This window comes from Microcoleus sp. D2_18a_D3 (genome assembly GCF_036702455.1).
In the GTDB taxonomy this organism is placed as follows: domain Bacteria; phylum Cyanobacteriota; class Cyanobacteriia; order Cyanobacteriales; family Microcoleaceae; genus Microcoleus.
This window is the reverse complement of sequence record NZ_JAUBTK010000033.1, coordinates 1-54,587: the sequence shown is the minus strand read 5'-3', so window position 1 is coordinate 54,587 and position 54,587 is coordinate 1. Positions and strand designations below refer to the sequence as shown.

Annotated in this window: 43 protein-coding genes and 2 tRNA genes; 21 read left to right on the top strand and 24 right to left on the bottom strand. The window is 46.5% G+C overall.

The features are described from left to right. From QUB06_RS16820 to QUB06_RS16805, 4 genes are all read right to left on the bottom strand, one after another. A partial coding sequence (locus tag QUB06_RS16820; RefSeq protein ID WP_333436230.1) for a DUF4347 domain-containing protein occupies positions 1–2,751 on the bottom strand: 2,751 nt, incomplete at its 3' end. A gap of 459 nt (positions 2,752–3,210) precedes the next feature. Further along, complete coding sequence (locus QUB06_RS16815; RefSeq protein WP_333436229.1) at positions 3,211–4,089, bottom strand: inositol monophosphatase family protein; 879 nt, start codon at positions 4,087–4,089, stop codon at positions 3,211–3,213. Positions 4,090–4,327: 238 nt separating this feature from the next. Continuing rightward, on the bottom strand, positions 4,328–5,455 hold the full coding sequence (locus QUB06_RS16810; protein ID WP_333436228.1) for a cupin-like domain-containing protein: 1,128 nt from the start codon (positions 5,453–5,455) through the stop codon (positions 4,328–4,330). A gap of 232 nt (positions 5,456–5,687) precedes the next feature. After that, the gene (locus tag QUB06_RS16805; protein WP_333436227.1) at positions 5,688–6,545 is read right to left on the bottom strand and encodes a sugar kinase; all 858 of its coding nucleotides are present in this window, start codon (positions 6,543–6,545) and stop codon (positions 5,688–5,690) included. Positions 6,546–6,657: 112 nt separating this feature from the next. Between QUB06_RS16805 and rsmI the strand changes: the two genes are divergently transcribed. The 4 genes from rsmI to QUB06_RS16785 all read left to right on the top strand — a co-directional run bounded on the left by rsmI (position 6,658) and on the right by QUB06_RS16785 (position 10,023). Beyond that, on the top strand, positions 6,658–7,539 hold the full coding sequence (gene rsmI / locus QUB06_RS16800) for a 16S rRNA (cytidine(1402)-2'-O)-methyltransferase (RefSeq protein ID WP_333436226.1): 882 nt from the start codon (positions 6,658–6,660) through the stop codon (positions 7,537–7,539). Between the two features lie 82 nt (positions 7,540–7,621). Continuing rightward, on the top strand, positions 7,622–8,839 hold the full coding sequence (locus QUB06_RS16795; RefSeq protein WP_333436225.1) for a glycosyltransferase: 1,218 nt from the start codon (positions 7,622–7,624) through the stop codon (positions 8,837–8,839). A gap of 135 nt (positions 8,840–8,974) precedes the next feature. Then, entirely contained in the window at positions 8,975–9,478 is a 504-nt protein-coding gene (locus tag QUB06_RS16790; RefSeq protein ID WP_333436224.1) for a DUF4365 domain-containing protein, read from the top strand. Beyond that, positions 9,475–10,023 (top strand): hypothetical protein, encoded by a 549-nt coding sequence (locus tag QUB06_RS16785; RefSeq protein ID WP_333198465.1) that lies wholly within the window; start codon positions 9,475–9,477, stop codon positions 10,021–10,023. Before QUB06_RS16790 ends, QUB06_RS16785 begins: the two co-directional genes overlap by 4 nt. Here the strand turns inward: QUB06_RS16785 and QUB06_RS16780 are convergent. Further along, a complete protein-coding gene (locus tag QUB06_RS16780; RefSeq protein WP_333436223.1) occupies positions 10,020–11,048 on the bottom strand; it encodes a DNA cytosine methyltransferase in 1,029 nt (342 codons plus the stop codon). The two genes, QUB06_RS16785 and QUB06_RS16780, sit on opposite strands and share 4 nt — an antisense overlap. A gap of 151 nt (positions 11,049–11,199) precedes the next feature. Here QUB06_RS16780 and QUB06_RS16775 point away from each other — a divergent pair, with 151 nt between their 5' ends. The 3 genes from QUB06_RS16775 (at position 11,200) to QUB06_RS16765 (ending at position 13,948) form a co-directional block, all read left to right on the top strand. Next, the gene (locus QUB06_RS16775) at positions 11,200–12,486 is read left to right on the top strand and encodes a folylpolyglutamate synthase/dihydrofolate synthase family protein (protein ID WP_333436222.1); all 1,287 of its coding nucleotides are present in this window, start codon (positions 11,200–11,202) and stop codon (positions 12,484–12,486) included. A 329-nt stretch (positions 12,487–12,815) separates the two neighbouring features. Continuing rightward, positions 12,816–13,520 carry a hypothetical protein gene (locus tag QUB06_RS16770; protein WP_333436221.1) on the top strand — a complete coding sequence of 235 codons (705 nt, stop codon included), beginning with the start codon at positions 12,816–12,818 and terminating at the stop codon, positions 13,518–13,520. Beyond that, the gene (locus QUB06_RS16765) at positions 13,517–13,948 is read left to right on the top strand and encodes a type II toxin-antitoxin system VapC family toxin (protein ID WP_333436220.1); all 432 of its coding nucleotides are present in this window, start codon (positions 13,517–13,519) and stop codon (positions 13,946–13,948) included. Before QUB06_RS16770 ends, QUB06_RS16765 begins: the two co-directional genes overlap by 4 nt. Positions 13,949–14,156: 208 nt before the next feature. Here QUB06_RS16765 and QUB06_RS16760 read toward each other — a convergent pair whose 3' ends face one another. Beyond that, positions 14,157–15,440, bottom strand: a complete 1,284-nt coding sequence (locus QUB06_RS16760) for a sugar ABC transporter substrate-binding protein (protein WP_333436219.1) — start codon at positions 15,438–15,440, stop codon at positions 14,157–14,159. After that, on the bottom strand, positions 15,430–15,672 hold the full coding sequence (locus tag QUB06_RS16755; RefSeq protein ID WP_333436218.1) for a hypothetical protein: 243 nt from the start codon (positions 15,670–15,672) through the stop codon (positions 15,430–15,432). The genes QUB06_RS16760 and QUB06_RS16755 overlap by 11 nt, the downstream gene beginning before the upstream one ends. 173 nt (positions 15,673–15,845) lie before the next feature. Between QUB06_RS16755 and pilM the strand changes: the two genes are divergently transcribed. From pilM to QUB06_RS16715, 8 genes are all read left to right on the top strand, one after another. Then, on the top strand, positions 15,846–16,940 hold the full coding sequence (gene pilM, locus QUB06_RS16750; protein ID WP_333315742.1) for a type IV pilus assembly protein PilM: 1,095 nt from the start codon (positions 15,846–15,848) through the stop codon (positions 16,938–16,940). Positions 16,941–17,339: 399 nt separating this feature from the next. Then, positions 17,340–18,242: a PilN domain-containing protein gene (locus QUB06_RS16745; RefSeq protein WP_333436217.1), complete on the top strand. Its 903-nt coding sequence runs from the start codon at positions 17,340–17,342 to the stop codon at positions 18,240–18,242. Next, entirely contained in the window at positions 18,239–19,042 is an 804-nt protein-coding gene (locus tag QUB06_RS16740; protein ID WP_333436216.1) for a pilus assembly protein PilO, read from the top strand. Before QUB06_RS16745 ends, QUB06_RS16740 begins: the two co-directional genes overlap by 4 nt. Before the next feature lie 377 nt (positions 19,043–19,419). Beyond that, positions 19,420–21,807 carry an AMIN domain-containing protein gene (locus tag QUB06_RS16735; RefSeq protein ID WP_333436215.1) on the top strand — a complete coding sequence of 796 codons (2,388 nt, stop codon included), beginning with the start codon at positions 19,420–19,422 and terminating at the stop codon, positions 21,805–21,807. Between the two features lie 714 nt (positions 21,808–22,521). Further along, positions 22,522–22,830, top strand: a complete 309-nt coding sequence (locus tag QUB06_RS16730) for an HU family DNA-binding protein (protein WP_278187376.1) — start codon at positions 22,522–22,524, stop codon at positions 22,828–22,830. 15 nt (positions 22,831–22,845) lie between these two features. Further along, positions 22,846–24,111, top strand: coding sequence for a threonine-phosphate decarboxylase (locus QUB06_RS16725; protein ID WP_333436214.1), 1,266 nt, complete (start codon positions 22,846–22,848; stop codon positions 24,109–24,111). Positions 24,112–24,378: 267 nt separating this feature from the next. After that, entirely contained in the window at positions 24,379–25,854 is a 1,476-nt protein-coding gene (locus tag QUB06_RS16720) for an NAD(P)/FAD-dependent oxidoreductase (protein ID WP_333436213.1), read from the top strand. Between the two features lie 618 nt (positions 25,855–26,472). Beyond that, positions 26,473–31,941 carry an AAA family ATPase gene (locus QUB06_RS16715; protein ID WP_333436212.1) on the top strand — a complete coding sequence of 1,823 codons (5,469 nt, stop codon included), beginning with the start codon at positions 26,473–26,475 and terminating at the stop codon, positions 31,939–31,941. Positions 31,942–32,350: 409 nt separating this feature from the next. On the opposite strand, the gene QUB06_RS16710 is transcribed toward QUB06_RS16715, so the two are convergent. The 4 genes from QUB06_RS16710 to QUB06_RS16695 form a co-directional block, all read right to left on the bottom strand. Beyond that, positions 32,351–32,437, bottom strand: a tRNA-Ser gene (locus QUB06_RS16710). Between the two features lie 60 nt (positions 32,438–32,497). After that, positions 32,498–35,068, bottom strand: coding sequence for a ComEC/Rec2 family competence protein (locus QUB06_RS16705; RefSeq protein WP_333436211.1), 2,571 nt, complete (start codon positions 35,066–35,068; stop codon positions 32,498–32,500). Positions 35,069–35,306: 238 nt separating this feature from the next. Next, positions 35,307–35,786, bottom strand: a complete 480-nt coding sequence (locus tag QUB06_RS16700; protein ID WP_333055125.1) for a DUF4079 domain-containing protein — start codon at positions 35,784–35,786, stop codon at positions 35,307–35,309. Between the two features lie 847 nt (positions 35,787–36,633). After that, positions 36,634–36,972, bottom strand: coding sequence for a DUF1815 family protein (locus tag QUB06_RS16695; protein WP_015176985.1), 339 nt, complete (start codon positions 36,970–36,972; stop codon positions 36,634–36,636). Between the two features lie 156 nt (positions 36,973–37,128). On the opposite strand from QUB06_RS16695, the gene QUB06_RS16690 reads away from it, so the two are divergent. After that, complete coding sequence (locus QUB06_RS16690; protein WP_333436210.1) at positions 37,129–37,257, top strand: hypothetical protein; 129 nt, start codon at positions 37,129–37,131, stop codon at positions 37,255–37,257. A gap of 32 nt (positions 37,258–37,289) precedes the next feature. On the opposite strand, the gene radC is transcribed toward QUB06_RS16690, so the two are convergent. The 3 genes from radC to QUB06_RS16675 all read right to left on the bottom strand — a co-directional run bounded on the left by radC (position 37,290) and on the right by QUB06_RS16675 (position 39,820). Continuing rightward, positions 37,290–38,021, bottom strand: coding sequence for a RadC family protein (gene radC, locus QUB06_RS16685; protein WP_333198437.1), 732 nt, complete (start codon positions 38,019–38,021; stop codon positions 37,290–37,292). 122 nt (positions 38,022–38,143) lie between these two features. Continuing rightward, positions 38,144–38,767 (bottom strand): excalibur calcium-binding domain-containing protein, encoded by a 624-nt coding sequence (locus tag QUB06_RS16680; protein WP_333436209.1) that lies wholly within the window; start codon positions 38,765–38,767, stop codon positions 38,144–38,146. Between the two features lie 810 nt (positions 38,768–39,577). Continuing rightward, a complete protein-coding gene (locus QUB06_RS16675; protein WP_333436208.1) occupies positions 39,578–39,820 on the bottom strand; it encodes a hypothetical protein in 243 nt (80 codons plus the stop codon). Positions 39,821–40,058: 238 nt separating this feature from the next. Between QUB06_RS16675 and QUB06_RS16670 the strand changes: the two genes are divergently transcribed. Continuing rightward, entirely contained in the window at positions 40,059–41,075 is a 1,017-nt protein-coding gene (locus tag QUB06_RS16670) for a succinate dehydrogenase/fumarate reductase iron-sulfur subunit (RefSeq protein ID WP_333436207.1), read from the top strand. A 94-nt stretch (positions 41,076–41,169) separates the two neighbouring features. Next, a complete protein-coding gene (locus tag QUB06_RS16665) occupies positions 41,170–41,358 on the top strand; it encodes a chlorophyll a/b-binding protein (protein WP_333051883.1) in 189 nt (62 codons plus the stop codon). Positions 41,359–41,434: 76 nt separating this feature from the next. Here the strand turns inward: QUB06_RS16665 and QUB06_RS16660 are convergent, their stop codons facing one another. From QUB06_RS16660 to psbX, 6 genes are all read right to left on the bottom strand, one after another. Next, on the bottom strand, positions 41,435–41,593 hold the full coding sequence (locus tag QUB06_RS16660) for a hypothetical protein (protein WP_333436206.1): 159 nt from the start codon (positions 41,591–41,593) through the stop codon (positions 41,435–41,437). A 134-nt stretch (positions 41,594–41,727) separates the two neighbouring features. Next, positions 41,728–42,348, bottom strand: a complete 621-nt coding sequence (locus tag QUB06_RS16655) for a pre-peptidase C-terminal domain-containing protein (protein ID WP_333436205.1) — start codon at positions 42,346–42,348, stop codon at positions 41,728–41,730. Between the two features lie 146 nt (positions 42,349–42,494). Continuing rightward, positions 42,495–43,946 carry a DVUA0089 family protein gene (locus QUB06_RS16650; RefSeq protein ID WP_333436204.1) on the bottom strand — a complete coding sequence of 484 codons (1,452 nt, stop codon included), beginning with the start codon at positions 43,944–43,946 and terminating at the stop codon, positions 42,495–42,497. A 109-nt stretch (positions 43,947–44,055) separates the two neighbouring features. After that, the gene (locus QUB06_RS16645) at positions 44,056–45,177 is read right to left on the bottom strand and encodes a redoxin domain-containing protein (RefSeq protein WP_333436203.1); all 1,122 of its coding nucleotides are present in this window, start codon (positions 45,175–45,177) and stop codon (positions 44,056–44,058) included. 531 nt (positions 45,178–45,708) lie between these two features. Next, entirely contained in the window at positions 45,709–46,518 is an 810-nt protein-coding gene (locus tag QUB06_RS16640) for a Ycf66 family protein (RefSeq protein ID WP_333436202.1), read from the bottom strand. 280 nt (positions 46,519–46,798) lie between these two features. Continuing rightward, positions 46,799–46,918 carry a photosystem II reaction center X protein gene (gene psbX, locus QUB06_RS16635; RefSeq protein ID WP_333041933.1) on the bottom strand — a complete coding sequence of 40 codons (120 nt, stop codon included), beginning with the start codon at positions 46,916–46,918 and terminating at the stop codon, positions 46,799–46,801. 124 nt (positions 46,919–47,042) lie between these two features. Here psbX and QUB06_RS16630 point away from each other — a divergent pair, with 124 nt between their 5' ends. Next, entirely contained in the window at positions 47,043–47,327 is a 285-nt protein-coding gene (locus QUB06_RS16630; protein ID WP_190736140.1) for a YggT family protein, read from the top strand. A 123-nt stretch (positions 47,328–47,450) separates the two neighbouring features. Here the strand turns inward: QUB06_RS16630 and accC are convergent, their stop codons facing one another. Further along, the gene (gene accC, locus QUB06_RS16625; RefSeq protein WP_333436201.1) at positions 47,451–48,803 is read right to left on the bottom strand and encodes an acetyl-CoA carboxylase biotin carboxylase subunit; all 1,353 of its coding nucleotides are present in this window, start codon (positions 48,801–48,803) and stop codon (positions 47,451–47,453) included. 228 nt (positions 48,804–49,031) lie between these two features. Here accC and QUB06_RS16620 point away from each other — a divergent pair. Next, positions 49,032–49,115: transfer RNA gene (locus QUB06_RS16620), tRNA-Leu, on the top strand. A gap of 126 nt (positions 49,116–49,241) precedes the next feature. Here the strand turns inward: QUB06_RS16620 and QUB06_RS16615 are convergent. Continuing rightward, a complete protein-coding gene (locus tag QUB06_RS16615) occupies positions 49,242–49,481 on the bottom strand; it encodes a hypothetical protein (protein WP_333329984.1) in 240 nt (79 codons plus the stop codon). A gap of 126 nt (positions 49,482–49,607) precedes the next feature. Between QUB06_RS16615 and QUB06_RS16610 the strand changes: the two genes are divergently transcribed. After that, positions 49,608–49,820 carry a helix-turn-helix domain-containing protein gene (locus tag QUB06_RS16610; RefSeq protein WP_332973393.1) on the top strand — a complete coding sequence of 71 codons (213 nt, stop codon included), beginning with the start codon at positions 49,608–49,610 and terminating at the stop codon, positions 49,818–49,820. A gap of 68 nt (positions 49,821–49,888) precedes the next feature. Here the strand turns inward: QUB06_RS16610 and QUB06_RS16605 are convergent, their stop codons facing one another. Together QUB06_RS16605 and QUB06_RS16600 are read right to left on the bottom strand one after the other, a co-directional pair. Then, positions 49,889–51,343 carry a hypothetical protein gene (locus tag QUB06_RS16605; protein ID WP_333436200.1) on the bottom strand — a complete coding sequence of 485 codons (1,455 nt, stop codon included), beginning with the start codon at positions 51,341–51,343 and terminating at the stop codon, positions 49,889–49,891. A 53-nt stretch (positions 51,344–51,396) separates the two neighbouring features. Next, positions 51,397–54,587 (bottom strand): CHAT domain-containing protein (locus QUB06_RS16600; protein WP_333436199.1); only part of this gene is annotated, 3,191 nt, incomplete at its 5' end.

Below are 54,587 nucleotides of genomic sequence, written 5' to 3'. Positions count from 1 at the left end.
TAAACGGAGGTTTTCAACATTTGCAGGTAAGATGTGGGTCACGGTTGAGCGCACCTCGTCAGTTCCTTCACCTGCCTGTTCAGTGACGACATCTCCTAGATTATCCACAACGTAGAGATCGTTACCCAATCCGCCTCTAAGTGAGTCGGCTCCGGTACCGCCATTGAGGGCATTATTAGCCGTGTTGCCGGTGATAATGTTGGCTAAAGTATTTCCAGTGCCGTTAATCTGTGCCGTGCCTGTTAAACGGAGGTTTTCAACATTTGCAGGTAAGATGTGGGTCACGGTTGAGCGCACCTCGTCAGTTCCTTCACCTGCCTGTTCAGTGACGACATCTCCTAGATTATCCACAACGTAGAGATCGTTACCCAATCCGCCTCTAAGTGAGTCGGCTCCGGTACCGCCATTGAGGGCATTATTAGCCGTGTTGCCGGTGATAATGTTGGCTAAAGTATTTCCAGTACCGTTAATCTGTGCCGTGCCTGTTAAACGGAGGTTTTCAACTTCAGCAGGTAAGGTGTAGGTGATGCTAGAGCCAACTAAATCAATTCCTTGATCAGGAAGTTCAGTGACGACATCTTCGGCATCCACACTGTAGTTATCGTTACCTAATCCGCCTACAAGTAAGTCGGCTCCAGATCCTCCGTTTAGATTATCGTTACCCAATCCGCCTATAAGTTGGTCAGTTCCGGACTCTCCGCTTAGATTATCACCATCATCTCCACCATTTATGGTGTCGTCTCCATCACGGCCGAGAATGTTGTCGCCCCCGGCTAATCCGTTCAAAGTATTATTACCAGAGTTGCCCTCAATGATGTTGTCTAAACTATTTCCAGTAGCGCTAACCCCAGCAGTACCTGTTAAAAGGAAGTATTCAACTTCTGGAGGTAAGGTATAGGTGATACTAGATTCCACCCTGTCGATTCCTTGATTTGGAAGTTCGACAACGACATCTCCGACATTATCCACAATGTGACGATCTCTATTAGGTCCGCCTATAAGTCGGTCGGCTCCAGTACCCCCATCTAATACATTGCTACCTTCACCACCACTTAGAGTATCGTCTCCAGCACCCCCGTTAATATTGTCACTACCTGCCAATCCATTGATACAATCTGGATTGGGAGTTCCGCTTAAGTTATCAGCGCCAAGAGTGCCATTTATACATGATGTATTCAGCAGAATCGAGGTGTTTTGACCACCAAAGTTCGCCGTAGCTAAATCGGATAAGCCATCTTCGTTAAAATCACCTACAACAATACCTTGGGGACTGTCTCCCACAACAAAATTAGTGGCAGTCCCAAAGCTGCCATCGCCACTTCCAAACAAGACGGAGACATCGCCCGATCCATTGTTGGCTGTAGCTAAATCGACTTTTCCATCGGCATTGAAGTCACCACTAGCAATAGCAAGGGGTTGTGATCCAACGCCAAAGTTGCTAGCTGCACTAAAGTTTCCCGTGCCATCTCCTAACAGTATTGATACGTTGTTTGAGCCGCCTTCGTTACTCGTTGCTAAGTCAGGATTGTTGTCCCCATTAAAGTCTCCTAAAGCAATGTAATTAGGGCTATTTCCAACAGTAAAGTTAGTGGCGGGGGCGAAAGTACCATCAGCATTCTGCAACACGATGGATACGCTGCTAGAACCAAAGTTCGCTGTCGCAAAGTCAGACTTGCCATCCTTGTTAAAGTCGCCGACAAGCACAAAATAAGGATTTGACCCCACGCTCAAATTAGTAGCTGCGCCAAAAGTACCATTACCATTTCCCGGCAAGATGGAGACGTTGTTAGAGGTTCTATTGGCTGTAGCTAAGTCAGAATCGCCGTCCCCGTTGAAGTCTCCCACAGCGACGGTATACGGACTTGACCCCACCCCAAAGTAGGTGGCAGTACCAAAAGTGCCATCGCCATTCCCTAACAGGAGAGAAACGTTGTTAGTCAAATTATTGGCCGTAACTAAGTCAGAATTGCCGTCGTTGTTAAAGTCGGCTACCGCGACAGACCAGGTATTGAGATCGCTTGGCGGGCTGGTGTTAAGATTAGTGGCAGCGCCAAATAGGCCCGTGCCATCTCCCAGTGCGATCGAGACGTTGCGATTAACTCCAGTGCTGGCAAAGGCTAGGTCAAGGTTGCCGTCTTTGTTAAAATCGCCACTGGCAACTTTACGGAGACTGTATGTTATGGGAAAGTTAGTCGCGGCACCAAAAGCCAGAACATACTCGTAACCCGCTAGCACTTCGGGTTCAAATACTAACGGCGTTTCTATTTCCCCGGTTTTGACTTCCAGTTCCCAGTCGCCGCCTTTGGCTACACTTCCCGTGAGGTTTTGGGAAGCCGCAACCGACGCGCCGGTTAACTCACTCAAGCGTTTGACAAATGCTTTACCTGTCTCGCCTACTGCTACTGAGCACCCGTACAGCAGGATATTAGGTCGATTTTTGCCGATCAACTCGGTTTGTGGCGAAAACCATTGCTGTAGAGAATCCCGATCGCACTCTATATCATCTAAACTAAAGCGAACGTCGCCGAGTTGTAAGCTGCCCGGAGCACCGTGAGAAACTATGTGAATGCTCTCAATATTGGTACGAAGAGCTAAAATTTGAGTAATTTGGTCGATCGCATCCCGGTTCCCATCCAAAACGACTACTTCCGTACCCGGTTTTACCCCAGCGACTAAACTTTGATAATTTTCTACTTGAGTGTCGATAAAGGCGATCGCACTTGGTGAAACTTGATTATTTAAATTTGGCATACTGCACCTACTAATAGCTAAAAAAAGACAAGGATTCCCCTGTTTCGCGACTTGCATCCGAAACACTTTCTGAAGGTTGTAGTAACCATAACTGTTTTTTTAGAAAATCTATATAAAGTTTTCTTTATAAACACCTTTTTATTTAAAGTTTTGATAAAGATGGGGAATTTTATTAAGTAATATTACGGGTTAGCCAGCGCGAGGTGGATGATTAAACACAAAAACAATTCAATAGCAAGTATCATTATACTTAAATATTAAGAGCGGGATTTTTGATAGATATCTGCGCTCAGGTTGGGCCGTTCGTTTCAAGCCCTAGCGGACTTTCGCGCAAGGGTGGGGGCGGGTTTACGAGATAATTGGTCTTAGGCAATTATTTCTCGTAAAACCCGCCCCTAAAACTTATTCGTTACCATCTTTACGGGCGATTCCCTACGGGATAGCTTCCCACGCGCGGACTTACCGCAAACCCCCATCTATCCCCGCTAAAATCTGCTCAGCTTGCCCGCACAAAGCAGCGTGACAGCAACCGTTACTCGCCAACAATCCCCCCCACTGACTCACATCTCCCCGGTTATATTGCAAAGCAGAACCGTCAAAACGAGTAAATCGACCGCCCGCTTCAGTCAAAATTAATTCCGGCGCCGCCAAATCCCAATCTTTCGGTGCAGACTTTCCCGAAAGCGCAATATAAACATCAGCCTTTTGTTCGACAATAGTCGCAATTTTACAGCCGATACTGCCGACAGCTATTTGATTTTGACAAGGCAGTTTTTGTAACAATTGATTAAAGCGATCGCCCCGGTGACTGCGGCTAGTTACTATAGATAAATCTGCCACTATATTTCGCGCCGAAACCTGCAATTTGACCGCCGAACCGTCCCGACTTTCCATAAAAGCACCCGCATTTTGCACCGCGTAATAAATCTTTTGCTGTTCGGGCCAAGCCACAACTGCCAATACCGGTCTTCCCTGGTATGCTAAAGCAATGTGAACAGCAAATTCACCTGTCCTGTCAATAAAATCTCGCGTTCCATCCAACGGGTCAATAATCCAAACCCAACTTTGAGGTAAGGGAATTTGACCGTTTTTTTCTAAATAAGATTTGTAAGTTTCTTCGCTGAGATAGCCAAATTCTGCATTCCCTAAAGCCGACTGCAATTCGTCGAGAATGTAAGAGTTGACAGCGACATCGGCTGCGGTGACGGGGCCATCTTTTTTCTCTTGGATGTCGAGGTTAGGAGTGTTGGAATCCTGCCGATAATAGGATTGTAGGATATCTGATGCACTCCAGGCGATCGATCGGGCAATTTCGCTGATTTCTTCGAGAGTTTTCATGAATTTCTTTTTTGTGAACCGCAGATGAACGCCGATTAACGCAGATTTCTGTAGGGGCGGTGCCCCCGTGCCCGCCCCTTACTCGTTCCCAGGCTCTGCCGGGGAATGCCTACCCGGAGGCTCTGCCTCCTTCTTCCTGTTGGCAAAATCAGGAGCCGAGCCTTCCTTTTCCTATTAGTAGAATCGGAGGCAGAGCCTCGCTTATATGCGTTACCAGGCAGAGCCTAGTAACGAGAGATTACCAATTAATATGAGGATATTTCCATTCATAATAATTAGGAAACACAAAATTAGTAAACGAAACCGAAATACTAACCTCCAATGATTTTACATGATGCCACCAACCGACAGGAATAAAGATAGCCTCTCCCGGTTCCAAAATTACTTCAATAATTTTCGCATCTCTGTAAAGCGGGTATTTGTCATAATCGGGATTTTCGCCGTCCACCTTGCTGAAAACTCCTACGTGATTATAAAGCAGAGGTGTTTGTTGCGGAGAAATCAATTTAATTAGTTTGCGACCCGACACTTGCGCTAAAATTAAATTAACTGGGTCGTGGTGCAGCGGTGTAATCGTGCCTTTCGGGCCGAACCAAAAGAAAACTCTGCCTTTTGTGTCCGTTGGATTGAGGTATTCGGGGAAGATTTCAATGTCGTTAAATAGCGGTTTAAATTCCTCTCTTTCCAGAGTTTGGTTGTTAGCAACCATGTAGTAGTCGTTGCTAGGCCCGCCCTTGACCACCATCTCTACATATTTGCGGAACAAAACAATTTTTTTGTGATTTTCTATTTTGATTTCGTAATTCGGGTCGGAATTGCGGTTAGCTTGAATTTGTACCTCTGCATCGCCGTATTTTTCCTGCAAATACTCCGGCGTCCACAACTGCAACGCTTTCCAGTTGTGCATAATGTTGGTAATAATTACTGGAGTATTTTTGGCGTAGTAATTTTCGAGAAAATACTCTCTAGAAAGGCTGCTTTTGCGTTCGATTGTGCCAAACTTGGAAGACAATGCAGCTAACTGATTGTTAATCCTGAGATGCGATTCTAATTTCTGCAATAACTGCACGTAATGGCTGCCTGCTTGGAAGTACGGATGAGAGGATATCGCTGTAACTTCTGCGGTTGCTGTTTCCGCATCTATGCCGGTACTTATTAGCGCTTGAATGATTTCTGCGTCAGGTTGATTTAATAATTTGTTAGCCGCCACCCACTGTTTCATATTGTCGGGGACTTCTGGTTTGCTTGGCGCTGCGAGTAGATTAGGCAAGTTTTGCGTCAGCCATTCTAGATTAACCTGTTGTTGCTCGCTTAGGGTAATCCGCAAAGGGGGAAGGGTGATAGTTAGAGGTTGGGTGTCAGGCATGATTCGGGTATGTTGTTTTGGGAATGTTTGGCTTGGTTTGAACTTGTCTTACTAATATAGCAATCTTGTTAACGAACCGCGAAGGCGCTAAAGGCGCGAAGGAACAGAAGAGGGCAGTTCACAAATTTTGTCGAGGTTGCTGTCAGGATTTTAACTCAACAAGTGTTGCCAGTTCAACTTTTCTAGCTTTGAGCGGTTTTAACCGGATAATTTGGTTAATTTTAATTTAAAATTAACCCTTATTCATCCAGGCGCGGGTTCCGAAGCTTTTGCAGGAATGGGAAGCGATTTTAGCTGCTGCGGTGAGAGTATCGGTAAAGTTATGTTGCAAAATGTAGTGGCAGAAAGCCCCGTGAAAAATATCGCCAGCGCCTAAAGTATCTGTGGCTTGAATTTGAGGTATTTCTATACTGCCATAACTGCCATTGCTGAGGTATAAAATTGATTTTTCGCCGCGAGTGATGGCAATATTGGGAATTCCTGCTGCTGACAGGTAAGCAAAGACTTGTTCTGAATTATCGCAGTTTGGGGGAGAAAAATTATCGGAACATACAGCCCATTCAATAAAAGGCAATATTTCCTCTAATCCGGGTTTCCAACTGCCGCCGTCGAGGACAATGGGAATGTTTTTTGACTTGGCAAGTTGAGCAATTTCTTTGCTGGCTGCGATTTGATGTCCGTCAAGCAGTACAATACTAACCGATGTTAAAATATCCTGGTTAATTGTTTGACTGTCAACTTGCGATTTCGTAGCATTGATGGAAATTACCGATCGATCGCCCGTTGCTTCAGTTACAATTATCGAGGAAACTGGCGGCGAGTGCGATCGCCCTGGTGCCAAATCAATTATCCTGACATTATACTCCGTTAAGTCTGCACGAATTAATTGGGCGATCGCGTGAGTGCCCAAAACACCAGCCCATGCCGCCGCATTCCCCAAATAGCTAAAAGTAACCGCAGCATTCGCCGCCGGCCCGCCCGCAGCAATGGTACAATCAGAAGCAACAACTTTCTGATTTTCACCCGGAGGCTTCCCGGCCAAATAAACTAAATCTAAAGTCGCCAATCCCAAAAACAATCCCGTTTTCATATCTTCTTAAATATGTGGCATGGGCCTGTGGCATGGGCGTCCCGCCCGTGTCCCATCTGCGTGGCATGGGCGTCCCGCCCGTGTCCCATCCTTAAATAATCCCAATCTTAAAATGCAAGCAAATCCCAATACAGGAACACTTTACATCGTAGGAACCCCGATCGGCAACCTCGAAGACATGACCTTTCGCGCCATCAAAATCTTGCAAACAGTAGACTTCATCGCCGCCGAAGATACCCGCCATACAGGCAAACTTTTGCACCATTTTCAAATCAAAACCCCCCAAATCAGCTATCACGAACACAACCAACAGCAGCGACTGCCCGAACTCCTCGACAAACTGCATTTAGGCAAAGATATCGCCCTCGTCACCGATGCCGGAATGCCGGGAATTTCTGACCCAGGTTCCGAGTTAGTAAAAGCTTGCGCCGATGCTAATATTAACATTATTCCGATTCCCGGCCCGACCGCCTGCATAGTTGGCATAACTGCATCAGGATTACCCACAGAGAGATTTGTATTTGAAGGATTCTTACCCGTGAAAGGTCAAGAACGCCAACAAAGTTTAGAAGCTTTGCAAATAGAATCCCGCACTATAATATTATACGAATCTCCCCACCGATTGCGACAAACTTTACAAGATTTAGCAAATAGTTTGGGAAGCGACCGACAGATTGTGCTGGCGAGAGAATTAACCAAAATGCACGAAGAGTTTTGGCGTGGTAGTATAGAAAGTGCGATCGAGCTTTACACCAATCGCGAACCCCAGGGAGAATTTACCCTCGTAATAGCCGGCATTCAAACAGCCGCCCCAATATTTTCCGAAGACGCAATTAAAGCAGAATTGCAAACATTAATTGCCGAAGGCATAAGTCGTTCCCAAGCCAGCCGCCAGCTAGCGCAACAAACATCCCTCCCCCGCCGCCAAATCTACCAACTCGCCCTCACAATAGGCGACAATGAATCACTAGAACAACCCCTAGATAACTTGTGAATAACTCTCTTCTCTTCTTCTCTGCGCCCTCTGCGCCCTCTGCGGTTAAATAAAAAAGCTAGATACTCACACTCAGAATTATATGGTACGCGGAAACTACGATCGACAAAAACCATATTTACGCAACCCCCAAATCAACAAACCAATCGCCGAAATCTATGCAGACTTAGACGCCTTTAGCTGGGAGATATTTGAAGACCAACCCCACCGCTTCGATACAGTCAGTTTCTACGTCTTGCTTCCCCCACTATTTTACGAAGGGCGTTTCATCAAAGGAATTTACTTCAGCGAAGGAGTCGAACTAATAAACAAACTATTTCCCCAACTTTCCTCAGTATTTTTCTCCTTCACCTATTCCCCCGGAATCTCCTACTCCTGGGCCCCCATAGCTGACGCCTACTCCAGTTTATACAAAAACCCGCAGCGAGAAAAGTGGTTTCGCGAAACTTATCCCGATCGCGCCCACAAACCAATCATACCACTGCAAGACACCGACTTCATCAACGAATACTTAATTTCCCCGCGCAACGTCCCCGCCAAAGACATCGACTTGCTAGCCGTCGCGCGAATTTCCGAAGAAAAAAATTTGCCAATTATTGCCAAAGCCTTAAAAGTTTACCGCCAAAAATATCCGCAAAAACCGATAAAATTAACAGTAGTCACCGGCCACGAATTTGATGCTAGCAACCTGAAAACTCTCGACGAGTACGCATTAAAAGAATGGCGACAAGTCGAGGAAATTTTAGGCAATCCCTCCGACTACATTAACTTAGTGCCAAGAGTAGACTACTACAGCGAAATCCCCACATATTATTCGCGAGCCCAAGCATTCGTCCTCGGTTCCCTCCTCGAAGGAAAAAACCGAGGCATTACCGAAGCCATGAGTTGCAACGTACCTGTAATTTGTTTTGAAGAATTCAACCAATACGCCAGAGGCAACTCGCCTGTTTTCCCCGAAGGTGCGGGTCTTTACGCCAAATTTGACCCAGAATCTCTCGCAGATACTATATATACAGTATTGGAAAATCAAACAGAATTCAAACCGCGATATCAGTATTTAAAGCATTGCGGGCGCAAGAACTTTTTCAATACTTGTATAGACAGTTTTCCTTATTATCAGCACAACATCCCCGACTACAAGCCGGGAGACGCGATTAACAATTTGTGGTTGGATTTAGCAGTTCAACAAAATTATCAAGTTAGTTTGAATAGCTTTTTGTATGGAGGTTCTCCCTTGTCTCATATTCGCGGGACAAATGCGATTCAGCATAACCTCGGTCAGTTAACAAAATTCAAATGACAGATGATATACTGCTGTTATTATTCACCATCGTCGTAAATTTTTTACCCCACCCCAACCCTCCCCTTATCAAGGGGAGGGAGTAAGAAATTTACAAATGATTTAGGATTGCTATAAGACCGAGTTAGCAGTTTAATGGACATCAACACCAAAAAAGAAGAATTTAGCTATGCCTACATTTACGCCATTGCCTCAGCAGCAGGGTGCATCTGCCAGCGAACAACTACTCCTCTAGACAAGCTGGGTGTAGACCTAATTATCACGGGAATAGCAGCATCAGGTTTACCAAACTTTCCCATTCTTTACATTCAAGTCAAATGTACCTCAAGAGATATCCTCAACGACAATAGCCTTCGCTATCCCCTGAACATTAAAAACTACGAAGAATTGAGCACAAGCAACGCCTATCCTCCTAGAATTATAATTGTGGTCATTGTTCCCGATAGAGTCAATGACTGGCTGCAACAAACAGAAGCGGAACTCTGCTTAAAACGCTGCGCTTATTGGATATCATTAGAAGGTGCAGCATCTACTGACAATAAAGAAAGGGTCACTATTTCCATACCCAGAACAAATATATTTTCGGCTGAGACTCTGACAACTATCATGCAGCGTATCGCAACCGGGAGACAACTATGAATGTGACAATAAAGGATATTGAATTGCTCAAAAATCTCCAACCTCAGCAAATCAGCTACTACTTAGAAGCAAAAGGTTGGAAACAAGCACAACAAATTGACAGCCGCGCTATTATTTGGACAAGCAGCGATATCAAGCCAGAAGCCCCTCAAATCGTTCTACCTTTAAATTCCACTCTTCCTGACTTTCCCGTGTCAATGAACTTGATGTTAGAGACATTGGAAATCATCGAAAATCGCTCTCAACTGGAAATTTTAGCAGATTTAATTACCGGGATTCCTAATACAACTATTCAGGGAATCGTGATTCAAATTCACACTCCTAACGCCGACAAATTAAGTGGCGAGATTACCTTACTAGGTGTCATTGCCGACCAACTGCGGAAAATTAAAACGGAACTTGCAGACAAAGACTACATCCTCGCAATCAAATCTTATCAAGAACGCTTGCCCGTTTTCTGTACGGGAGACTTAATCAAAGAAAATCAAGTATTTATTGTCAAAAATACCCGGAATTTTACCCTAGATGACCAAGGGCAAAACTAACCAAAAATATTAGTGTAAAGTCGAGGCGCTAATCTGCTAGAGATTCCAATATCCTCAAAAATCTTAGTTGCCAAAACTCTTGCCAAATTCACAGGAACAGCATTGCCGACCATTTTGTATCCATCAGCAATATACTTGTACTTAAAAATAAAGTCATCCGGGAAAGTCTGAACTCTGGCGCACTCTCGCACAGAAAGCCGACGGTAAGGCAGAGGCGAATTGGGGTCAAAAATGCGTTTGTCTTTGCCAACCAAAATCATTTTAGTAGCTTGAGGATGGAGAGGTGCGTGTCTGCCGCTTGCCTGAATTGTAAAAGAAGGTTCAGACCAACTTCTAACTCGATTGCGCGACATATAAATGCTGGAAAACCCCAAATCCGCACATTCGTGATTTGGGACAGAATCGTGATAATTATCTAATTTACCCTTAACTGACATAGGCGCGATCGCCTTTAAGTCAAAAATCGCATCTCTCAAAGTCAAAACCCCATCCCCAGGTTGAGGAAACTCAAAACCAAAACCCAGATTCTGCCGATAACCAACAACAATCACCCTTTGCCTATCTTGCGGAACACCAAAATTTTTAGCATTTAACAACTTGTACGAAACCCGATACCCGATTTCCTCAAACTGCGATAATATATAAGTGAAAGCTTCTTTGTTTCTGGGAGCCAAAATACCGCTAACATTCTCAGCTAAAAAAAACAAAGGCTGCTTGTCCCGCACAATTCTGATATACTCCCAGAAAAGTTGACCCCGACTGTCATCAATCCCCCGTTTCGCGCCGGCTTCACTCCAACTTTGACAAGGAGGGCCGCCGATTATCCCAATACAGTTGGGAATTTCATCAGATTTGATTTTTCTGATATCTCTGCGATCTAAAATGGTTTCAGGATGGTTAAACTCGTAGGTATCCCAAATAGACTTATCATATTCATTCGCCCAAACCGGATTAAACCCAGCCAAGCGAAAACCCAAATCCAACCCCCCACAACCCGAAAACAGAGAAATAATATCCAAAGCCACCTTTTTTCACCCGCAATAAATACAATAAATCAATTATAAACCTCTCTTTTCTTAGATATCTCTCTCTTTCTTCTCTCACTCTGCGCCCTCTGCGCCCTCTGCGGTAAAAAAAAATATATAATTCACACACAAACAGAATTTATCATCCTCAATGAATGCAGAATCCATCCTCCAATCCTACCAACACTTCGGTGTCCACCTCGGCTTAGAAAGAATTCACCAACTTCTCCAAAAACTAGACAACCCCCACCAACAAGTACCCATTATCCACGTTGCAGGCACAAATGGTAAAGGTTCCGTTTGCGCTTATCTCTCTTCCGTACTAACAGAAGCAGGCTATCGAGTTGGACGCTACACATCCCCGCACCTAATCGATTGGACAGAAAGAATTTGCATCAACCAAAAACCGATTTCCGCAACAGCCTTGCAACAGTGTCTAGAACGAGTTGTCGCCGCTACTCAAAACAACACCGAAACTCCCACTCAATTTGAAATAATCACCGCAGCAGCTTGGCTGTATTTCGCCGAACAAAAAACAGACATCGCCGTCATAGAAACTGGATTGGGCGGTAGATTAGACGCGACTAACGTTTGCGAAACACCTCTCGCTAGCGTCATCACTTCTATCAGTCTCGAACACTGGCAAATACTCGGCCCCACCGTGGCAGATATTGCTGGGGAAAAAGCGGGAATTCTTAAAGCAAAATGTCCGGCAGTGATCGGAGAAGTGCCAGAATCCGCTAGAATAGTAGTAGAAAAACGCATTCAAGAATTAGACTGTCCAGCCACTTGGGTAAAACCAGCAATAGATTTAGGACAAGGATTTGCAGAATATCATCCACATCCAGAAATCAGCGTTAATCCGCGTTCATCTGCGGTTAAAATAAAATATCAATTGCCGCTGCTGGGAAAAATTCAACTAATGAATTCAGCAATTGCGATCGCAACTTTGCAAACTCTTCAAAACCAAGGATGGCAAATTTCCCCAACCGCCATCGAAAACGGTATCGCCAAAACCCAATGGCCCGGAAGACTCCAGCAGACAACTTGGAAAAACCGCAATATATTAATTGACGGCGCGCACAACCCCGCCGCCGCGATCGCCCTGCGTGAATATGTAGATAATCTTAGCAGTTCCCCGTCACCGATTAACTGGGTAATCGGCATTCTTGCAACTAAAGACTGCGATGATATTTTGAAAGCATTACTCAAAAAGGGCGATCGACTTTACCTAGTACCCGTACCCGATCAAAACTCATCATCCCCCGCAGAATTAGCCACCCTAGCTCAAATTATCTGTCCCGAATTAACTCTCTGTCAAGCCTTTCCCGACTTAACAACAGCTTTAGATGCTGCTGTTGCAGGTGACAACCTAACAATCCTTTGCGGTTCTCTTTATCTCGTCGGCCACTTTCTGCAACAACAATCCCAAGCTTAAACGCATCCTGCGTTAAGATGAATTGTTCGGCTAAACTGGCAATAGGTGCTTCATAGACACTGGGCTTCTTGTCGTAATCTCATGTCCGTTAGCAACGAATAGGAGAATAGAATCCGCGTTGGGAAGAGGCGGTAATTTCATCATTCGATAATAACTTAAAAGCTTATATATGCTTATATATATGGCGGCACAGATTCCCATTATTTAATAATACGTCAAGTGGTCGAAAAAAGCAAGGGGCGAACTCAAAAAAGATTAATGCCTAATGCCCAATGCCCAATTTTTGTTACAATACAAGTTAGTTTAGAAAAATTTAGAGATAAAAGTTTATGAGCAGCCTTATATCGGTGCAAACGCTAATTGAATATATAGAAGCTTTGCCAGCCCAAGAGCAAACTTTACTATTTGACGAGCTTTTCAGGCGAAACATAATCAAGCAGCGTCAGGAAAACATCGATTCTTCTACAGTCAAGGTAGCTGGTGAGTCGGCGATCGGGCAAGCACGAGAAAAGTTTCCAAACACGGCCAAACTTTATGACGTGGTTATCAAAGCAGACCCGCTTATCATTGGAGAAAGAGAAAATCCGCGCCAGGAAAACACCAAGCAGACAGTCAAGACAAAAACACTCTTAACAGGTAACGCTACCTGCGACATTCGCGCAGCCGATCGCACTAACTTTGGGGGCGACTTCGACAGCTCAACTGCTCACATAATCATTAAAAACGAATCAGACAGAACAGTCAGTGCAGCGTTGCTGGGATGGCCAGAATCTAAAGCTTTTGGCGAGACGCGATCGCAAGCACTGCAAAACCTTCACGATTTAGTAAATGCCCAGCTAGCCGAAGCTGAAATTGTCTCTGTCAAACTCACGAATAGTCGATCGAACAATCCTTGGGTGAGGTTAGCTGGTAAGTATGAAAACGATCCGCAATACGATGAGGTATTGGCACACATAGAAGAATATCGCCGCGAACTCGATGCAGAAACCGAAGCTTATTACAGTCAAATTGACGCTGCGGTTGAGACAAAATGAGCCTATACATACTTGATACGGATTGTTTCTCCCTTTGGCAAAGGAATGATCCAATGATGGTGCAGCGAATCGAGGTTAACGCAGAAAACCTTGCTGTAACTATCGTAACCGTAGAGGAAGTAATTCGCGGCAGGTTCAATGTTATCAGACAGGCTTCTGAACCTTCGCAAGCGGACAAATTAGTATTGGCTTACACCAGGTTATGGGATACATTAGATGATTTCAAAAATCTCAACATTCTGAAATTTGACCAGAATGCTTTCACTATTTACACTGAGTTCCGTCGTCAAAAAATACGTATCGGCACGCAAGATTTGCGGATTGGTGCTATTGTAATTGCTAATAATGCTATCCTCGTTACGCGCAACTACCGAGATTTTTCGCAAGTGCCTAATTTAGTGCAGGAAGACTGGACTATTCAACCTTAAAAGCAAGCGCGATTGCTAATCGTAGGGTGCGTCGCCATCGAATTTTTCGCGATGATTGGAAGCTCTGCGAGGCGACGCACCTTACATTTAAAAGCTAATATATGCCTATATATGGCGACACAGATTCCCATTATTTAATAATACGTCAAGTGGCAAAAAAAAGCAAGAGGCGAGATACAAAAAATCCCGCCCCAGCTTCAATTAAAAACTACCTTTGATCCCAAGCCTTAGCCGCATCAGCAACAGCTTGGTCTACCGACTTTTCATCCAACATTGCCGCCTGCAAATTGTCATAAATCGCCTTTTGCAGATTCTTAACATCCTTTAAAGGCGGAATCAATAGCTCGGCGGAACTCAACCCAGAAGCACTAACAATCCGAGCTCGATCGGCAGCAGGAGCATCAGCAGAAACTGTCTTAAAATAATCGTCCTGCAAAGCCTCAACCGTAGAAGGCAAAACATTAGCAGCCTTAGCAAAAGCCAACTGATTTTGAGAATTAGTTACGTACAGAGCAAACTTGACAGCATCATCAGGGCGCTTGCTGTCGCGGGGCACAACCAAATTCATCACCGCCACAGTCTTCTTGCCGGTTTCCCCCGTAATTTGAGGCGCAGCAGCCGAAACAGCACCAATACTCGGAGCATTCTCAGAAATCGCCTTCAAAAACTGAGGCCCGGAAGCTAACAAAGTAGTTTCCCCAGCTTGATAAAGCTCGATCGCCCTGCGATGTCCCTGCACCAAAACATCCTGCGGCAAAAGTCCGTTCTTGTACAAATCTACCCAATACTGAAAAACAGCTTTCCCCTTAGCAGTATTAAAAGCCGCCTTGCCTTTAGCATCAACCAAAGGCACACCCATCTGCACGAAAGATTGCAAAACCTCCGCCGAATCTTCCGGCACAAAAGTCACAAAAAAAGCAAACTTACCAGTCTTCTCCTTCACCTGCTTCGCCACCTGTGCCAACTCGGCATAAGTAGCCGGAGGCTTAGCAATTCCAGCCTTCTTCAACAAATCAGTATTGTAAATTGTCACCCCAGTCGTGAGATACCAAGGAATGCCAAAACTCTTGCCGTCGAGTACGCCAGCTTTCCAGATATTTGGCAGATAGGTCGATCGAACTTGCTGCGGAATCCGAGAATCCAAATCCAGCCAAGCATTGCGTCCCGCCAACAGCGAAGCAAAATCTGGATTTAGGTTCACCACATCCGGCGCAGTTTTAGCCGAAACAGCCCCCAAAATTTTGCTTTCCATCGCCGACCAAGGAACGTCCACCCAACGCACCTTCACCCCCGGATTTTCCGCTTCAAAACCGGCGATCGTCTTGTTGAAATACTCAGTAAACTGAGGTTGAAGCTGCATAGTCCAGAACTCGATTTCCTGCGTATTATTTGCCTGGGAATTAACAGCCGGCTTGCTGCAACTCACCACCGCAGACAGCAGCAGCCCCACCAGCCCAAAAACAGCAAAAAGTTGCCAAGATTTACGTTTCATAGAATAAAATTTGAGAGTTATGGGAACCGTTAGACAAAAAAGCGTGAAGCGAAGCTATCCCGTAGGGAATCGCCCGAATCAAGCGCGATCGAGTCAGTAACAGAGTTTTGTACCTGTGGCCAGGAGCGAGATAGTCTGTTTTTGTGCAGAATCGGCGGGTTTTCGGTCGATCGAGCTGGAATTTATTGACATTCGCAGCAGAATAGCTATTGTCAAGTAAATTGGATAGCATAAAATCGGAACTAGCGATCGCGCAACACAGACTGAGCTGCGTAGCTACGGCGGGATACCGAGATTACAGCACTCTTGCGGCAGTTGGAAACCAACCCTCCAACACGCCTGCGCGCTGAATCAGGCTGGCCAACTACAAAAGAAAAAAATAGCAATTACCGGCGACCCAATCACATGGTTAACTTTTTCAAAGGTCTACTTTCCCAACGCCAGCCAGGAATCGGGATCGAAATAGCCCCAGACCGCATCAACATCATTCAGCTCGAAAAGAAAGGTCAGGCATTAAAATTAGGCATCCTAGCCTCAATAGAAGTTCCCGAAGACATAGTACAAGAAGGACAAATAGTCGATCCGCCAGGAATGGCAGAACTAATAAAAGCCGTCCTCGCCGAAAACAAAATCAAAGCCAAGCGAGTAGCCACAGCCATTCCCGGCCGCGAAGCCGTCATCCGCCTCATCCCAGTTCCCGCAGAGCTCAACGAAGAAGAACTGCGGGATTACATGAACGCAGAAGCAGGACTGTACTTGCCATTTCCCAGAGAAGACGCCGACGTAGACTATCAAAAAATAGGCCTTTTTGTAGATGACGACGGAGTAGAAAAAGTGCAAGTCGTGTTAGTAGCAACCCGGAGAGAAGTTACCGACACATACATCGAAACCTTCAAAGAAGCCGGACTGATTATAGACGTACTAGAAGTAACCAGCTTTGCCCTAATCCGCACCCTCAAAGACCAACTGCAACAATTTTCGTCCCAAGAAGCAGCAGTTCTCACCGCCATAGAATTTGACAGCACCGAGTTAGCTATAGTAGTGGACGGCATACCTCAGTTCAACCGTACCATCCCGATCGGCACCTACCAAATCCAGACCGCCCTCAACCAAGCCATGAACCTGCCGCCAACCAGAGACACCAGCGAACTGCAAGGCATGACCCTGCCAGTCACAGATACAATGGGCGCATCGGGAGACGCGAATCCGGGAACAAATGCGATGATAAAAGTATTGGGAGAACTAGCAGACGAACTGCGCCGCTCAGTAGACTTTTACCTCAACCAGAGCGAAGAACTCGAAGTAGCGCAACTGCTGCTAGCAGGCCCGGGAGCTGCGATCGGCAAACTAGACGAATTTTTTATGCAAAGATTAAGCTTGCCCGCATCTCAAGTCGATCCCATCGAAACCCTAGGACTCGAAATCAGCCAAGAAATTACCCCAGAACAGCGAGCAGGTTTAGGAGTCGCCCTAGGTTTAGGACTAAGGGAGGTTATGTGAACTAACAGTTTTAGATGAGAGAAAAACCGGTTTGAGAATTTTAGGTAAAAACCCCTTCCAACAGAAGAAGGCAGAAAGCAGAAGGTAGAATATTGGAGGTAGAAGGTAGAAGGTAAAAGGTAGAATATATCTGAGGTAGAAGCAGCCCCTTCCTTCAGTAGAAGGCAAAAAGTTGTTTCTTTCTTCCCTAAATAAATCCTTCACTTGTACCAGCAATCTTGGGCTCTGTCTAAAATCTAAAATTTCAAATTTAAATCTATAGCAACAGCCAAGAGAGTTGGGACATTCTTAATTGCTCAAACATAAGCAGTCGATCACTTTTTCCTTCTACCTTGTGCCTTCTTCCTTCTACCTTGTGCCTTCTTCCTTCTCCCTTCTGCTAAAAAATCGAGTGAAGCCATGTACAGCCTAGATATTAATTTTCTCAACGACCGTCCGGACTACAAACCCGTTGCAGCAGCCAAAAGCTCAACTAAAAAAAGTTCTGGTGGAGCCAAAGACCAACTGCCCATATATGGGGCGGTGCTGTTTGCCTTCGGGGTCAACGCCGCAGTCCTGGGCGCCGGGTGGTGGGCGATTAACGAAAATAACAACTTGGCCAAAAAACAAGCAGACATCGACGCAAAACTGGCCACGTTAAACACTCAAGCCAGCACCATCAAAGCCATCAACGCCGAAACCGACCAAGTTACCGCCGAATACAAAGCATTAGCCGGAGTATTCGACCAAATTAAACCTTGGTCGGCGATGCTGCAAGACCTCAGTGCCCGCACTCCGGCGGGAGTGCAAATTGGCAAAATCGAGCAAATCGACCCCAGTCCCTCCCCCGTGGCAGCAGCACCCCCACCCCCCGCAGCCACCCCGGCAGCCTCCCCAGGGGCGAGTCCATCTCCAGCAGCCAGCCCCACCCCGGCAGCACCTCCCCCCCCCGTCGTCCCGCAGCAGGCATCAAAAGTACAAATCTCAGGGATAGCCAGTACCTTTGCTCAAGTTAACGACTTTATGTTGCTAGTCCAGCGCTCTCCTTTCTTCCTTAACACCGATACCAAACTGATAGCGGCCACATTAAAAAACAACCCCGCACAATTACAAGTGCGTAACCAAAACGCAGCACCACCAGAACTTCCCAAACTGCGACCAGTGGTGGAATATAAAATTGAAACCACGCTCAGCCCGACGGGAGCCTCCGAGTTGCTCTCCGAGCTCCGCAGCAAGCAAGCAGACGGGCTAGCAATACGGATAGAAACACTTCAAGAAAAAGGAGTGCTAGAACCACAAAAACCAGAGGTGAAAAAACAATGACAGCAGCAAATGAGTTTATTCCCAGTGGCGGACAAGCAGAAGAGACAGGGGCTCAGGAAATATTCGGCATTAAGCTGACACCCCAAGTCCAAGCAATCGGCATCGCGGTTCTCGGCCTCGTCATTGCCGGCGGCATTGGCTACCAGTTCGTACTGCCCGAGTTCCAAAAAAGCGACCAATTCAAGCAAAAACTTAGCGAAAGCGAGCAAACGCAACTGCAATTGCAAACTCAAATTCAAAAAAAGGCAGAAGCAGAAGCCAAGCAAGAAGAAGCAAAACAGCGCCGCGCCAACGTGACGGCAATGTTTGCCAGCGACGCCAGCGCCAACACAATTTTGCTTGACATGACCCAACTGGTTAATAGAATCAATGCCGGGGTGCAAGGAGATGACCTCAAGGCTAAAATTACCAAATTTGAGCCGGATATGCCCCCAGCGGCAGCCACCGCCGCGCCAGGAGCTCCAGACCCAGATATTCTGGCCGATACCTCCTTCGGGTCGTCCTTGGCTGGCAAGCTCAGACGCAAAAAATTTAAGGTAGAGTTTGAAGGCACTTTCGCTCAAACCCGCAATTTTATGCGTAACTTGGAGTTGATGCAGTCCCTGTTGGTAGTGAGGAATTTGAAATCTGAATTGCTAGCATCAAATCAGCCAATTGAAGTTGACTTTGTGAAAGGGAAAATAGTTCCTGTGGAGCAGCCGCCAACTAAAATTAAAACTGCTTTTGACTTGCACGCCCTGCTGCCGTTAAAGCAAGAAGAAAAAACGCCAACTCCGGCTCCCAGTCCTGCTGCTAAGTAGCTGTAGTTGGGCGGATATTAGCTATTAGCTATTCTTCCAAACTCGCTCTTTCACAAGAAAGGAGAAGGCAGAAAGTAGAATTTTGAAGATTGAAGGTAGAAGTCAAAAAATAATGAATGCCACAATTTTTTTTGATATGGCACTCAAAAAAATGCTCTAAAACCTAATTTCTTCTAATACCAGTTTCAAAAATTAATGGAACTGTAGGATAGCTTCTAACCCTGGTGTCATCAGTTATTCCCCATAGAAAATCGCCAATCGAAAAGGGTATAACTTCTCCTTTCAAATAGACTCGAAGCGAGAATCTTTCAGTCAGTTTAGCAGCTAGCGACAAAAGACTGCGAACAACAAATACAAATTGTAGTTGAGGAGAGAACGTGAAACAGCATCTACGGTTAAGTGGAGGACTCTTATGCAGCGTTGCAGGAGTTTTGATCGCCCAAGCCCCCGTCTTGGCAGTGCCGACTCAAGTCACAGGAGTGCAAATAAGTCAAGGTAATAATGGCGTAAATATTGTTATGGCGACAGAAAAGGGCGATCGCCCGCAAGTTTTCGCCATCAATAACGGCAATACTTACCAAGCCACAATTATCAACACCCAACTTCGCTTACCACAAGGCAACAGATTCCGTCAAGATAACCCCGCTCCGGGAATTTCTTCAGTAGAAATCACCCAGGTAGAGGCTAACAGCATCCGCGTTGTGGTAGCGGGCACCAACGGAGTTCCCAACGGACAAATTGTGCCGGGACAAGGCCAAAGCATCGTCCTCAGCGTTGCCGGACAGGGTGGTACAGCACAGTCTGCCCCAACTTTACCTCCGCCGCCGCCGGGACTGCCGCTGAGCCAAACAGCTCCCCCGCCAGCTCCCCAAGTCCGCACCTCGCAAAACCCAGGCGTGCTGCTGCCAAATCCCGAAGTTACTGTTACCAGGAACGATCGCCCGCCCCTCCCCAGCGAAATACAATCCCAGAGCAATCAGGCTGCGCCTTTCCAACCGCGGGCCGTGGCTCCGCCCTTGGGAGATATCGCGGTGTCTAACATCGCCCCCGGCGCGGGAAATATTGAACTGAGTTCGGGAGAACGCATCCCCCGCTTGGTGCTGCGGGATGCCCCAGTCCGGGACGTTTTGGCTCTGCTGGCTCGCGCTGCAGGATTGAACATTGCTTTTACAGGCGGCGGGGCCCCTGCTCAACCGGGCCAGCCCGCAGTGCCTGGTCAGCCGGGAGCCACCGGTTCAGATGAAGGGCCAAAGATTTCTTTGGACATCGAAAATGAGTCGGTGCAAGATGTCTTTAATTACGTGCTGCGGCTCAGCGGGCTGCAAGCTAACCGCCAGGGGCGGACGATTTTTGTAGGGACTAACTTGCCGATCGACTCGCGCAATATTATCATTCGGACTCTGCGGCTCAATCAAGTTCGGTCTACCGATGCAGCTAACTTTTTGAGCGCTCAAGGGGCGGAAACTCAACTGCCGATTACTCGGGTGACTATTCAAAGCGTCGGCCAGGGAAATGCGGCGCGGGATGTAGAAATTAGGGAACCGGACATTAAGGCGATCGGCGCTAGGGAAGGCACGGGGCCGCTGTTGCTGAGGGGACTGTCGGTGCTGGCGGATTCTCGGCTCAATTCCATCACTTTAGTCGGAGACCCGCGCAAAGTTGACATGGCTGTGGCTTTCTTGACACAGCTAGATTTGCGCCGCCGTCAAGTTGCTGTCAACGTCAAGGTGATCGATATCAACTTGTTGGGAGACAACAGAACTAGCAGCAGCTTCTCTTTCGGAATTAATAACAGTTTCTTTGTCAATGACAATGGGGCGGCAAGTCTCAATTTTGGCGGCATCAATCCGCCCAATGCAAACGCTCTCGATGGGAGCTTGACCGGTCGGCCGATCATCGGCAACCCTTTAGCAGACCTGGAGCCTTTCTACGATGCGAACGGCCGGCGTATCGTGCCGCTTACAGGTCAAGGTCGCGATACCGCCGCCAAAGGTGTGTTCCTCCGACCGACAGCCCCAATTACTAATGACCCCACGCGAGTTGGAATTACGGATTACGAGCCAGGCTCGGCAACCGCTTCGGGAAGTGCAGAGTTCGGCCTGTTCCCGGCGTTCCAGTATCCGAGGAGGTTCCTGTCGGCGTTGCAGGCCACTATTCAGAGCCAGAATGCCAAAATCCTGACCGATCCGACTCTGGTGGTTCAAGAAGGAGAAACGGCGAATGTGAATATTACTGATGAGGTGATCACTAACATCACGTCGCAAACGACGACTACCGGAAATACAAGTACCCAAACGGTGACGGCTGTCAAAGACAGGGCTGGTTTGCAGTTGGGGGTGGCGATCGATCGGATTGACGATAATGGCTTTGTCTCTCTGCGGGTGAACCCGATTATCAGGACACCTGGCGGCGAGCAAGACCTGGCCACGGGCGCGAACACGAATACTATCAGGCTGCTGGGCGAGCGTTCGTTGCAATCGGGGCTAATTCGCCTGCGGGACGGTCAGACTTTGATTGTTTCGGGGATTATCCGCGATGAAGAACGGGTTACAGCCAACAAGATTCCGATTTTAGGAGATTTGCCGATTATCGGTTCGCTGTTCAGGAGAACCAATAAGAGCAACCAGCGGGCGGAGTTGATTGTATTGCTGACTCCGCAGATTTTGGATGATAGCGATCGATCGAACTTTGGGTACCAAAACAGCATCAGTCCCGACGCGCGCCAAATGTTGCAGCGCAGTCAGCCCGTCCAGCCGAGACAGTAGGAACGAAGGAAAAAGGTCTTGCTGTCAACTTTCCACCCTCTTTCCCCTGAGTCCGACAGTCCGACAGTCCGACAGGGGTTGAAACCCCTGCCTCAAAGCTAAAGTCCTCGCTTCAGAGGACTAAAGAACTGATTAGTCCTCTGAAGCGAGGACTATAAATCACTCTTTCAGTCGTCTTCAGACGACTTCAGCTATGAGACAGGGACTTCAGTCCCTGGCGGGTTCCGAGAGAATGAAACAGCCCCCCCACGAGGAAAGAAAGAGGGGAAAGAAATAAGGAACAAGGAAAAAACTTTTCCTTTAGCCCTTGACAAATTACATTTTATTCCTTCTATTTCTCCTTTTTTTATGCTTTCAAATCCACCGAGGCGAGAAATCTTGTCTCCAAGGTGGTATTTTTTTACCTAAATTTTGGGATTAATTACAAAAATTAGCAAGTTCCATATAAATTAAAGGTTCCACCGATCCATAACGGTCGGCAAGACTTTAGAATAATGCAGTGAAAATTAGATGCTGTGGGGTTTTCAGCAGTTAGAAACAAAAATTCCTTCTCTGACCAATTACCCTAGGGTAATTGGTATTCAGCAGGAGTTGTGATTCGGGGAAGCGGACGGGAGCAATCGGGAACCACCCAAACCTCCCAATCCACACCTCAATCCAGTTGATAACTCACAGCTAATAGTTGAACTAACTCTGTTTAACGTAATTTTGCAAATCCAGAAGGAGTTCGCAATGAACAAAGGTGAATTGGTTGATGCAGTCGCGGAAAAGGCTAGCGTGACGAAAAAACAGGCAGATGCTGTTTTGAGTGCCGCCCTCGAAGCAATCATGGAAGCTGTCTCCGATGGCGACAAGGTGACGCTGGTCGGTTTTGGCTCGTTTGAGTCGCGGGAACGCAAGGCCCGCGAGGGTCGCAATCCCAAAACTGGCGACAAGATGGAAATCCCGGCAACCAGAGTTCCCGCATTTTCCGCAGGGAAGTTGTTTAAGGACAGAGTTGCACCGCCGAAAAACGCGGAATAGCTGGCGAACTGAGTCTTGATTAGACCTGTACACGGTGGGAATTTAGCTTGGGCAGCCGCACTGGCCGGCTGCCCTGCCTCTGCTATTCTTGATTTTTCTGCGAGTATCAGTCCTTTGGGCCCTCCTGAGTCGGCCCTGGCTGCAATTCAATCAAACTTGAGCAGTCTGACGGCTTACCCAGACCCGGATTATGGAGAGCTCAGGACTGCTTTGGGGGAGGCTTTGAATGTTGACCGGGATTGGATTTTGCCGGGGAATGGTTCGGCGGAATTGTTGACTTGGGCGGCTTGGGATTTGTCGAAGCTGGAGGCGACTTATCTGGTGACTCCGGCTTTTGGGGATTACTGGCGGGCTCTTTCGGCTTTCGGCGCGCAGGTTCTCAAATGTCCTTTGGAACTCCAATCTTGCACCATTGTCAAGAACGACCAAGATGCCCATTCCACAAGAGATGAATTTTGTGGAACAGGCATGATGCCTGTTCCTAAACAACTAATTGAGAATGGTGCCACATCTGAGTTGGATCTGAAATCGTTGGAGGCTGGGGCAGGAAACGAGTTAGTAACCGATGATTTGTCGGTTTCTAACCGTTCCCTTGTCTCCCCTTCTCTCCGTCTCCCGGTTCATCTTGCTCTCGATGCCAATCATCGACGAGGTTTGCTCCTGAACAACCCGCACAATCCTACGGGTTTACTGTTCGCTAGGGAGGCGATTTTGCCTTATGTGAAGCAGTTAGGTATGGTGGTGGTGGATGAGGCCTTTATGGACTTTCTACCGCCTTCTGAGCAGGAAACTTTGATCGATGCTGTTGAGGAGTTTCCGAATTTGGTGATTTTACGATCGCTCACTAAATTCTATTCTCTGCCGGGACTGCGCTTGGGCTGTGCGATCGCCCATCCCGATATTCTGCGCCGCTGGCAGTTGCAGCGCGATCCTTGGCCTGTGAATGCTTTGGCTGCTGCTGCTGCTGCTGCTGTGGTGCGAGATACTGTTTTTGAGCGGCAAACCTGGGAGTGGCTGCCTGTTGCTCGCCGAGAGCTATTTGAGGGTTTGGCTAATTTACCGGGTTTGCAGCCTTTTGCCGGGGCGGCTAATTTCTTGTTGGTTGAGTCGTCGATGTCGGTTTCTTCGATTCAAAAAAGTCTGTTGGAACGACACCGGATTTTGATTCGGGATTGTTTGAGTTTTCCTGAGTTGGGCGATCGGTTTTTTCGGGTGGCTGTGCGATCAAGGGCGGACAATCTGCGACTGATTGCTGGACTTAAAGAAGTCATTAGTCATTAGTCAGTAGTCATTAGTCATTAGTCAGTTGTCCGTTTACAGTTGTCCGTTGTCAGTTGACAAACCGATTTTATTGGTCGTTCGAGCGCACTTCCCAAGAAACCCGGTTTCTCTGATAAATCTTGGGTTTTACAGCGAAGTATCTAGGAAGAAACCGGGTTTCTGACCCCGCGCGCCGATCGTCCTAAACTAATGACTACTGACTAATGACTACTGACTACTGACTAATGACTACTAACTAATGACTAATGACTACTGACTTCTTTATTTATGCTTGACTATGATTTAGTGATTATTGGTGGAACTCCGGCCGGACGCTATGCTGCTTTGACTGCAACTAATTTCCCGGCCCGCGTTGCTTTGGTGGAACCGCTAAGTAATTCGCAAGATTTGCCGACTGGGGGGAAAGAGTCGATCGACCTTGGTTTGAGATACAGCCAAACTTTGAGGGAGGCTGCTCGTTTTGCCCAGCAGATCAGCCGCCAGCAGTTGGGGGTTCGCTGGGAAGTTGCCAATTCCTCCATGCCGCTCAAATTGCGGTTTGACGGGGTTCTCAAGTGGGCAGATGATGTTGTTTCTAATTTGTCAGAAATTGATTCTCTCGGCCTTTTGGCGGCTCGCGGGGTCGATGTTATTTTTGGCAACGGCGAGTTTGTTGCGAAACCGGATTTGGCTTTTGTTGCGGGCGGGCGTTCATTGCGATCGCTCTGTTATTTGCTAGCTTGTCCAACTCTGCCGGCGATTCCCAATATTGAAGGACTTTCATCTGCTGGCTTTTTTACTTCGGAAACTGTCGGGGAATTAGCAAAACTTCCACAGTTGCCTAAAAGTTTGGCTGTAATCGGTGCAGATCCCAGCGGTGTCGAAGTGGCTCAGACTTTTGCTCGGCTGGGGGTTGCTGTCACTTTGGTGGTGAAAAGTTCGCACATTTTGGCTAAAGAAGACCGGGAGGCTGCTGGGTTGGTGCAAGCTGGAATGGAAGCTGAAGGAGTGCGGATTCTGACTGCAACTGAGGTGACTCAAGCGAGGGTGATTGAGGGTAAAAAATGGATTCAAGCTGGGCCAAGGGCGATCGAAGCTGAGGAGATTTTTCTGGCTGCGGGTAGAGGACACAATTTTTCATCGTTAAATCTCGAAGCGGCTAAGGTTAAATTCAGCGATCGGGGGGTGATTTTAAATGAAAAGCTGCAAACAACAAATCACCGAATTTATGCGATCGGCGATGTTGCTGGGGGTTATCCGTTCCCTCACATCGCTAATTACGAAGCTGCGGTTGCTGTGAAAAATGCTTTGTTTTTGCCAATGTTTCAAATAGATTATCGCGGGATTCCTTGGGCTATTTTTTCTGATCCGCAGTTGGCGAGGGTTGGCTTGACTGAAGCGCAAGCAAGGCGCCGTTTTGGAGACGATCTCATTGTTTGTCGGGAATATTTCAAGAATGTTGAAAGAGCTCAAATGTCCGGGGATACAACTGGTTTTTGTAAGATTGTCGGGCGTCGCAATGGTGAGATGTTGGGAGCGAGTATTGTGGGGCCGCAAGCTGCTGAGTTGATTCACGCGATCGCTTTGGCTGTGCGTCACGGGATGAAGGTTGAGGCGATCGCCCAACTTCCTTATATTTGGTCGAGTTTTTCGGCAATTAACGGTCAAACTGCTGCTGTTTGGGAGTCGCAGCGCTTGGGCAGCAATACTTTTATCCAGAATTTGTGGGAGAATTTGTTTCACTGGCGCAGGTATTGGAAGTGAAAAAATCAAAGGGGTAATTGGTAATTGGTAATTGTAAGTATGTGAGTGGCAAAATATAATTGACTTGGGCTAGTTCCATAGTCGGCTTCTGAATTTTGGCATTAAATGCCTGATTCACTTATTAAAGTGGGGCAGCTTGTTGTTGCATCTGGACAAATAATTCGGCTTGGAGCCTATGACTCCCTACCGATCCGCCATCGAGCGCACAAACTAGATTTCCTCTGCTTCCTGCTTTAAATGCAGAGTCGCCCGAATTGTACTGATGAGATTAAATTCTGAGCTAAACTCGACATTAGATTTAATAGGCGATCGCATACAAGCATCGGTTTTAAAAATACTCTTAAGTACCAGATTAGCCTCTTAAATTCCTCTTCTATCAACTGCTGTCGTTCAATGAGCATTAGCCTCCTTCATTTTCTACTGAGTCTTAACTCCAGTATCAACAGCTCTTACATAAACAATTCAAGTATTGTTTTAAACTCTTGCTTTCATAACTCTCTCTCCCAAATATATTAAGAAAAATGTAATTCACTGAATACTAAAGCAGAGCAAGCGAAAATAGTAGATAGTAACTCTCAGAAGCTTCAGACTTGACAGAAGCAGTAGGAATACGTAGATATGACTAACATCACAAATTTTTTTCTAGGATATCACATTAACGAGGAAATATACGCAGGCAATCGAACTCTAGTTTATCGTGGTATTCGCTCTTGTGATCAGCAACCCGTCGCGATCAAACTACTGCGAAATGACTTTCCCAGCTTCAACGAACTGGTTCACTTCCGCAACCAATACGTCATTGCTAAAAACTTAAATATCCCCGGCACTGTCAAGGCATACAGCCTGGAGAGCTATCATAACCGCTATGCTCTGGTGATGGAAGACTTTGGCGGAATTTCCTTATGTAGCTACCTTGCTAGTCTAGCATCCGATAGCAACGAAACCCTAGAAGGCTTGCCAGTTAACGAGTTTCTTCCTATGGCGATTCAAATTGCCAACGCCCTTGACGGACTTCATCGCCACCACGTCATCCATAAAGACCTCAAGCCCGCCAATATTCTAATTAATCCCATCAGCAAAGAAGTCAAGCTGATTGATTTGAGCATCGCTTCCCTGCTGCCGCGCGAAACCCAAGAAATTCAAAATCCCAATGTCCTAGAAGGTACTTTACCCTACATATCTCCCGAACAAACTGGGCGAATGAACCGAGGCATTGATTACCGCACAGATTTCTACTCTCTGGGAGTCACATTCTACGAATTACTAACAGGAAAGTTACCGTTCCAAACAGACGATCCAATGGATTTGGTACACTGCCACCTAGCAAAACAACCTTTTGCCGTCCATGAACTCAACCCAGCAGTTCCTCCGGTACTGTCTGAGATAGTTAATAAACTGATGGCGAAGAATGCAGAAGACCGCTATCAGAGTGCCAGCGGACTCAAGTATGACTTAGAAACTTGTTGGCAGCAGTGGAGAGAAAAGGGAGAGATTGCATCCTTTAAATTAGGACAACGAGATTTGTGCGATCGCTTCCTCATCCCAGAAAAATTATACGGTAGAGAAAGCGAAGTATCCTCTCTACTAGCAGCTTTCGAGCGCGTGAGTGCAGGTAGCACTGAAATGATGCTCGTTTCTGGTTTTTCTGGTATTGGTAAAACCGCTGCAGTCAACGAAGTTCACAAACCCATTGTCCGGCAGCGCGGCTACTTTATTAAAGGCAAATTTGACCAATTTCAACGCACTCTTCCCTTTACAGTATTTGTCCAAGCTTTTCGCGATTTAATGGGACAACTGCTATCGGAAACCGATGCCAAACTTGAACAATGGAAGTCGGAAATTTTGGCTGCTTTGGGCGAGAATGCTCAGGTAATCGTTGAAGTCATTCCGGAACTAGAACGTATTATCGGACAGCAAGCGCCCGTCCCCGAACTTTCGGGGAGTGCTGGTCAAAATCGCTTCAATTTGTTGTTTGAAAAATTCATTCAAGTCTTCACAACAAAAGACCATCCTTTAGTGATTTTCTTGGACGATTTGCAATGGGCAGACTCAGCCTCGTTAAAATTAATTCAACTGCTGATGAGCGACGTTGATAACTGCTATCTCTTTTTAATTGGAGCTTATCGGGATAACGAAGTTTTTCCAGCACATCCATTGATGCTGACGTTAGCAGAGATTCAAAAAACTGAAGCAAAGGTGAATACTATTACCTTAGCACCGCTCGATCGAGCCGACGTAAATTGTTTAGTTGCCGATACTCTAGCTTGTTCTACAGCGTTGGCTCAGCCTTTGACAGAACTCGTTTATCAGAAAACCCAAGGCAATCCATTTTTCAGCACACAATTCCTCAAATCTTTGCATGAAGATGGGCTAATTGAATTTAATGTTGAGCTTCGTTATTGGCAGTGCGATATTGCCCGAGTGCGAACCTTGGCACTAACAGATGATGTTGTAGAATTTATGGCACTTCAGTTGCGAAAGTTGCCAGCTCAGACACAGGAAGTTTTAAAGTTAGCTGCTTGTATTGGCAATCAGTTCGATTTGGCGACGTTAGCAATTGTTGATGAAAATTCGCCAGAAGAAACCGCATCGGCTTTATGGAAGGCACTACAAGACGGGCTAATTTTACCCATTAGCGAAGTTTATAAGTTTTATCAAGCAGAGGGAAATAGCGAATCGGTAATCGCTAAGGAAAAGAAATCCGATCAATTACTAATTACCCATGACCAATTACCCAAATATAATTTTTTACACGATCGCGTTCAACAAGCAGCCTATTCCCTCATTCCTGAAGACCAAAAGCGTTCTACTCACTTAAAAATTGGTCAACTGTTATTAAAGAATACGCCCGAAGCCGAGCGAGAAGAAAGAATTTTTGATATTGTCAATCACTTAAATGTGGGAGTTGAGCTAATTACCCAGGAGGCAGAACGGGAACAATTAGCACGATTGAATCTGGTTGCTGGAAAGAAAGCCAAAGCTGCTACCGCTTATGCTGCTGCGGTTGAAGATTTCAAGGTTGGCCAGGAATTACTGACAGAAAATAGTTGGCATAGTCAATACGAACTAACATTAGCGCTGTATACAGAAGCAGCAGCGGCGGCATATCTAAACGGTGATTTTGACCAGATGGAAAAATTAGCATCTGTCGTGGAAAACGGCGCCAAAACGCTAGGGGACAAAGTGAAGCTATATGAAGTCCAAATTCAAGCTTATATGGCGCAAAATAAGCTACAGGAAGCGCTGAATACAGGGTTGCCAGTCTTAAAGCAGTTGGGGGTAGAGTTTCCCTCCGAGCCAAATTTCTCTGATATTGGACAGGCACTAGGAGAAACCGCGTCAATTTTGAGCGGAAAGGGAACTGAGGACTTAATTGATCTCCCTCTGATGACAGATCCTCAACAAATAGCAACTATAACGATTCTGTCAAGCCTATTTACTCCTGCCTACCTAGCGCTGCCGCCACTCGCGCCTTTGGTAGTTTGCAAACAGGTCAATTTATCTGTCCAATATGGCAATGCTTCTTTGTCTCCCTATGCTTTTGTCATATATAGTTTTCTTCTCTGTGGCATGGGAGATATTGAGCGGGGCTATCAGTTCGGTCAACTGGCTTTACGTCTATTGTCAAAGTTGAATGCCAAAGAAATCCAAGCCAAGACATCCGCAATGGTGCATTCTTGTATTCAACCTTGGAAAGAACACTTCAGAAATAGTTTAAAACCTTTGCTGTCAGATTATACTTGTGGGCTGGAAACCGGAGAGTTAGAATTTGCTGGTTATGCTATCTTTCACTACAGTTATTACTCGTATTTTGTTGGCAAGCAACTAACGCAACTCGAACCAGAAATAGCAACCTACGCAGATGCCGTTAGTAAAATTCACCAGGAAGCCCCACTTTCTTATCAGAAAATTTGTTGGCAAGCCGTTTTGAACTTGATAGGAAGATCGGCAGACCCATGCCATTTAAAGGGAGAAGCCTACGACGAAGAGACAATGTTGCAACTGTATCAGGGAACCAATAACTACCTAGGGATTCATTACTTATACTTGCATCAACTTGTGCTTTGTTATCTGTTTGAAAATTACCCGGAAGCTTTTAAAAGTAGCGCTCAAATAGAAAGTTATTTGAGCGCAGCTTCAGGGCTGATAACTGTTGCTATCTTCCATTTCTACGATTCTTTGGTGCGGTTGGCAGTGTATTCTGACACTCCCCAGTCTGAACAACAGGGCATTCTTGATAGAGTACAAGCTAACCAAGAAAAAATGCAAAAGTGGGCGAATCATGCCCCCATGAATCATCTGCATAAATTCTATCTAGTAGAGGCAGAACGGCATCGCGTTTTAAACCAAAAAATAGAAGCGGTCGAGATGTACGACAAGGCTATTGCCCTCGCCCAAGAAAACGAGTACATCAACGAAGAAGCAGTTGCTCACGAACTCGCTGCCAAATTCTACTTAGAATGGGGCAAAGAAAAACTGGCAAAACCCTATTTAATTGATGCTTACTATGCTTACGCAAAGTGGGGAGCCAAAGCAAAGATTGACCATCTAGAACAGCGCTACCCCGAATTGCTTGCTGTGATTCTGCAACAGGAGCGAACTCGCCAGAATCCGACCGAAATAACTCACACCTCCAGCAGTGAATCATCCCTATCTAACACCAATAGAACAATTATCGGTAGCACAAGCAGTTTAGAGTTAGTAGATTTGCCGACAGTGATCAAAGCTTTTCAAGCTCTTTCCAGTGAAATAGAACTAGAGCAATTGCTAACTACTTTGATGCAAGTAGTAGTGCAAAATGCCGGAGCACAAACCGGAGCATTAATTTTGGAGGAAGCAGGAAAGTGGAGAGTTGCCGTACACTGTACAAATCGCCAAAATTGTGACTTGCAATCACTTCTAGTTGAAGAAAGCAAAGCAATTCCTCTGAACATCATTAACTACGTCAAACGTACAAAAGAAATCCTAGTATTCGATCGTGCCAGCACTCAAACCACCTGGGCTGGCGATCCTTACATCATGGAGCACCAACCCAAGAGCGTATTATGCACTCCGATTCTCCATCAAGGCAAAGTAATGGGGATTCTGTATCTAGAGAATAATCTCACAACGGGGGCGTTTACGCGCGATCGCGTCGCCATCCTCAACATCCTGTGCTCCCAAGCAGCAATTTCCTTACAAAACGCCCGACTGTATCAGCAATCCCAGGAATATGCTCAAAAACTAGAACAGTCTATCCACGAGCTCAAACAGATGCAGTTGCAATTGGTGCAGGGTGAGAAGATGTCTGCTCTCGGAAATTTAGTCGCAGGGGTAGCCCACGAAATTAACAATCCCGTAGGCTTTATCGCCGGCAACTTGCAACCGGCTCAAGAATACGTCGGGGATTTATTCAATTTGATCGATCTCTATCAAGAAACATTTCCCAATCCGGGAGGGGTAATTGAAACAGAAATTGAGGATATGGACTTGGAGTATTTGCGAGAAGATTTGCCCAAGTTAATTGGCTCAATGAAGGAAGGAGTCGATCGCATCCGCAATATCAGTACGAGTTTGAGAACGTTTTCCAGGGCTGATAGCGATCGACCCGTTTCTTTCAATATTCATGATGGACTTGAAAGCACTCTGCTAATTCTCAAGCACCGTTTAAAAGCCAGCGAGTTCCGCCCTGCCATTGAAGTTGTGAAAGAGTATGGTAACTTACCCCTAGTAAAATGCTTTCCGGGACAGTTAAACCAGGTATTTATGAATGTGCTGGCTAATGCCATTGATGCTCTGGAGGAGTCAAATAAGGGGCGGAGTTTTAGTGAAATTAAAGCCCTACCTAATCAAATCACGGTTCAAACTGCTTTGAGCGAAGACAACAATCAGGTTTTGATTCGCATTAAGGATAATGGAGTGGGGATGTCTGCCGAAGTCAAGGAAAACATCTTTAACCACTTATTCACAACCAAGCCTGTGGGTCAAGGAACTGGATTAGGATTGTCTATAGCCCACCAAATTGTTGTGGAAAAACATGGAGGTACATTAGTGGTGAATTCCTCCCTCTGTCAGGGTTCGGAGTTTGTAATTTCTATTCCGGCGTGAGCAGTTTGTGCTAGGCTTTAACGCATAGAACACCGCCTCCAAACTCGGAACCCCGTTATTAGAAGAAAGAGGACACGGGGAACGGGCAACAGGCTCTCTTGCTCTCAGGCTAGGAACTAGCGACTACAAACTAGGGAAACAAAGAATCTAGACTAATTCCCCCATCCTCCGCCCGCACCTTATTCGTGATTGAGACAGCGGTTTGCAACTGCCCGCTTTACCAACACTCTTCCCTTTTTTTGTGCCCTGTTTAGAGTTAAGAGTTTCCTTGAGATTTTAAGCCTCTACCTTACCGAAATGAAAGCAGCTATCATGCTACTGAGATTGTGGAGTTAAATTTCATAATATGATAAGGTGCGCGCACCCTAGGTTAATAAGGTGCGCGCTTGACGCTTGAGGCTGAGATGTACGGAGAGGGTGGGATTTGAACCCACGTTAGAGTCACCCCTAAAGTAAATTTCGAGTTTACCGCATTCAACCGCTCTGCCACCTCTCCAATTAACTTGAGATGCGAGCTAAAATTATATTACCGCACAGTGCACCACATTGTAAATCTTTATAAAAAAGAAGTTTGATTTTCTTCAGATTCCAGAGTGGTCTTAAATCCCCCTGCGGGAGTCCACTGGAGGGCTCCGTCGCGCCCTGTCCAGAATATCTGGGTTTTGCTTTGGCGCAGTTGGGCGGCGGTTTCTGGGTCGATTTCGTCAGCAGATGCGATCGCCACTTGCGGCCCCACTGCGCCCAATAACTCAGCCGTCAGGGCTTTTCCTGACCACCACAGCACTTGAGCCGGCTTCAAGGTTCCCGTTGCTGCCAATTTTTTTTGCGCTTCCGGTGTCATTTCACCGACGAGCAACCAAGTTCGATTTCCCACCAGGAATTCTACCACCGGAATCTCCGCATTCACGAACTGCAACCGCGTCGAACCCAGATCAACTGTACTGCTAGTTTCTAAAGGAATGTAAACGCCTTGGCGAGATTGCACAGCCGTTATAAATTCCTGATTGTTGCCACGGTGAATTTGTTTGGGAGCATTATTATCATAAAATGTTTTAAGTGGCAAGCGTTCTAGTAATTTTCCCCAACCACTGCTCAAACCTAAATGACCGTGAGTGGCGATCGCAAAATTCACAGAATTAACTCCTTGCTTCTGCAAAAAAGGCAACACTGTAAACCTTACGGTATTTTCATCACCGCTATTAATTAGCGCCACTTTTCCCCGATCTTGAATTACTAAAACTGGATCGCCAGATGTCGCTAGCAAAGTAACTTGAAATAAAGATGCTTGAACGTGCCAAGCTGGCAAAACTATGATACTTATTCCCGCCACCAGCGCCAGCGGTAAAATCCAAGCAGATGAAAAACTCGGCAGCGAAATAACTCTACTTTTCGCCTTCTTATTTCTTCCTTCTTCCTTCTTCCTTCTTCCCTCTTCCTTCTTCCTTCTTCCTTCTTCCTTCTTCTTTCTTCCCCCGATCCAAACCCAGCAAATTAAACTGTAAAGCGCTATTAGTTGAAACACCGATACTTGACCGACAGCTACCGAATTACCGGGTAATTGCGAGAAATATTCGGCGATCGCAATTAACCCCTTTGCCGGATAGTCGAGCAGTTGCGCTAAAATACTGCCAGCCGGCGGAAAAATCAATCCAGCTAAAGCACTAACCATCCCCCCAATACTCAAAATCCACAGCAAAGGAGCCGCAATAATATTAACTAAAATGCTGTAAGGTGATACCACACTAAAAACATAAAGTAACAGCGGCAGCACCCAAACTGAAGCGGCGATCGGAACCACAACAATCGAAGCGATCGCGGGCGGCATCCAGTCCAACTTGGCCATCAGTGGCGGCGTTGTCACGATTAACCCCAAAGTTGCCAAAAAACTTAGTTGAAAACCTAAATCCCAAATCCACAAAGGGTTAACCAGCAGTAAAATAGTAGCAGCGATTAACAGCAATCCCAGCGGCTTAACTTGGCGGCTCAGCACCAGAGCAAATAATGTTCCAAATCCCATCAAAGCAGCGCGGCATACTGATGGTTCAAAGCCAGTTAGCCCCACAAGCAAAAATAAAGCACCGACGCCAAAGCTAAATTGTAATTGTTTGGAAAAACGCCGGGTTAAAGCTAGAACTAAAGCCAAAACCATCGAAACTTGAGTGCCGGAAGCTGCGATCGCGTGGGCCAATCCAGCCTGCACAAAATAGTCGCGGATATTGTAAGGTAAATCTACTGCTTGTTTGCCGAGGGCGATCGCACTGATTAACGGCCCTTCGGGAACATTTAACTGCGATAGTTGCGATCGCACGATCCGCTGCCGCATCGCTTGAATTTTCGATGGCTGCATCCCGCTGGGCTCCAAGAAAGCAGCCGTTTGGCTGTTAACTCGATTTACATCCGCAATCGCCTTTTCTCTCGTCCAGTCAATTTGACGACCTTTGAGTCCGACAAAAGCCCCTTCTCTGGCTAAATATGCTTGAAAATCAAAAGCCCCTGGATTCGACGGCGGCTGCGGTTTGTACAAGGAACCCACAACTGCGATCGTATTGTCGGCGTACAAACCTGTTGCTTGCAGCAGCGGCACTGTAACGTAGAGTTTGCCGGATACTGGGCGGTTTACAACTGCTCCTCCCTCGCCGCCGTTGATTTCGCTAACTAAATCTGTTTCTAGCCAAAATTGCGATCGACCCGATCGAGTCAATCGAGGCGTACTGACAACTCTACCGCGAACTGTCACTGCCACTTCTTGAGTGTTGCCGCCAGCCGGAATCAGTTTGCTGATGTCATCTATTGCCGGTTGGGGCGATCGAACTTGAAAATAAACGCTAGCTAGAAATGCCAGCAAACCCGCCACCGCCCACACCCATTTCGCTCTCGGCAGCATCTCCAACAAACTCAACTCTTCCCTCGCATCTAAGGGTTCTTCAAGAGCATTTTCTTTTTGTCTGCTGCGTCTTTTCTTAGTAACTTGGACAGAATTTTTAGTATATTTTCGCAACCATTTCGGCAGGGCGATCGCTACCGCTATTCCCAAAGCAAGTATCGCGTATCTACCCCAAGAAACCGCTGTAGAAATCAATCCCAAAATGTAGGCAAGACAGAAAATGACACCCGTTGCTTGATTCATTAATTAGCAAGTAATTAGCAATTTTTACTGTCAAAAGTAGAGTTGGTTTCAGTCCAGAACACATAATATCAATTCCGGTTATATCGGAATGATTTAACCACAGAGAACGCAGAGAACGCAGAGGAAGAGAAGAGAGAGAGACGAATAATGCCGATGAAGAGAGGATTTCATATAACCTCTGTATGTAGGGTACACATTGCGACCCTACATATACTACCACTGCCTGATAAGTCTTCTTCTAAATAGACAGCCCCAATTTTAAACCGAAAGCCGCGTGCAGCACCATAAGTGCAAGGGCCGTCGTGCCTAAATAAGCGTGAACCGCGCGCAGTGCTAGCTTATTGCCCCCAAAACCCGTCAGCGAAATCAAGCTGCCAATAGCCAGCAAAACCAGCACTGCCGAACCCGTCCAAAAATGCGGACTTTCCATGACTGGCTGGTGCTGCATCACCAGCGACAGCAAGCCGCCTGTATAGCCCAAAGCTAGAAACAGAAACATCCACGGTGCAAGCTTGCGGTGATCCGAGCGACTTTTGAGTGCGACATCTTTATCGGTGGCCAAACGTCCCTGCCATCCCGTATAGCCGACAAAACTGCCCATCGCCACTACCACGATCCCCATCATTACAGGGTGTCCCCAATGGGTAATTGGTTCGGGAATTCCTAGACTGCGAAATTGACTGGCGATGGGTTCTAGAAGTTCGCTTAAATTTACCATTTGATACTGACTCCAAACTTGGCGATAAATATTTTCGGACTAATCATTAAAATATTATAAAATATTAGTGTAGCAAGTGCGATCGCGATTTCTAAGAGCTGTTTAATATCAAATCCGTGCTTTATCGTCGACCGTAAAGTCTCCTTCAATCTGCAACCAAATAGAAGCACAATTTTCAGTTTTTGGGTTCACAGTCAACAGTCAACAGTCAACAGTCAACAATCATCAGGAGTGCAACCAGAATCTATCTAACATGATGGTCAAACATTGCGCCGAAGCCTGGATATAGGCAAAACTTAGCCGGCTTGGGCCGGCTGTGAGATGTTTTACAGCAGTGATGCTGCTTCAAGTTAATTCTTAGCCTGATAGGCTAAATCTAAGAGCAAAAATAAACGCCATTCGCCCGCACATCACACCCCGTGGGCTGCCTTTTGCCCAATCTTCACAGCCTCATCCTCACTCTGGATGTTAAATTTTACCTGCTTGCTCAAAGTTAATTTCAATTCCTTGACTTTTGAATGGCCAAGTGAGAAATTAACATCGCAGCCGACGAGCCGTCACACTTCTAAATTTTGCTAATCGTTCTCAAGGGAGAATCAACTGCTGAAAAAAACTAGAGGTTCCAAGTTTGAGACTTCTGGCATAAAGTATGCCGTCTGCCCAGGCTCACTTCGATCGACTGATCGCTAAACTGTCTCAAGGCACCCTGATAGCACCCTTGGCTGTTGAGCAGCCATCGCTGTGCACCTAAATGAACCCTCTCAACTAACTCGCTGGGGATTCGGTTTTAGCAGACAAGCACTGACTTTCTTGCGTCGCCTTCCTCGGAACCGTGCAATCGCTACACTCACTGCGCCGTCGCTAAAGTAGCTTCCGAAGGTTGGATTTGATACTTTACGAGATTTGCCAGTTCTTGTAACTGATTAATCGCTTCTGCACCTTCTAGTTTCATCAGTTCGCGGTCGTCCCGCATCTCAGTCCAAGTGATACCGTAATCTGACACTAAGAATCGAATCAGATGGTTGTCCGTCAAACTGACCATAAATGAGGCACTGTTCATCTGACCCCCGCAAGTGTAGCAGGATGCCAGATAACCCCGATGCTCTAGCACGATCGCTAAAGCTTGGAGGTTCATTACCAAATCTTGAACGAATTTACGGTGTTGTTCTGCAAGTCTCAGAAACACAGTTCTCCTCCTATCACCACACCGTGTATTTTACATCCCATTTAATAATTTCTTAATAAATGGGTATTTAGGTGCTGGTTCAGTATACGTTTAGTATGCTCAAAAAAAATCGGATTAGCGACCTCTTCAGCCTACCTATACTACATTAACCGAGTTGTGCTCGAAACGCAGTATCAGCAGCGACATTCAGCCAAAACAGGCTCTAGCGGGGGACTCCAGCCGGAAAATTTGCCTGCTGTCAGGGCTGATTCAGCCGTCGCAGAGCCCAAAGATACAAATAACTAATGATAGTAATGTAATTAGTTAAGTAGAAGAGTTCAATCACCCTGGGGATACTCCTCCCAAAGCGTCGTGGTCTGCCGCAAGCTCCGAAAATCGCCATTCCCCAAAATCAAGTGATCCAGCAGCGGAATCGACAAAAACTGCGCTCCCGCCAGCAACTGTCGCGTCAAAGCAATATCCTCCGGGCTTGGTTCCACAATCCCCGATGGGTGATTGTGCGAGATAATCGCCCGCGTCGCCCCCTGGCGGATCACCTCGCGAAAAATATCCCGTGGATGAGCCAAAGTTTCCGTTGCTGTGCCGATCGTAATTACCTGAGTACCCAGCAGCCGATTTTTCACATCCAGCAACACCACAGCAAAACGTTCCTGAGACTGCCACATCAAATCCTGACTCAGGGCATCCGCCGCCGCTTGGGGAGAGTCAACCACAGCCATTTCCGGCGGCCGCGACTGAAACACCCGCTTCCCCAACTCCACCGCAGCCAAAATCGAAGTCGCCTTAGCAGGGCCAATCCCGTGAATCTGCGTCAACTCCTGAACGCTAATAGTGCGTAGCACAGCCAGAGGATCGCGGTGGTGCAAACTCAACTGATTTAAAATATACTGTCCGAGCCCGACGGCAGAAAGTTTGCCTGGTCCCTGACCAGTACCCAGGAGAATCGCAATCAATTCTGCTGTCGCCAAACTTTTCGGGCCACCCGCCATCAGCCGTTCCCGTGGCCGTTCACTTGTTGGCAAATCGACAATTCTTAAGCTGTAAGTCATAGCTGCACCCGCACCGCAAGCTCAACAATTAGACAATTTTAGCCGATCGATTTGCCTTCTTCAATTCGTACAATCACCGAAAAAAGCCTTCATCATTAACCGAGGATTTTGGCAGATCAAATTTAACCTAGCGTTTCGCAAGCGATCGAGTCTTGATCTCGATCGAGCTTAAAAGGATCGCCCGGATATGCCTCTAAAACTCGCTGCGCTTCAGCTTGAGTCGCAAAGTCCGAACAGTTGCAATCCGAGTTAACGCAACTCGGAAAATCGGCACTTTTAACCTTCGCTTTAGAGGACTCGTCAATAACTTTCTTGGTGTCTTTTTTTGGCTGCTGTGCATCAAGAGCAATCTCTGCGGTTCGTTCAACAGATTTGACTGAAGATGGCAATTTGCGATCGGGCTCTGGTTTGGCAAGTGCAGGTGCGGGAGGAGAAATTGCAGGTTTCGGTGTTGGTGTCGGCGTTTTCACACTCTCCGGCTTCAGTGTCGGCGCTGCTGAAAGCGGTGACGGCTTAGCGGTTTGAGAGGATACTAGCGGATCGGTTGGCGCCGGAAGCGCCACCGAAACTTCCTGAGACGGATTGGGTGCGGTGACGCCAACAAGTACAAACGAAGCCACCATCAACCCGCCGTACATCGCGGCCGATCGCTTGCGGGTTGGTGCGGCCACCCATTTCGGATTAACAATACCCAGAAAAAAGGCAGGTATCGACAATAGAAAGCTTAAGATGAAAAAATTAAACATAGCGACTTTTACCAGTAAAAAATAGAAGTAATCCAGGACGCACAAAGCGGGTTTATTTTACCCAAATCTGAGGTAAAGCACGAAGAAGGATATCTGTTTAAACAACCCGATTTCTTCACTCCCTCTGCGTAAGTCCTGAGAAGTTAACTTCCTTATTTATCGGCAGGCAAACTCACAAATCCCTATGATTTCCGAAGTAAACTATAACGTGGGACACCCGACCCTGGTGCAATCGGGTTTGTGAGTGTATTTCTCCTTGCTAAACCCACGATTTTTTCCTACAGTTCGCGATCGCACTCCGACTTCTATAAACCTGGGTTGTTAATTGCACTAATATCAAATCTGTTAGATCGCAATTATTTCTATTTCTCTTCTTTTCCTCTGCGGAAATCGGCGTCAATTAATTGTCATCTGCGGTGAAAAAATTATATTTTTAAGACCGCAGAGACAGGCAGATAAACACAGATTAACGCAGATGAATTAGATGGTTGACTGTTGACGGGATGGGAGCATCTCATATTTGTAAAAACACTTATTATGGCTCCTTCCTTCTTCCTCCTTCCTTCTTCCTTCTTCTTCTTTCCTCCTGACTCCTGACTCCTGACTCCTGGCTCCAATTTCTAGCGGAGGGCTGCATAAGTGAGATGCTCCCGACGGGATTTTACTATTGGGATGCTACCGGAATTGATATAAATGAGTAGAAGCAAGTATTTTTCTTAAAAAACTAAGTTTCTCGCCCCAACCGGGCGTAAGTCCTGGTAAAATTTCTTGTAATGCTGCCAAAAAAGTGAAATGCATACCCAGCTACGTTCAGCGCAAAGGTGCGCTTACCCTAAATTCGGGCCATTCAGTTGAGGCCAGCAGCCCCGATGAAACTGGTTGTGGCGCCTTAGGTGCTGTAACCCCAAGCAAAACGAACGAAACTGCCATCAAGCCGCCGTACAAGGCAGCCGATCGCTGGCGAGTTCCCTGTCCCACCCATTGAGGATTTAGCAGACCCAGACAAAAAGCCGGTGTGGAAAACATGAAAGTTAATACAAACAAGCTGGACATCACGCACCTCCGACTAGCGAATTGCAGCGATTAATTACTTTTATCTCCAATTAATAGCTCACAAATCCGCTTAAAAAAGTTGCAATTTATGATTTATAACTTTAGAATTATTGATGTTTATCAAACAATAATAAACCTTTGAAAATCTCTTACTTTAGGTAGTTGTTAAAAAAATAATAGGTTTCTAGACAGACCAAAAATTTAGCTTAAAATAGAAACTAAATTCCTTACTCAAAATATGAAAGTCCGCTTTAACGTAGTCCGCCAAAATCAAAACGAGGCTCCCCGGGTTCACACTTACACCCTAGATGTGGAAGAGAGCAATACCATCCTAGACTGCCTCAACAGTATTAAGTGGGAACACGACGGCACTTTAGCTTTTCGCAAAAATTGCCGCAATACAATTTGCGGCAGTTGTTCTATGCGAATTAACGGTCGATCGGCATTAGCTTGCAAAGAAAATGTGGCCAGCGAACTCGCAAGACTGCAAAAAATAGCTGATTCCAGCTCAGCAGAAAGGCCTACCGATTTCATCCCAGAAATCACCGTCGCCCCAATGGGAAATATGCCGGTTATTAAAGATTTGGTTGTTGACATGACCAGTTTTTGGGACAACCTAGAAGCAGTTGAACCCTATGTCAGCACAGCCTCGCGAGCAATTCCAGAACGCGAATTTCTGCAAACTCCAGAAGAGCGATCGAAACTCGACCAAACCGGCAACTGCATCCTCTGCGGTGCGTGCTATTCTGAGTGCAACGCCCGCGAAGTCAACCCGGAATTTGTCGGCCCCCACGCCCTCGCCAAAGCTTACCGCACGATCGCCGACTCCCGCGACAGCGAAACCGAAAATCGACTCGAAAAATACAACGAAGGCACCGCAGGCGTCTGGGGATGCACGCGCTGTTACTACTGCAACTCGGTTTGTCCGATGGAAGTTGCGCCGATGGATCAAATTGGTAAGATTAAACAGGAGATTCTCGATCGCAAAGACGACCAAGCGAGTCGATCGATCCGCCACCGCAAAGTTTTAATCGATCTCGTCAAAGAAGGTGGCTGGATAGATGAGCGCAAATTTGGCATCGAAGTAGTAGGAAACTACTTCCGCGACGTTAAAGGTTTGCTGAGTCTGGGCCCCTTGGGTTTGAGAATGATCGCTCGCGGCAAGTTCCCGCTGTTTTTTGAGCCTTCAGAAGGTACTGAAACCGTGCGAAATCTGATCGAATCGGTTCAAAGTTTAGAAAAGTCAGCAGATTAGCGATGGGCTGTCATTTTCCTGGTAAATTACAAGTTGTGCGATCGCAAAGCTTCCCAAAAGTCATCACTCAAAACACGAAACTCAAAACTTTTAAATGACTGCTAAAACTCCTCCATCCCCAAAACCGACAACCCCAAATACCCCAAAACCAGAACCAGCCTTTGGATGGAATGCCTACGCCGAACAAATCAACGGACGATTTGCGATGGTGGGGTTCGTGGGACTTTTGCTGCTAGAATTCTTCACCCGCCAGGATTTTTTCACCTGGCTGGGCCTGCGTTAAATTAATCAAAATCAATTAAAAATGGAAGCTGAAAATTTATCTATATTTCAGCTTCCTTTTGATTTTTAAGAGTTATTTAAAATACTGTTAATCCAATTAAAGGTACAATATTATAACATTTATAGGGGAGCATCTCATATTTGCAAAAACACTTCTTTCTTCTTCCTTCTGACTCTTTTCTCCTGGCTCCTGACTCCTGACTCCTAATTCCCATTTCGAGCTTTGCTGCTTTCATTGAGATGCTCCCATTTATAGTGGCATACAAACATATGAATTTACCAAAGTCGATCGCAGTTGCTTGTAGTGCGATCGTCCTTGAATTATAGGGACACGGCAATGCCGTGCCCTGACTCCCAAGTTTGGTTCAAACTAATTTCCAGTTGTTTCACGGACGGTCAAACTGTACTTGCCTCTACCTTTTGGAGGCGGATCGTAAGCATTGACAATGACGCGATAGCGACCGTTCGCAGACAAGGTAACAGTAAGCTCAGAATTGGAATTTTGCTGCGTTGCATCATCATTTTCTCCAAGTAGCTCGCCCTGGGAGTTGAAAATAGCGAGATAAGTATCAAACTCGGTACTTTCTACGGTAACAATCACTTTTTGACCCTGAGTGCCTTCAAAGGTGTACTCGTCGTACAAACTGCTGTCCGAGGGCAGTACAGAAGACTTAGCAGGGGTGAGTTCTCCGTTTTGCTCTAAAATGACCTTAGATGAACCCGCATCAGGGCTCGATCGAGGTTCTACACTTGGGCTCTGAGTTGGCGAACTTTGTGGTGATGGCGACGGGTTGGGGCTTGCTTGAGCTAAAACCGCCTTGCCAGCAGGCTTCGCATCAGTTAAATTTTGAGGAAATTCTGCTGAAATGAGGGTGGAACTACTGTTAGCAACTCCACCTAAATTGGAAACTGGCAGGGAGACAGTCGGCTTGCCAGAAAAAGTAGCTACCAGAGCAATTGGCGCGATCGCCCAAAATCTAACTTGACGCATGAATTACCTCGATTTGCAACGAAGAAGGAAGGAAGAAGTCAGTAGTCAGTAGTCAGTAGTCAGTAGTCATGGATTATTTGTTAGGTGCTACCAATGCCCCATGCCCCATGCCCCATGCCCCATGCCCCATGCCCCATGCCCAATTTTCACCGGACAGTTAGAGTGTAACGACCCCTGCCCGAAGCATCGTAAGCATTGACAATTACGCGATAGCGACCCGTAGCGGGCAAAGTAACGGTCAGAAACGCATTTTTAGTCGAATCGCTCCCATCGTCATTTTCTGCCACTAATCGGCCGTTAGGGTCAAAGATAGCCACATAGGGATCGAAATCTGTACTTTCGAGGGAAATGGCTACAGACTGACCCGATCGACCTTCAAAAGTATACTCTCGATACAGACTGTTGTCAGACGGCAATACTGGGCCGCCTGCGACTAAAGCGCCTTCTTCTTGCAAAATCGCCCGAGAAGGCGCGGTAGGAGCACTCGCTTTCAGTTGTAACGTATAAGCCCCTGACTGCTTAGCTTGGTAGGAATTTGCAACTAACGTGTAAGTGCCGTCTGCTGGCAGCCTGACTGTAATTCTGGCGTTTTTATTCCCGGCCCCGTCATCGTCTTGCGCGATTTCCCGCTGGTTGGGCCCGAGCAAAATTAAATAAGGGTCAATTTCTTGACTTTTCATTTCTATTGTGATTTGCTGGCCCGCTTTTCCCTCAAACGAGTAGAGGTCAAAAAAGCTGTTGTCGGTGGGCAGAACGCTAGACTTGTCGGTGAGGAGGCCGCTGACGGCCGGCCCGTTTAACGCAACTTTTTGAGGTGATTTGTTGCCACCAAAGGGCGATCGGGCTTGAGCCACGCGGGGAGCCCGCCCTTCTCGCACCGCTGTCAGGAAAGCGGGTATTTTGTCTGCGGAAATGGCAAAACCGATACCGATACTGCCACCGCCCCGACCGCGAGTAAAAATAGAAGTGTTGACGCCGATTAATTCTCCTGAACTGTTGAGGAGTGGGCCTCCTGAATTGCCGGGATTGATGGCGGCGTCGGTTTGAATTAAGCCCCGCTGCTGGTCGATGCGGCTGACGATTCCGACTGTAAAAGTACCTTGAAATTGACCGAAGGGATTGCCGATCGCAAATGCTTGTTGCCCGACTTTCACCGAACCGGGACGGGCTAAAGGAATGGTCGGCAAATTGTTTTGACCGCGAATCTTCACCACGGCTAAGTCTAGCCCTTCTTCGCCGAATCCGATGACATCGGCGACAAGTTTTCTGCCGTCTGACAAAATGATATTGACGGTACCGCCTGCCGAAACAACGTGGGCGTTAGTTAACACCATGCCGTCGGGGCTGATAATTGTGCCGCTGCCGTTAGATTTATCTGTATCGACGGTAACAACCGCCGGACTCGCCTTTTCGTAGACTCGAATATTGGTTTGTTCTTCGACATTTTGGGCGATCGCACCCTGGGAATGCACCGAGTTAAATTCCGTTAAATCTGTTGATTGCCGCACAGGGGATGTCGTAACAACCGCAATAGCGCTGGTTGCAACCCCAACCGTTAAAATTCCCGATACTGCTAAACTTAGAAGTTTGAAATTCATGGCGATCGATTATTATTTAGCGATCGGTAGCTAGGAATTAGGTTTTGTGGCTAACCGCTAACTACCTTTTCTAATTATTTTAGGACTTGCACCACGGTAGTGACCTTCCTCACGGTTCTCCAATTCGGGAATCTGAATCAGCAGCTAAATACTTAAAATTAGCTTCTCGTACCGCAGCGTCCTCATTGCCGTAGAAAAAAGACAGCAAAGCAAAGCGCTGACCACTAATCACAGTAGTGGCTTCATGCAGCAAAGAACACGAAAAAATAATCGCCGTGCCAGAATCGCCTTTATAACCGTGCGGCGCGTACTCTGGAAACCGTAAAAATCCCCCCGTGTACTCTCCCACATTCAAGTTTAGCGTCATCGCAAACCTGCGGTGCAGCGTAGCTTTGCTAGTGTTGTCGCGGTGCGACCGAAAATAACCGCCACTGTCAGCATCGTAACAACCTATCAAATACCGTTCAAACCTGGTAATTGTAAATTGAAAAGCTTTCTCTACTTCCGGCCGCACCCGGCGCCAAATAATCGCACTCAATCGCTGCTGTAACTTCGGGTCTTCAATAAAGAAATCTCGGCGCTTCTTAAAAGTGTCGTCGTGCAGGCCAACTGTTTTCCCGCCTATTTGCCTCATAAAGCCCGAGGGACCGCCACCGTGAGCTTTGTACATATCGATCAAACTGCGGCAAGAGGCTTTGTCCAAAACGTTAGGAATTACCAACACCGGGGCGTGAGGATTGGCCGATCGGGCTTCCTCAATTGCGGGCAAAGTTTTGAGAAAATCTAATACTTGTTGGGCGTGTTGGTGCGGTTCGCCCATCGGCAAAATATTAATTACCTGAAGGTTTTCGTTGAGTACAAAAGTTTGGGGTGCATAGTGAACTCCGGCAACTCCATTTTCTTCGACATCTCGGAAAACACCGTACTGCTGGCTGACTGTTTTATCCAAGTCCCAGAAAAAGATGAATGACGGAGCAATTGTTGTCGGTCTGTTTTGTTCTTTGTCTGCTGGGTCAACGCTCACTCCGAACCGCGGTACTTGCAAGCTTTGGAATTCTTCTGAAAGCTCTTGAAAGCTTTTGAGGATAACTTGGATTTGTTCAAAAGCTGCGCTGGCAAAGAAAAACAGCACGATTCGCCGGCCGGCAACGGTTGAGAAATGAAATAAGGGGTTATTTGTAGAAGGAATGGAAAACCAGGGAGCCGGATCTCCTATTTCGAGTAATGGCATCTTGCTGATTTAAGAATAGGGATTTTATATTAAGATTATTAGGCTGTAGATTAGTTCCACAGGTTCGGTAGGTCAATCGATTTGAGATTTTAGATTTTAGATTTTAGATTGAAGCATTGACCCCACGAATAAATTCGGGGGGCAAGTTTCTCGGATACAGGTTTTTTATTTGGCGTTGCTGAATACAAGTATGAATTCAGCTTTTCGGAATGGCTATAAGCCAAATAAAGTGAGTTTTGTAACATCAAGTGAAAAGTTTATTCATACCGTGAATCAGCAACGCCTTTTATTTCTCCACGGATGAATCCGGGGGCTTGTATCCGGGATGCTTTCGGTCAAAATAAATTTAAAAAAAAATTAGCTTTTATTTGTGTATATCTCCGTTGGTTTGGGGTTTCACACTCGCAATTTACAGTCTTTTTAATCAATTTCATATCTGAGAATAAGTAGATGGGCATCAATAAACACAATTTATTTTTTTGCCTGCGGGCACGAGAAATGTTTAGTTTCACCCATCTACTTAGTGTTTGCCTATTTGTCGAAACTGGGGGAATTATCCGGTTGGTCTTCCGGGTATTCTACAGGTCGATACTCCACGTAGTCTGACGGCGGTGCTTCCACGTCGCGGTTGCTGGGGCGAGACCTAGATGATTCCGTAGGACGGGGTTTTTTGGTTCTCGGTGGTGTATCGGAACTGCGGTTTTCCGAAGCTGGGGGGCGACTGCTGCGGCTGCGGGTCGGTCTTTCTTCAGGGTTGTCTGAAACGTCCCAGTTGTCAGACCCTTGAGTGGGCGGGGCTTCTGGGCGAGAGGGACGTTTGCGCGAGGATCGATCGGGCGAGTCGGGCTTGGACGTGTTAACGCTGCCGTTGCGATTCGAGGGGCGGCGACGGGGTTCGTCGTCGTAGGCTTCCCGGGACGAACGGTAGTCTTGGCTGCCTCTAATCCGGGGACGCTGCGGATAGTCTTCCTCTGGTTCTAGCTGTTCCATGTCGGCATCGTAGCCGTCGTAACCGTAGGCGTTGCTGACCGGTCGGTCTTCATCTATATATTGGGCGCGACTTTTGGCTTGGGCTGTGGTCGCTCCTCGCAGTTTAATGCTTTCTGTGGCAAAAAATATGGCGGTACCGCTGAGCAGAAATTGACCGAATGCCAGAATTGGGTCAAGCCGCCACCCCTGAAATAACAGAATACCGCCGCACAGCAAGCCGACTGCTGCAAAAAAAATATCGTGGTCGCGGGCTAGTTTGGGACGCCACGATCGCAGAAAATACAGTCCTGCCCCTGCTACTGCTAGGATGATCCCTAACAGGCTGCTCCAGTTCAATCCTAAATTGACCATTAGCCTATCTCCTATGTCTTTCCTATGTTAGCGAGTTAGATTTTACATCTATCATTAAGTCTGTCAGCCCGACTGTGCTTTCTGGGGCAGCGTCCGGTCAGGGTTTCAGCTTGGGAAGTGAGTATAATAATGAGTTTAACGGGAAAAAACCTCAGCTTGGCAGTCAACTGAAGGTTTTGCCTTGACAGTTGCTGGCAGCCGAGGTTTCTCGGATCGGGGAAATGCCCGACGTGCAGGCGAAAATTGAGTTTCACGCCGGACTTAAAGACCTGCGGACTTTTTAGGTGCGCTTGATTTTGTCTTTTTGGCTGATGAAGATCAGGGCGATCGTTGCTGGAATCACTACCACTGTCACGCCCACCAGCAGGCTGTACAAAAAGTTCGCGAGAGAAGGAGTCATAGATTCAAAGCCTTTGTTACAACAATTTGATTTTTATTAATTTTATACTTTCGATCGCACCTGTCAAACGGTTAAAATTATGAATGGCAGACTTAACAAAACTTAAAATTTCGAGATAAGACCCATGACTGGTATTACCGTTGCAAGTTGGATTCTGGGCTCTGTCCTAGTCGTGATGACTTTGCTGTTTATTTTTCGGATCGTCCTGACTTGGTATCCCGAGGTGAATCTGAGCAAATTGCCCTTGAGTCTGATTGCTTGGCCGACGGAACCTTTTTTAGCCGTAACTAGAAAGATTGTACCGCCGATCGGCGGAGTGGACATTACGCCGATTATTTGGGTGGGTATCTGTAGCTTGCTGCGAGAAATGATTCTCGGTCAGCAAGGAATCCTGACAATGATGATGTAAGAGTCAGCGGGCATGGGGCATGGGGCATGGGGCATGGGGCATGGGTTAGTTGCCAACTGCCAACTGCCAACTGCCAACTGACAACTGCCAACTGCCAACTGCCAACTGCCAACTGACTACTGACTACTGACTATTGTTCAAGAACTGTTCGACGAAATTAGTGTAAACTTCGCCGTTGAGAAACTCGGGGGAATCGAGAATTTTTTGGTGGAAGCTGAGGGTGGTAGGAACGCCGGTGATGGCGCACTCCCGCAATGCCCGTTTCATTCTGCGGATGGCTGTCGGTCGATCGCGCCCCCATACAATTACTTTACCGATTAAAGAATCGTAGTAAGCGGGTATTTCGTAATCCGTGTAGACGTGAGAGTCCATCCGCACGCCGGGGCCACCGGGAGGCAAATAACCGCTGATTATGCCGGGATGCGGTCGGAAATTGCGATCGGGATCTTCAGCATTGATGCGACACTCGATGGCGTGCCCGTTGAGAATTACTTGGTTTTGCTTGATTTGCAGTTTTTCGCCTTGGGCGATCCGAATTTGTTCGGCTATCAAGTCGAGGCCTGTAATCATCTCGGTGACGGGATGTTCTACTTGGATGCGAGTGTTCATTTCCATGAAGTAGAACTTGCCCGATTTGTCAAGCAAAAATTCGACTGTACCCGCACCTGTGTAGTTGATGGATTTGGCGGCGGCAATGGCGGCGTGACCCATTTGATCTCGCAGTTTCTGGCTGAGGGCTGGGCTGGGGGCTTCTTCGAGGAGTTTCTGATGTCGGCGCTGAATCGAACAATCTCTCTCGCCGAGGTGGATGACGTTACCGTAGTTGTCGGCGAGGATTTGGATTTCGATGTGCCGGGGTTTTTCGATGAATTTTTCGAGGTAAAGTCCGGGATTGCCGAAGGCTGCATCGGCTTCGCCTTGGGCTGCGGAGAATAGTTTGGGGAGTTCGGATGCTTCTCTGACTAGCCTCATGCCGCGGCCACCACCGCCGGCGGTGGCTTTGATCATCACAGGATAGCCGATTTCGCGGGCGATCGACAAAGCTTCGCGATCGTCTGCCAGCAATCCCTCGCTACCGGGAACTGTGGGAACTTTCACCCGCTGCATCGTTTCTTTAGCGGTGGATTTGTCGCCCATCGCCCGCATCGCGGCAGGAGAAGGGCCGATGAAGGTAATTTGATGGTCGGCGCAGATTTCGGCAAATCGGGCGTTTTCGGCGAGGAAGCCGTAACCGGGGTGAATGGCTGCGGCGTTGCGCGTCAGGGCGGCCGCGATGATGTTGGGGATGTTTAAATAGCTTTTGCTGCTGGTGGGGGGGCCGATGCAAACGGCTTCGTCTGCCAACTGGACGTGCAAGGCGTGTTTATCTACGGTGGAGTGAACGGCGACCGTGGCAATCCCCATTTCCTCGCAGGTCCGCAATATGCGGAGAGCTATTTCTCCCCGATTAGCGATTAAAATTTTCGAGAACCCCATCTTCGCTGCTTAATTCACTCAATATTCTGTACAATAATGCCTTTCGGTATGTTCTGGATAATCGTTTTCCAGAAATTGTTCACAAAAATTTATTTTACATTTGGCTGGTAGTGGTGCTATGATTGTAAATCGGCGGTGTCAAAGGGCAAGTCACAAGTTAAATGTCAGGAACCTCAACCTGTGAATCTTTAACTCGTAACGCAAAAATCCCAGAGATTGCCAGAAAGAGCGGATGTGGCGGAATTGGTATACGCGCACGCTTGAGGTGCGTGTGGCATTATGTCCTTGCGAGTTCGAGTCTCGCCATCCGCATTGAATATATAAAACAACTGTTGACAGTTTTTGCTGTCGGCAGTTGTTTTGTATTGAGTGGTTTTTCTAGAAAGTCGATCGAGTTTTAGATGGGATTCTCGAAAACTCGATCGAACTAAGCATTCTTTAACTGTCGATCGACAATGGTGTTTGTATGGGCACGCTGAGTTCATTTACGCACAGCGCATTTACGAAAACAATTGTATGTGGGACTGCGGGCATTAAGCGACGCAGTGCATTCAAGTAAGATTCGGCATCGGGGCGACGACTAAAACGGGCGACTGTTAACCGCTGACAGTTTGGGAGTTGGCGAATTATACACCAAGGTTTAAGTCGATCGCGATAAGTGAGTTCTTTTGGTATCATAGGAACATCCTTTCCACGAAAGTGGATGGTTAGAGAGGCGATTGCCCTTGATTTATCAGGTCTGAGGGCGATCGTCTTTGTGATTACAAATATTAAACGATAGATACTTATCGTTTGTCAAGTAGAATGGGGTTAGTTAGGTTCCGAATCCGAGAGTTGGCTGACGAAAAAGGATGGACGCTAAAGGATGTTGCCGATCGATCCGAGGTTCCGTACAGCACAGTCAGGCACTATGCTCGATCGGAAGGACTAGCAACGGTTGATATCACATCAATTCAAAAAATAGCTCGCACCCTCGATGTTTTGATTGAAGAGTTAATGGATGTTGTCAAAGAGTAAACAGATTTATCAGTAAGTCGCGAGAATATGACTGCGAAAATGTAATTAACCAAGAAAGCAGAGGGCGATTACACATCCCCAGAGGGAAGTTGATTTTGGGGACTAGGTAAACTTGTCTGCTGAGGTGAGGATTTAGCGTTGAGGTGGCGTTTAGTCCAAAACCAAGCCAACCATCCCAAGCCTCCACCGCCTAAACAACTAAGTACAAGGGCAATAATGAAGGGATGCGGCGGTAGCAGAGGATGTTGGGGAGAAGGGAAATCCCAAGGTTTTTCGATTAAGGGGTAGCCGGCTGCTAAGATTCCGGCAAAGCCGACTCCGACACCGATGCCGGTACCGACTGCTTGAATCGTATTTTGTAAATTGCGCTCTTTTTCTTTTTCTTTTTCCTCATTTTTCTGTAAAGTTTGTTGCAGTTGGCGATCGCACTTGGCTTGTTCTATTTCCACCAAACCCCGCAATGTATTGATAAATTCGCCGATCAAGTCTTTACCCGGCTGGATATAACTGAGGTAGGTTTCTATTTGGTCGAGATAGCGCTTGCAGGTATTTTCGCCAAACTCTCCCCAACTGGGAATATCGCCCGATCGCCAGAATTCTTGCAAATAGTTTTGATAGTTTATCTGATTGGTTTTAATTGTGGTATAGTGCGCTTGCAGATTTCTCAGTTGCCGTTGATACTGCATTGATAGTTCTGGCATTGATTCCAGAAGTTTTTGCAGTTCTTCTAAAGGCAAATCTTGCTTGAATTCTTTAATTTTTGCTTCGAGTTCGCTATAAATTTTTCGGGCTTTTTTATAACTTTCTCGCCCTTGTGGGTAGACATATTCTATTTTGTGGCGAGTCCATAGCGCGCCCAATAAATTGTCATAAGCTGAGGTAAAGTCTGGATTGATGGCTTGATTATTAATCCAGACTAAAATCTTATAGAGTTTATTCGGCTGATTTTCTTGTTTAATTTCATATTCAAATAATGGAACCTTCAGTAATTTACCTTTACCTTCATCGACTAATCTAGCTGTAAATTGAGTGTTTTTCAGAAAATTTGTCACCAATGTATCGGCTGCATCTTGACATTCTGCATCACGTACTGGTGTTTCTCCGTAAAACCAGATGGTTTCACCGAGGGTGTTTTCGGAACAGTCTAAAAAGAGGCTGCTGGGTTCAAATAAATAGAGTTCTTCTGGTGCGATGTCTCGATCGGGATTTTCGGGATATAAAGCTAAGTCGAAGGCGTAGGTATCGTTCAATAAAAAGGGTTGCAGCTTCCCGCCGATCGCTAATCCATTTTGGTTAATGGCAGTAAGTTCGATCGGCTGTTGTTCTTTGGTCAGCCAGAGATTGATTAAATTTAATGATTCTCCTTTGTGCTGGAAAACATTTGATTCGGGATCGAACTCATAACACGCTAATTTTGATTTCAAATCTTTTAGTTCAGTGAAAGGCAGTTTTTCGCTGAGTTTAATTAGATTTTCCCAGATTAAATCTGCTTGAGGTGAAACTCGATCGAGAGGTTCAGTCAAGCTCTGATTTAGATGGAAAAAACAAACACTGATACTAAAGTTTTTCATGGAGACTAGGGCGTATCTTTATTTGGTTCGGGAGGTTTTTCTGGGGCGACAATAAGATTTTCTATGATTTCCTTCATTTGGCTTTCTTGCCCCGGCTTGGTAGGTGATTGCGCTCTATTGCCTAATTTAACTCCCGCTTGCATTAACTTAGTATTGTATTTTCGCCTGATTTCTGGTTTGTCTTGCAACCAACTCTCCATAATTTTGATATTCTCTTCATCATTGTCTGTTAATTGACCTTTGAGAGAAACTAGGGCATCTCTCAGGTTAACAAATAAATCTGATTCTTGAATTGATTCCTGGAAAATTTCTAGTTTGCTGGTGCTATTAGCCATGTTTTGCTCTCCTTTGCCAGCCGCACAGAAGCCGGCCCAATGATAGGGGTTTTGATAAATTTTAGCACTAACTCCTTGAGTTTCTTTCTCTTCTTCCAAGCAGTCTTGTAAGATTTGTCGCCAATTACCGTCTAAAAGGTGACATTGGTTTGTCCAGTCGAGGAAGCCTTGGATGTCGGTGTCTCGTACCCAGATTTGGGCCTGATTTAATGCTAGGGCGAGTTTACCGGGTTGGTCGTAGAGGTTTTCGTAGGTTTTGATCAGTAAAATTGCTGTGGAAAAGGCATTTACTGACCACAGGCTGACGTATAAACTGGGACTGCCAGCTAGTAGGAAACCGCTGGTGAGGCTGATGTATTCGTCGGTGTTGTCGAGTTGGACTTGTCCGGTTTCGCAGGCGGAAAGGGTGACTAGACTGCATTCGCTGAGGTTGAAATAGCGGATGATTTCTTCTAGGGTGAGAGTACCGTCGGCTAGTTGTAAACCGGATTTTAGCGGATCGTTGGGGTTGAAGAAACCGTGACAAGAAAAGAACAGATGGTGGCTGTCGGCGACTCTTTCGGCGATTTCTAGTGTTTCCTTTGATTTTGCGCCTTTTTTGGCATCTTGGCTGGCTAATATTTCTGGGCTGGGGAAGATGTTTTTGATGGTTTCTACTTCCATGTCGGCAGCCATCAAGTCATCTGTGGGATTTTGAATGGCGAAGAATTTATCGAATTTACCCCGTTTGTATTTTTGGACTTGGTGGAGAATTTGGCAACTGGGGGCGTAGGAAACTCCATTGTCGAAGCAGTCAACAAGACAGGGATTTAGAGGGCAATTTTCGTTGTCGCGGTGAAAGCGCTGCCAAATTTCCCCGCTGACAGGGAGGGCGTGAATCGGGAATAAATGCAGGTGGCGGTGGGGAATCAGGATTAGTTTGTCGCAAGTTTCGGGAATGGCTGCGAGTATTTCATCAATGTGGAGAATCTGCGCGAGGTTTGCTAGTTGGGTTCCGAGGCTGTTTTGCCATTGTTGGCAGTTGCTGTAATAATCTCCTAAATATTCATTTATCCAATCAGTTAACCGTTTTAAATCTGACTCGTCGGTAAATGATAAAAATTGTGGTTGGGAGTTGTTCTTGGTGAGCGTAAAAGCACAAAAACTATTATTCAAAATGTACCATTCAACAATTGCTGTTTTTTGACCGGCTAACTGCTGAATCTCACCAAATTTGAGAGGTGTATAGGGATATTTTGCTGCTAAATCTTGGCGAAGTTGGTTGATGGTGTCGTAGTTGTTCTCTTCAGCTTGTTTTAACCGTTGATTTTCGTCAGCAATTCTCAGCCTTAACTGTTGCAACTCTTGGCGCACTTCGGGAGGGATTTCTCCTTGGGGGTACAAATCTTTTACCGATAGCAACTCGATTAAGTTTTGCGCCTTGGAACGTTCCGCATATTCCACAGCTTCGGTGTAGCGTTTCAGTTCGATGCAAACTTCTACCATGCCAAGGTAAAGTTGATTCCATTCTTCAGCTAATTTCTGTTTGTTTTCATCCCCAGATTCCTCACCCCGTAAAATTTCTACTGTTTCAATCGCTGGGGCGTAATTATCATAGGCTAGTTGCCATTGCTGGTTGCTTCGGTAAAGATCGCTTAAACAATATAAAGTTTCTGCATGATTTTGCGGGAAAGCCTCACGAGTTCTGATTGTTAAAGCAGCCCGATAAAACTCGATCGCCCTTTCCAGATTATCAGCCCGCGAACCGTTGATTCTGTGACTGTAGGCAAGGGCTAGGTTATTTTGAGTCCCTGCCCATTGTTCGGGGAAATCCTCAAGGGTACGAACAGTTAAAGCAGCTTGATAAAACTCGATCGCCCTTTCGAGATTATCAGCCCGCGAACCGTTGATTCTGTTTCTGTACGCTTCCCCTAGGTTATTTTGAGTCCCTGCCCATTGTTCGGGGAAATCCTCAAGGGTATAAACAGTTAAAGCAGCCTGAAAAAACTCGATCGCCCTTTCGAGATTATCAGCCCGCGAACCGTTGATTCTGTCACTGTAGGCAAGGGCTAGGTTATTTTGAGTCCCTGCCCAATCTTGGGGGAAATCCTCAAGGGTACGAACAGTTAAAGCAGCTTGATAAAACTCGATCGCCCTTTCGAGATTATCAGCCCGCGAACCGTTGATTCTGTTTCTGTACGCTTCCCCTAAGTTATTTTGAGTCGTTGCCCATTTTTCGGGGAAAGCCTCAAGGGTACGAACAGTTAAAGCAGCTTGATAAAACTCGATCGCCCTTTCGAGATTATCAGCCCGCGAACCGTTGATTCTGTATAAGTAGGCATTAGCTAAGTTATTTTGAGTCTTTGCCCAATCTTGGGGTAAATCCTCAAGGGTACGAACAGTTAAAGCAGCCTGAAAAAACTCGATCGCCCTTTCGAGATTATCAGCCCGCGAACCGTTGATTCTGTATAAGTAGGCAACAGCTAGGTTATTTTGAGTCGTTGCCCATTTTTCGGGGAAAGCCTCAAGGGTATAAACAGTTAAAGCAGCTTGATAAAACTCGATCGCCCTTTCGAGATTATCAGCCCGCGAACCGTTGATTCTCTTACTGTAGGCAGCAGCTAGGTTATTTTGAGTCCCTGCCCATTGTTCGGGGAAAGCCTCAAGGGTATAAACAGTTAAAGCAGCTTGATAAAACTCGATCGCCCTTTCGAGATTATCAGCCTGCGAACCGTTGATTCTGTCAGTGTAGGCATTAGCTAAGTTATTTTGAGCCGCTGCCCAATCTTGGGGGAAATCCTCAAGGGTACGAACAGTTAAAGCAGCTTGATAAAACTCGATCGCCCTTTCGAGATTATCAGCCCGCGAACCGTTGATTCTGT

Bases quoted from the DNA above. Each gene is read 5' to 3' on its own strand.
- QUB06_RS16645 (WP_333436203.1), bottom strand. From the start codon at position 45,177: ATGCCATTACTCGAAATAGGAGATCCGGCTCCCTGGTTTTCCATTCCT.
- QUB06_RS16790 (WP_333436224.1), top strand. From the start codon at position 8,975: ATGGACATCAACACCAAAAAAGAAGAATTTAGCTATGCCTACATTTAC.
- QUB06_RS16795 (WP_333436225.1), top strand. From the start codon at position 7,622: ATGGTACGCGGAAACTACGATCGACAAAAACCATATTTACGCAACCCC.
- accC (WP_333436201.1), bottom strand. From the start codon at position 48,803: ATGGGGTTCTCGAAAATTTTAATCGCTAATCGGGGAGAAATAGCTCTC.
- QUB06_RS16740 (WP_333436216.1), top strand. From the start codon at position 18,239: ATGACAGCAGCAAATGAGTTTATTCCCAGTGGCGGACAAGCAGAAGAG.
- QUB06_RS16775 (WP_333436222.1), top strand. From the start codon at position 11,200: ATGAATGCAGAATCCATCCTCCAATCCTACCAACACTTCGGTGTCCAC.
- pilM (WP_333315742.1), top strand. From the start codon at position 15,846: ATGGTTAACTTTTTCAAAGGTCTACTTTCCCAACGCCAGCCAGGAATC.
- QUB06_RS16815 (WP_333436229.1), bottom strand. From the start codon at position 4,089: ATGAAAACTCTCGAAGAAATCAGCGAAATTGCCCGATCGATCGCCTGG.
- QUB06_RS16630 (WP_190736140.1), top strand. From the start codon at position 47,043: ATGACTGGTATTACCGTTGCAAGTTGGATTCTGGGCTCTGTCCTAGTC.
- QUB06_RS16640 (WP_333436202.1), bottom strand. From the start codon at position 46,518: ATGGTCAATTTAGGATTGAACTGGAGCAGCCTGTTAGGGATCATCCTA.
- QUB06_RS16680 (WP_333436209.1), bottom strand. From the start codon at position 38,767: ATGTTTAATTTTTTCATCTTAAGCTTTCTATTGTCGATACCTGCCTTT.
- QUB06_RS16670 (WP_333436207.1), top strand. From the start codon at position 40,059: ATGAAAGTCCGCTTTAACGTAGTCCGCCAAAATCAAAACGAGGCTCCC.
- QUB06_RS16785 (WP_333198465.1), top strand. From the start codon at position 9,475: ATGAATGTGACAATAAAGGATATTGAATTGCTCAAAAATCTCCAACCT.
- QUB06_RS16755 (WP_333436218.1), bottom strand. From the start codon at position 15,672: ATGCTATCCAATTTACTTGACAATAGCTATTCTGCTGCGAATGTCAAT.
- QUB06_RS16720 (WP_333436213.1), top strand. From the start codon at position 24,379: ATGCTTGACTATGATTTAGTGATTATTGGTGGAACTCCGGCCGGACGC.
- QUB06_RS16705 (WP_333436211.1), bottom strand. From the start codon at position 35,068: ATGAATCAAGCAACGGGTGTCATTTTCTGTCTTGCCTACATTTTGGGA.
- rsmI (WP_333436226.1), top strand. From the start codon at position 6,658: ATGCAAGCAAATCCCAATACAGGAACACTTTACATCGTAGGAACCCCG.
- QUB06_RS16745 (WP_333436217.1), top strand. From the start codon at position 17,340: ATGTACAGCCTAGATATTAATTTTCTCAACGACCGTCCGGACTACAAA.
- QUB06_RS16805 (WP_333436227.1), bottom strand. From the start codon at position 6,545: ATGAAAACGGGATTGTTTTTGGGATTGGCGACTTTAGATTTAGTTTAT.
- radC (WP_333198437.1), bottom strand. From the start codon at position 38,021: ATGACTTACAGCTTAAGAATTGTCGATTTGCCAACAAGTGAACGGCCA.
- QUB06_RS16715 (WP_333436212.1), top strand. From the start codon at position 26,473: ATGACTAACATCACAAATTTTTTTCTAGGATATCACATTAACGAGGAA.
- QUB06_RS16660 (WP_333436206.1), bottom strand. From the start codon at position 41,593: ATGAAAGCAGCAAAGCTCGAAATGGGAATTAGGAGTCAGGAGTCAGGA.
- QUB06_RS16765 (WP_333436220.1), top strand. From the start codon at position 13,517: ATGAGCCTATACATACTTGATACGGATTGTTTCTCCCTTTGGCAAAGG.
- QUB06_RS16675 (WP_333436208.1), bottom strand. From the start codon at position 39,820: ATGTCCAGCTTGTTTGTATTAACTTTCATGTTTTCCACACCGGCTTTT.
- psbX (WP_333041933.1), bottom strand. From the start codon at position 46,918: ATGACTCCTTCTCTCGCGAACTTTTTGTACAGCCTGCTGGTGGGCGTG.
- QUB06_RS16770 (WP_333436221.1), top strand. From the start codon at position 12,816: ATGAGCAGCCTTATATCGGTGCAAACGCTAATTGAATATATAGAAGCT.
- QUB06_RS16810 (WP_333436228.1), bottom strand. From the start codon at position 5,455: ATGCCTGACACCCAACCTCTAACTATCACCCTTCCCCCTTTGCGGATT.
- QUB06_RS16655 (WP_333436205.1), bottom strand. From the start codon at position 42,348: ATGCGTCAAGTTAGATTTTGGGCGATCGCGCCAATTGCTCTGGTAGCT.
- QUB06_RS16760 (WP_333436219.1), bottom strand. From the start codon at position 15,440: ATGAAACGTAAATCTTGGCAACTTTTTGCTGTTTTTGGGCTGGTGGGG.
- QUB06_RS16610 (WP_332973393.1), top strand. From the start codon at position 49,608: ATGGGGTTAGTTAGGTTCCGAATCCGAGAGTTGGCTGACGAAAAAGGA.
- QUB06_RS16700 (WP_333055125.1), bottom strand. From the start codon at position 35,786: ATGGTAAATTTAAGCGAACTTCTAGAACCCATCGCCAGTCAATTTCGC.
- QUB06_RS16615 (WP_333329984.1), bottom strand. From the start codon at position 49,481: ATGATACCAAAAGAACTCACTTATCGCGATCGACTTAAACCTTGGTGT.
- QUB06_RS16650 (WP_333436204.1), bottom strand. From the start codon at position 43,946: ATGAATTTCAAACTTCTAAGTTTAGCAGTATCGGGAATTTTAACGGTT.
- QUB06_RS16665 (WP_333051883.1), top strand. From the start codon at position 41,170: ATGACTGCTAAAACTCCTCCATCCCCAAAACCGACAACCCCAAATACC.